The following is a 57,671-nucleotide window of genomic DNA, read 5'->3' as shown; positions in this document are numbered from 1 at the left end:
GCCGAGCAACCCGCCGGCCTGTTCTCGCGTGGCGCCGTCATCGCGACCGCGATGATGTTCGGCCTCACCTACAGCCTGAGCGCGGCGCTGATCGCGCTCGACCTGACCTCGCGCGGCCTCAGCGAGACCCTGATCGGGGCCAATGCGGCCATGCACGCGGTCGGCGTGCTCATCACCGCCATGCTGCTGCCCCGGATCATCGCCTATTTCGGCATCCGCCGGCTGGTCATCATCGCCCTGGTGCTCGCGGCGCTGGTGCTGAGCGCGTTTCCCGCCATGCCGCTTATCTGGCTGTGGTTTCCGCTTCGTCTGGTGCTCGGCATGGCGTCGGAGATCCTGTTCGTGCTCTCCGAGGCCTGGACCAACAGCCTCAGCACGGAGGCGACCCGTGCCCGCGCCATGGCCGCCTATACCGCCGCGCTCTCGGTTGGGTTTGCCCTCGGCCCGCTGATCCTGTCCGTGGTGGGCTCCAGCGGCTCCACCCCCTATCTCGTCGGGGCCGGCATCGCGCTGTTTGCCGCCGGTTTTGTCGCCTCGCCGAAGGTGCAGGCGCCGGTGTTCGACGAGCCGGCCACGGGCAGTCCGCTGCGCTTCATCCGGCTCGCGCCGGTCGCGATCTCGGCCGTCGTGCTGAACGCGGCGATCGAGACCGCGGGCCTCTCCTTCCTCGCCATCTATGCCGTCAATCTCGGCTGGGAAGAGAGCGGCGCCACCCGGCTGATGTCCTGCATGATGATCGGCGCCATCCTCCTGCAACTGCCGATCGGCTGGCTCGGCGACAAGGTGGACCGGGTGAAGCTGGTGGTCGCGCTGGCGGTGGCCTCGATGCTGGGGGCGCTGGCGTGGCCGCTGGCGCTGCAGAACGAGATCGCCACCTACACGCTGCTGTTCTTCTGGGGCGGCGCCTTTGTCGGCATCTACACCATCATGCTCACGCTGGTCGGCAGCCGCTTCAAGGGGGCGGAGCTGATCGGCATCTATGCCGCCATGGGGCTGATGTGGGGCCTCGGCGCGCTGCTCGGGCCGCTTCTGGCGGGCCTCGCCATGGACACCACCCTGCACGGCCTCGCCTTCTTCGCCGCCGCCACCTGCGGCGCCTTCGCGCTGTTCGTGACGCTGAACGGCCGGGGCAGCCACTAGGCCGCAAGGGCGGCAGCGAAGACGCGTGCCAGTCTAGGTGTTCCCTATCGCCCTGTGCGCCTCTCCGGCGCCCTGGGTGACGGGCTTGCCCCGCAGCCGTTCCAGCACGGTGAAGAAGGCCGGGACGAACAGCACCGCGAGCCCGGTGGACGCCAGCATGCCGCTCACCACGGCGATGCCGAGCGACACGCGCGCGCCGGCGCCCGCCCCGGAGGCGAACACCAGCGGCAGCATGCCGAAGATGAAGGCGAAGGACGTCATCAGGATCGGCCGGAAGCGCAGGCGCGCCGCCTCGATGGCGGCCTCGCCGATGTCCATTCCCGCCATTCGCTTCTCGCGGGCATATTCCACGATGAGGATGGCGTTCTTGGCCGCCAGCGCGATGAGCAGCACGATGCCGATCTGGGTGTAGAGGTCATTCGGCAGGCCGGTGATCTCCAGCGCCGCCACGGTGCCGAGCAGCGTGAGCGGGACGGCGAGGATGACCGCCAGCGGTTGCAGCCAGCTTTCATACTGGCCGGACAGCACGAAATAGACCAGCACCAGCGCCACGGCGAAGACGAAGTAGATCTGGTTGCCGACCAGACGTTCCTGATAGGACATGCCGGTCCATGCCGTGCCCATGGAGGGGGGCAGGGAGTAGGCGGCGACCTGGTCCATCAGCGTCATCGCCTGGCCGGAACTGAAGCCCGTGGCCGGGCTGCCGGTGATCTGTGCCGCCGGGTAGAGATTGTACAGGGTGATCAGCGGCGGGCCGACCTCGTCGACGAAGCGCGCGACCTGGCCGAGCGCGACCATCTCGCCATTGGCGCCCTTTACCTTGAGATTGAGGATGTCGCCCGGCTGCAGGCGGAACGGCGCGTCCGCCTGCACATAGACCTGGAACACGGTGTTGAACCGCGTGAACTGGTTGACATAGGACGAGCCGACATAGGCCTCCAGCGCCGAGAACACCTGGCTGACGGTGAGCCCGTAGGTCTCCGCCTTCACCCGGTCCACCTCCAGCCGCAGCTGCTTGACCTTGCCGCGGAAATTGGTCGCGACATGGGACAGGCTGGTCTGGGTGGCGGCGGCCTCGACGACGTCATTGGCGGCGTTCTGCAGGGCGGAGAAGTCCGAGCCGCCCTCCTTCATCTCCACCATCATGGCGAAGCCAGAGGAGTTGCCGATGCCCTGTATCGGCGGCGGCATCATCACCATCGCCTCGGCGGTGCCGAGATCGTCGAGGGCCGCGCGCGCCTTGCCGCCGATGCTGGTGGCGCTGAGCGCGGTGGTCTTGCGCTCGCTCCAGTCCTTCAGCACCACATAGAGCATGCCGGTGTTGTAGAGCGTGGCGTTGTTGTCGAGCGGGGAAATGCCGGAGACGCCGATCACGCTGTCGATGCCATCGAGCGAGCGGATCTTCTCGACCGCGCTGGCCACCACCGCCTCGGTGCGGGCGGCGGAGGCGGAGTCCGGCAGGTTCAGGCTGACGATGAAATAGCCCTGGTCCTCGCTCGGCAGGAAGGCGGTCGGCACCTGCGACAGGCCGTAGAAGGCAAGGCCGATGAGGCCGAGCCCGACAAGGCTGGTCAGCACGGCAAAGCGCACGAGGCGGCGCACCAGTGCGACATAGAGCGTCTCGACGCCTCCATAGCCGGCGTTGAAAGCGCGGTAGAGGAGGTTGCGCTGGGCGGGCGGCGTCGCCGGGCGCAGCCAGAGCGCGCACTGGGTCGGCTTCAGCGTCATCGCGTTGACCGCCGAGATGAGCGCCGTGGCGGCGATGACCAGCGCGAACTGCTGGTACATCTTGCCGGTGAGGCCGGACATCATCGCCGCCGGCAGGAACACCGCCATCAGCACCAGCGTGATGCCGATGATCGGGCCTGTGAGTTCCGACATCGCCTTGATCGAGGCCTCGCGGCTCGACAGGCCGGCCTCCATGTGGCGCGACACGCCCTCGACGATGACGATGGCGTCGTCCACCACGATGCCGATCGCCAGAACCAGGGCGAACAGGCTGGTGGTGTTGATGGTGTAGCCGAGCAGGTACATGGCGGCGAAGGCGCCGACGATGGTGACCGGCACCGTGGTCGCCGGCACCAGCATCGCCCGCCAGTCCTGCAGGAAGATGAGAATGACCGCGAGCACCAGCAGCGCGGCGATGACCAGCGTCTCATAGACCTCGTCCACCGAGGCAGTGACGAATTTGGTGCTGTCGAACGAGACCTTGTACTCCAGCCCCGCCGGGAAGGCGGCGGCGAGCTCGGCCATCTTGGCGTTCACCTCGTCCGCCACGGTGAGGGCATTGGCGCCGGTGAGCTGCGAGATGGCGATCGCGGCGGAGGGCTTGCCGTCCAGCGTCGCGGTGTGCCCATAGGTGGCGGCGCCGAGTTCGACGCGCCCGATATCGCCCACGCGCACGATCCGGCCGCCGCCCTCATCCGCCACCTTGACGACGATATTCTCGAAGTCCTTCGCCTCGCTGAAGCGGCCGGTGACGTTGATGACATACTGGAAATTCACCGCGGCCGGCGTCGGCGGCGCACCGACCATGCCGGCCGTGACCTGCGTGCTCTGCTGCTGGATGGCGGCGGAAACATCCGCCGGCGTCAGGCCATAGGTCTGCAACCGCTCAGGGTCGAGCCAGATCCGCATGGCGTAGCTGCCGGAGCCGAGCACGGTGACGGAGCCCACGCCCGGCAGCCGCGCCAGCTCGTTCTCCAGGCTGATCGAGGCGTAGTTGGCGAGGAACAGATTGTCGTAGCGCCCGTCCTGGGAATAGAGATTCACGAATTGCAGGATCGAGGTCGACTTCTTCTGGACGTTCAGTCCCTGGGTCGAGACCGCGCTCGGCAGCTGCGCGGTGGCGAGCGAGACGCGGTTCTGCACCAGCACCTGCGCCATATCGGGGTCGGTGCCGATGTCGAAGGTGATGACCAACGAATAGGAGCCGTCATTGCCGCTGGTCGACTGCATGTAGATCATGCCCTCGACGCCGTTGACCTGCTGCTCGATCGGCAGCGCCACCGTGTCCATCACTGTGCGCGCGCTGGCGCCGGGATAGGTCGCGGTCACCGAGACGGTGGGCGGCACCACATCGGGATATTGCGAGACGGGAAGGCTGGTGAGCGACAAGGCGCCCAGCAGCACGATGAGCAGGGCCAGCGTGTTGGAGAGCACCGGCCGTTCGATGAAGAAGCGCGAAAGCATGGGTCCGCCTCGGAACTGCCGGGTGTCAGGGAGCCTTCGGGGCACTCGCGGTCGTCGATGCAGGAGAGGCCTGCGGGAGAGCGGCCATGGCGCCGGCAATTGGCGTCACGCTCTTGCCGGAAACGGCACGCTGGAGCGCACCGATGACGACCTTGTCGTCGGCGTTCAGGCCCTTGGTGATGACGCGCAGCTGTCCCTCGACCGGGCCGGTGGTGACGGCGCGCTGCTCCACCAGATTGTCGGTGCCGACGACCATCACATAGCTGCCGGCCTGGTTGGCCTGAACCGCCGTGTCGTCGACGAGCAGCGCCGTCTCGATCTTGCCGATCGGCACCCGCACCCGCACGAACTGGCCCGGGATCAGCTCCACATCCTTGTTGTGCAGCGTGGCGCGCATTTGCAGCGTGCCGGTGGCGCCATCGAGCTGCGGGGCGATGTAGTCGATCCGGCCGGCATAGGTGTAGGTCGCATCCCCGGCGAGGGCGATGTCGACCGGCGGCTCGACCCGGCTCTCGCGGACATCGCGCAGCGTCTTGCCCTGCGCCGCCAGCGCATCGCGCATGGCGATCTGCTGCTGCTCGCTCATGTTGAAATAGACATGCAGCGGATCGACCCGAAGGATGCTGGCCAGCTTGGTTGGGCCGGAGGAGCCGACCAGCGATCCGACATCGACAAGATGGCGCGTCACCACCCCGTCAAAGGGCGCGCGGATCGTGGTGTAGCTCAGCGTCAGCCGCGCGAGGGCGAGGCTGGCCTCGTCCGCCGCCACCTGCCCCTTGGCGGCGTCGAGCGTGGCGCGGGCGTCGTCGACGCTGCGCTGGCTCGACACCTGCTTCTGGCCGAGGTCGGACTGGCGGTCGAATTCGGTCTGCGCATTGGCCGCCTTGGCCTGGGCGATGGTGAGTTCCGCCTCCTGCAGCGCCACCTGGTCGCGGTACTGGTCCGGCTCGATCTCGAACAGCACCTGGTCCTTGCGCACCGCCTCGCCGTCGCGATAGCCGAGGCGGGTGAGATAGCCTTGGACGCGCGCGTCGAGATTCACCTCCAGCGAGGGGGCGGTCTTGCCGGTGAACTCGGCATAGAGCGTCACTGGCGCCTGGGTCGGCGTCGCGACCGTGACCTTGGCCGGCGGGGGCGCGGCGAAGGTGTTCGGCTCGTTGCAGCCGACGAGCAGGAGGGCCATGGCGGTGCCGCCCAGCAGGCGGGCCCACCGGCACGAAGGGGCACATCCCTGTTCCATCCAAGCAGATCCTTCCGCAGCCGCACGCATCGGCAGATGCCGGCCAGGCCGCATACGATATCCGACTCATCTCCCCTATGCGGTATTACAATGACATCCGTAGTGTCCCCAAGAATGATTCGTCGTCGCGACGCGATGCGCGTGGCGACGGACCTGGCAGGGCGTGGCGGCACCAGCCGCATGGGGCGCGCCAGGCTTGGCGATGTCGGTCCGCCCGTCCCGCCGTCTCACTCCGGCAAAATACACCTCGCCACTGGCGACCAAATGTTATAACAAATATCAAGATGATGTGTGGCGGAGGCTGGCGTGACAGCACGAGCGAAGGTTCATGTCCTTCTCATTGGCTGCGGCAATATGGGCTACGCCCTGGCCGCCGGCTGGCTGACCGGCGCGGAGGCGATCGGCGTGCAGGTGGTCGAGCCGTCCGCGACGCTGCGCGACCGCGCCGCATCGGCCGGTGCGACGACCTCGGCCGAATTGCCCGCTATTTCCACCCTGCCCACACCCGATGTCGTGGTGCTGGCGGTGAAGCCACAGCAGATGGACACCGTTCTGCCTGAGGTCAGGCGCTTCGCGGAGAGCGGAGCGCTGGTCATTTCCGTGGCGGCGGGCGTGGGGCTGGGGCGCATGGAAGCGGCTGTTGGAGCTCGCGCCTCGCTCATCCGCTGCATGCCCAATACACCGGCCGCCATTGGCGCCGGCATGATGGTCTGCGTGGCGAATGGCCAGACCTCGCCGGCCCAGCGCGCGCTGGCCCAGCGCCTGCTCTGCGCCACCGGGCGCGTCCGTTTCATCGAGGACGAGGCCTTGATGGACGCCGTCACCGCGGTTTCGGGCTCCGGCCCGGCCTATGTCTTCCACGTCATCGATTGCCTGGAGCGCGCCGGCATTGCCGAAGGCCTGCCCGGCGATCTCGCCCGCGAGCTGGCGCTGCAGACGGTCTATGGTGCCGGCCGGTTGGCCCGCGAGGGCGACACCGATCCGGCAACCCTGCGCCGGCAGGTCACCAGCCCCAACGGCACGACCGCTGCCGCGCTTGCCGAGCTGATGGGGCCTTCCGGCATGGACCCGGTCATCGCCCGCGCCGTCGGTGCCGCGCGTCGCCGCTCGGCGGAGCTTGGCGGCGGCCAAGGGCCGGTGTAGCTCTCTCCTCCCTCGACCCCTCGCCCCCTGGCGGTCCATGCTGTCCCTGTTCAACCGCCTGATAAGCCCCGCCAACGCCCACGCGTTCTGGATCGGCATCATCTTCATGGTGCTGGGCAATTTCTTCTTCGCCCTCAACGACACCATGGGGAAGATCCTGGTCGGCACCTTCGCGGTCAGCCAGGTCTTGGCGATCCGCTCCATCGGCGCCTTCCTGGTGCTGGGGCCCATGCTGTGGGCGGGGCGCAGCGTCGGGCGGATCGATCGCCCCTGGCTGCAGCTCGTGCGGGTCGGCGTGGCGACGGGCGATACCGCCCTGTTCTACGCCGCTGTCGCCTATCTCCCGCTGGCCGATGTCTTCACCTTCTACATGGCCGGCCCGATCTATGTCGCCGCCATGTCCAGCTTCCTGCCGGGAGGCGGGGTCGGCTGGCGCCGCTGGCTGGCCATTCTCGCCGGGTTTGCCGGCGTGGTGATCGCGCTCGGCCCGTCCGTCACGGTGTACTCGCCGGGCATCCTCTACGCGCTCGCCGGCAGCTTCTGCTATGCCGGCGCCCTGATGATGAACAAGGTGCTGGTGAAGACCAGCGACACTGCCCTGGCCACGCTGCAGGCGCTGGGCGCGCTTGTCGGCGGCGGGGTGTTCGCCGCCTTTCAGTGGACGCCGCCGAGTGTCGTCGATGTCGGCCTGTTGCTGCTGCTTGGCATCGTCGCTTGCCTGGCGCATCTCATGATCAGCCGCTCGGTCAAGCTCACCCCGGTCAGCGTGCTCGCCCCGTTCCAATATTCGCTGCTGCTATGGGGCATCGGCTTCGGCCTGCTGGTGTTCGGCGACGTGCCGAATGAGCGCACCCTGCTGGGCGCCGCCATCATCACCGCGGCGGGCCTGTTCCTGCTCTACAGCGAATCGCGTTCGCGCCGGCGGATGCGGGCGGACGCGCTGATAAAGGACTTTCCCTGACCGGTGCCGCCTCACTCCCCGGCGCTGCGGGCGGCGAGGTTGCGGAAATAGATCACCTCGATCTCGCGCAGAACCGCCTTGGGCTCGTCGTCATAGCTCTCGGAGAAGGTGCCCACCTCGCTCTCCACCGTGATCGCCCAATGGCCGCGATGCGGGTTGAGGGCGCAGGCGGGGAAGTTCATGTGGTGGTGCCAGTGCACGCCCTGCGCGTCGATCGCGCGCACCCGCGCCAGCAGCGCCGAGCCGGCCACCTCGGCAGGATCGGCCGCCCGTGCCGCGCCCTCGTCGAGAATGTCGTCGCCATGCAGCATCTTCACGAAGGTCTTGTCGACCTCCGGAAACCCCTCCGATGGGGCGATATAGGCGACATGCGCGCCATCATCCTCGACCACGATGGCGTAGAGCCCGTCATAGGGGTTGAAGGTGCAGCCGGGCGAGAGAACGTGCGAATGCCATTTCGTGCCGGCGGCGATGAAGCCGTCGACCAGCGGCAGGCAGTGCTCAAGCGCGATCACCCGGTAGGTGATGTCGCCATGGATCAATGTCTGGGTCATCGCCGGGCCTCGTCTCACAGGGGATGGGTCAGCCGCGCCGCGTCGAGCATGGCGGCGTGGAGATTGCGCGAGGACCAGGCGTCGCCGACCTTGTAGAGCACGAAGCGGCCCTCGCTATTGCTGACGAGCGTCTGCTCGCGCGCATCGGCGAGCGCCCGCAGGTCCACCTCGCCGAGATTGCGCGAGAGCGGCTTCAGCGCGGTGTAGACGTCGTCATTGGGCAGCGTGCCATTGTCGCCGATCACCAGATCGACCGCGATCTCGCGGCGCTTCTCGCTATAGGTGTTCTCCAGCGTGGCAATCAGCCCATTGCCCGCGCGGCGAAGCGCGACGAGGCGGGTATCGGTCTCGATCGCCACGTCGTGCTTGTAGAGCTCGGTCATGTGGGCGCCGAGATTGGTGCCGCCGATCTCGCGGCCGAATTCCCGGTCCGGCGTGACGATGTGCACGCGCGCGCCCTTGGCGGCGGCAAATTCCGCCGTGGAGGCGACCGAGGCGGTGCCGTTCTCGTCCGCGATCAGCACCGAGCCGGAGACCGCCGTCTGGCCGGAGAGCACGTCCCAGGCGGAAACCGCGAGTTCCACGCCCTCGAACCGGCCGAGATTGGGCAGGCCGCCCGTGGCGATGATCACCGCGTCCGGCGCCTGCGCCAGCACGTCCTCAGCCTCGGCATAGGTGTTGAGCCGCACATCGACGTTCAGGATCTCCATCTGGCGGGCGAGCCACGCGGTGATGCCGGAAATCTCGCGCCGCCAGGTGGCCCGTGCGGCCAGCAGAAGCTGGCCGCCGAGCTGTTCTCCCGCCTCGAACAGCACCACCTCATGGCCGCGCCGCGCGCTCACCCGGGCCGCCTCCATGCCGGCCGGGCCGCCGCCGACGATCACCACCTTCTTCTTCACCGCGGCGGGCGCCACGTTTTGTGGGATCGTCGCCTCGCGCGAGGTCGCGACATTGTGGGCGCAGAGCGCGTCGATGCCGCGAATGGCGCGGTCGACGCAATAGCCGACGCCGACGCAGGGGCGGATGTTCTCCTCCTCGCCCGCCTTCAGCTTGTTGGCGTAATGCGGGTCGGCGATGAAGACGCGGGTCATGCCGACCATGTCCACCGCCCCGCTCTTCAACGCGTGCTCGGCGGTGGCGGCGTCGGTGATGCGGGTGGCGTGGAAGATCTTGACCTTGCCCTGCACCTCGTCGCGGATCGCCTTGGCGAGCGGCAGCCAGGCGGCGGAGGGCACCCACATGGTCGGCCAGATGCGCGCTTCCGATTTGTAGTCGGAGGCCTGGCCGCCGACCACCGAGATGAAGTCGATCAGACCTGAGCCGGCATAGGTGGAGGCGATGGTAAGGCAATCCTCCTGCGTCAGGCCGCCCTTCAGCATCTCGTCGCCCGGCATGCGGATGCCAATGACATAATCGTCGCCCAGGCGCCGGCGCACCGCTTCGAGGATCTCGAGGCCGAACCGCATGCGGTTGGCGAGCGGGCCACCATAGCCGTCGGTGCGGTGGTTCATCGCTGGCGACCAGAACTGCTCGATCAGCGTGCCGGCCTGGCAGGAAATCTCCACCCCGTCGACATCGCCCTCGCGCACCCGCGTCGCCGCCGCGACATAGTTCTCGATGGTGCGCCTTATGTCGTGATCTTCCATCGTCGCCGGGAAGGTGCCGTGGATGATCTCGCGCAGTGGCGAGGGTGAGAAGGTGGGCAGCCAGTTGGTGAGGTCCCAGCGCTCGCGCCGTCCGCCATGGGTCAGCTGCACCGTGCAATGGGCGCCATGCTGGTGGATCGCGGCCGACATCCTGCGAAACTGCGGGATGACCTTGTCCACCGAGCCGTTGATCTGGCCGTAATAGAACGAGTTCTCGGCCGAGACGGCGGTCGCCCCGCCGAACTGCGTCAAGCCGATGCCGCCCTTGGCCTTCTCGGCCTGATAGGCGATGTAGCGGTCGGTGATATCGCCGGCCAGGACATAGCCGGGCTCATGGCTGGTGGAGAGAAAGCGGTTGCGGATCGTCAGGTTACGGATCTGCAACGGCTGAAACAGGACATCATAGGCCGCCATGGTGCGCTCCGATGGGCCGGAAGTCGAAATCCCCGCCACCGTCCACGCTCCCGGGCGCAAACGGCACGGGGTGGAAAGGGCCGCCTCAGCTCAGGCCGAGCCGGTCCTTGGCTTGGTAAAGCGGGAAAACGAGGCGCGCGGCGCGCACCTTCAGCGCCCAGAGTGGCACGTCGCGCCGCTCGTCGATGACCGCGACCGGCACATCGTCGAGGCTGCGCGTGCCGGCGGCGAACTCGCCGACCACCCGGCCGAGATTCTGCGCCAGATTGACGCCGCGGGTGGAGAAGCCCACCACCGCGAACACCTCCTTGCCCAGGCGCTGCACATGCGGAAGGTAGCTCTCGGTGATGGCGCAGTAGCCCTCCCAGTAATCCTCGAACGCGGCATCCGCCTCGGTGAGCTGGGGGAAGAGCTGGCGCATGCGCTTCCTCGCATGGGCGATGCCATAGGCCTGCTTGTCGCCGAAGGCGAACACAGCGCCGCCGGAGATGAGCCGCCCGGCATCGTCCAACCGGCCGAAGCCGCCGGACTTGCGCAAATCGGTGAAGCACTCCCCGCCCGGCAGGATCGAAGCCCGCAGCTCCGCCCGCAGCGGGCGGGTGGCGGCGTGGTAGAGATACACCGGCAGCGTCGCGCGCTGCACCTGCGGGAGGAAATCGCCGGTATAGGCATTGGTGGCGACGATGACACGCTTCGCCCGAACCCGGCCGACACCGGCCTTGACGGTGACGCCGCCGGGGCCTTCCTCGATGCCGTCGACCGGGCTCTTCTCGAAGATGCGAACGCCTTCCTGCACCGCCACGCGGCCGAGGCCGATGGTCAGGCCATAGGGGTTGACCGTGCCGCCCGTGGGGTTGAACCAGCCGGCGACATAGCCGGCCGCCCCGAGGCGGGCGGAGAGATCGGCCGCTGAAAGCCAGGTCACATCCGCGCCCCAGGCCTTCCAGGCCTCAAAGACCTTCTTCACCTTGGCGAGGGAAGCTTCGGAATGTGCCGGCTGCACCCAGCCATGCTGCACCGCCGAGCAGTTGATCTGGTAGCGCTCGATCTGCCGGAACACCGCATCCGCGCCGCCCAGCACCAGCTCGGAAAGCGCCTGTCCCTTCTTCGTGCCGATCGCCGCCTCGACCACGCCGGGCGTGATGCCGCCGGGGAACTGGGGAACATTGTAGCCGCCATTGCGCCCCGAGGCGCCGCTGCCGACGATGCCGGCCTCAAGCAGGATCACCTTCTGTCCCGCCTTGGCGGCAGCGAGGGCGGCGTTGAGGCCGCAGAACCCGGCGCCGACCACCACGATGTCGGCGCACTCCTCGCCGGCAAGGGTCGGGTAGGAGAGCACGGGCTCCTTCAACGTCCGCTTCCAGACGACGCCTTCGAGTTTGCTGTCGATCGGACTGGCCAGCGACATGGGACGGCCCCTGTTTTCGGACGTTGATGTGGTGGGGTTCAGATCAGCGAGAGGCTGCGCCGCGCCTGGTCGAGCGCCTCGCGCGGCGGAGCGCGCAGCTGGAGGCGCGTGCTCTTCACCGTGCCGAGCTTCATCGCGATGTCGGTCATGGCTTCGAGATATTTGAGCGCGACGGTGGAGGAATCCACCACCGGCACGCCGGTGCCCGGCACTTCCGTGTAGCCGGCCATGCGCAGCAGCGGCCCGTAATAGGCACAGCCGATGAGGATGACATCCGCCCCGTCGGCGATGCACGCCTTCGCCACTTCCTCGACGCGCGGGATGAAGGCCGCATAGGGATCGGAAACCGCGCCGAGCAGCAGTTCCGCGTCGGATTCCGGCAGGATGGTGCGGACCGGACGCACGATCGCGCGGTCGCGCAGGCCATAGGCCAGCAGGTCATTCTCGATCGCGACCGTGGTCTTCTGCGAGACGGTGACGACCGCGAGCCGCTTGCCCATGGCGAGGGCCGCCAGCATGGACTGTTCGCTGACCGAGCCGACCGGCACCGAGAGCACCTCGCGGGCTTCCCAGAGCGGGTCGTTCCAGCAGCCGAGGAAAATGCCGTCGAAGCCGTCCGCCTCCGCCTTCAGCGCTGCCTCGACGATGTGCACCGAATTGATATGTTCGGCATAGGCGGAGCGGACGAAATTGCCGCTCTTCGGCAGGAAGCGGAACTCCAGCTCGGTGCTCGGGTGCAGCGCCGGCCGCACCGCCGCGTCCAGCTTCTGCCAGAGGGGGGCGAGGGCGTCATTGGCGGTGGTGGGATGTATCCAGCACAGTTTCACGCAACCAGATCCTTCGTGTGGACCAACAGCCGAGAGGCGACCGCCTTGGCATCGCGGTACCTTGGCGTCGCAGCCACCTTGGCATCGACTGGTGCGAAGTGTAATATGTTATAAAAGTTTTGCAACAGTGAGCGTGCGTTGAAACAGGAAGGGCGCGGCCCCGCCTCAAACGACCCCGCAGCAAAGGTTATGAGCTTGACGCGCGTGATGCATATCATAACAAACGAAGAAATTGGCCGGGGACGTACCGATGGTTGAAGCTCTCTCGAACTTCTCTCCCTTCCAGCGCACCGAGACGCTCGGCGTGCGCGTACGCGACCAGCTTCGGCATGCGATCATGGCCGGCCTGTTCAAGCCGGGAGAGAAGCTGACCCTGCGCGCAGTGGCCGGCTCGCTCGGCGTCAGCCTCACCCCGGCGCGCGAGGCCCTGTTCAATCTGGCGGCGGAAGGCGTATTGGAGCTCGGTAGCAACGGCTCGATCTACATTCCCCGTCTCGATGAAGAGAATATACGGGAGCTGGTCAAGATCCGCTGCTCGCTTGAAAGTCTCGCTGCCCGCGAGGCCGCGCCCAACATCACGCGCGACGACATCATCGAGATCAGCTCCATCAACGACCGGCTTATCGAAGCAAACCGCGAAAAAAACTACACGTTGCTGACCGAGCTGAACTGGATTTTCCATTTCACCATTTACGAGGCGTCGAAGATGCCGCTTCTGGTGAAAATGATCGAGAGCTGCTGGCTGCGCACGGGGTCCTATATCAAGACCATCTACCCCGCCTTTTCCAACACCGATGACGGTATTCTCAACCATATCGCCATCATCCGCGCGGTCCGCGAGGGCAACCCGCAGGCAATCGCCGACGCCATCGCGCACGACATCGAGTATTCCTCGCAGGCCTTCTATCGCGCCGTGCGCGAGGAGGAGTGAGGCCGGGCGGGGGCGGGTGGGCGACGGAATCACCCGCGCGGCGTCGCCATGCTCAAGGGGCCGGCGCGCCCGCGTCGCCGCTGATATTTCGTGTTCACACGGTCTTGGCGCCGCCCTCGAAGGGCGCATCGGCGCTCGCGCGCATTCCCCGTAATGCCGCTTGACGTCGTGTTGATATAACAAATAACATCCCTTCACGTCAGATCACGTGAAGGGGATGGTCTCCATGCTTGAGAAGGGAATGCGCGCTCTGGTCACGGGCGGCAGCGGTGGCCTGGGCTCCGCTATGGTCCGCATGCTGGCCCGCCATGGCGTCCACACCATCGCGCTGTCGAACGACCAGGCGAAGCTCGACGCGCTCAAGGGCCTTCCCGAGGTCGAGACCGTGTTCATGGATGTGACGGATTCGGAGGCGATGGCGAGCACCTTCTCCGGCCAGCAGATCGACATCCTCATCAACGCCGCCGGCGTGCTTGGTGTGACGGGTACGCTCTATTCGGTGCCCACCGCCTCGGCCCAGCGCATTCTCGATGTCAATGTGATGGGCATCCACAACGCGCTCTCGGCCACCGTGCCGGGCATGGTGGAGCGCAATCGTGGCCATATCGTTAATTTCGGCTCGCTCGCCGGCCCCTATCCTTCCGCCGGCCAGCCGATGTACAGCGCCTCCAAGGGCGCGGTGCACAATATGAGCGCCAATCTGCGGATGGAACTGTTCGGCACCGATGTGCGGGTCACCGAGATCCGCCCCGGCCGCGTCCGCACCGGCATGCATGCCGAGATGTTCGACGGCGACCATTCCAAGTCCGACGCCCTGCTCTACGACCCCTATGAGTGCCTGCAGGCCACCGACATCGCCGACGCCATCGAATATGTGCTCGGCACGCCCCCGCATGTGTGCGTCTCGCAGATCGAGGTGGTGCCGACCCATCAGGTCGTCGGTGGAACCCGGATGTACAACCGCCAGCTGGGCAAGTGAGCGGCGGCGGATCCGTAGAGCGCGAGCGGAGGCTCCAATGCCGGCACCGGGTGAGCAGAACATAGCCGTCATCGGCGCGGGCATCGTCGGCATTTCCTCCGCCCTCTACCTGCAGAGGGCGGGGTTCGCCGTCACCCTGATTGACCGGGACGAGCCCGGCCATGGCGCGACCTTCGGTAATGCGGCGGCGCTGGCGCCGCATGCCTTCGTGCCGATCAACAGCCCGTCCATTCCCCGGCGGCTGCTGCCGCTGCTGTTCGCCTCCGGCTCGCCGCTGAGCATCGATTGGGGCTATGCGCCGCGCATGCTGCCGTGGCTCTTGTCGTTCCTCTCCCACTGCACCCCGACGGAAGTGACGCGCATCGCGCAGGCGATGCACGCGCTGCTGTCGCGCAATCTCGACTACGCGCTGCCGCTGTTCCGCGAGAGCGGGGCGGACCGCCTGATGCGCGGCGGTGGCTATCTCCATCTCTATGAGAGCGAGGCCGCCTACCGCGCCAGCGCCGGCGAAGTCGCGCTCTACAAGCGGCTCGCCGACGATGTCGAGGAGATCGACGCGGCGCAAATCCGCCGGCTGGAGCCCAATCTGGCGCCGGTCTTCGTCCGGGCGTTGTATTTCCATTCGGCCCTGCACTATCTCAGCACGGTCGATGTGTGCGCCACGCTGGTAAAGCATTTCTGCGCCCAGGGCGGGCGCTTCCTGCGCGATGAGGTGGGCACGCTGGAGGCTCGCGCCGATGGCCGGATCCGCGTCGCCGGTACGCAGGAAAGTGTCTACGATCAGGCGGTCCTCGCCGCCGGCGCGCAGGCGCGTCGCCTGTTCGGCGGTGCCGTCGAGAAGCTGCCGCTTGAGACCGAGCGCGGCTACCACATCATGTTCGGCGGGCAGGCCGGCATCATCAGCCGCACCTGCTCCAGCGCCACGGCGGGCTTCGCCATGACGCCGATGACCGCGGGCCTGCGCTGCGCGGGAATGGTTGAGCTGGCCGGCCTCGACAAGCCGCCAAACCCGGCCTGCCACGCCTATCTCGACCGCACCGCCAAGCGCTTCCTGCCCGGCATCACCGAAAACCCGTCATCGAATTGGATGGGCTTCCGCCCCTCCATGCCCGACGCGCTGCCGGTGATCGGGCGTTCCGCCCGCACGGCGAACATCATCCTGGCCTTCGGCCACCAGCATGTCGGCATGTCGAGCGGCTGCGTCACCGGCGCCATCGTCGCCGACATCGCCGCCGGCCGCACGCCGGCGATCGACATCACCCCCTTCTCGCCCGCCCGTTTCTAGAGGACGCGATGCTCCCCTATTACGACCGAGACCAGATCGCCTCCGTGCTCGACATCGATGCGCTGATCGACGCCATGGAGAAGGCGCTCATTGCCTTCTCCACCGGCGCCTCGCTCCAGCCGGTGCGGATGCGGGTGATCGACGAGGAAGCCGGGGGCGACATGTGCCTGATGCCGGCGGTGACTGATGTGTTCGCGGTCAAGCTGGTCGGCAACTATCCCGGCAATCATGACCGGGGCCTGCCGAGCCACAATGCGGTGGTGGTGGTGTTCGATCGCTGGACCGGCCTCCCCAAGGCGGTTCTGGACGGCACCTACATTACCCAGATGCGGACCTCCGCCGTCTCGGCCATGGCGGCGCGCCGGCTCGCCGCCCCGGACGCGAAAGTCCTCACCATCATCGGCAACGGCATCCAGGCGCGTGGCCATTTCGAGACGATGCGCCGCGTGCGCGACTTCGACGAGGTTCGCGTCTGGGCCCGCGATGTCGCGAAGGCGCAGGCCTTCGCCGCCGAGATCGGCGCCACGGCCTATACCCGTGCCGAGGACGCGGTGCGCGGCGCCGACGTGGTCGCCACCACCACCTCGGCCCGCGAGCCTGTCGTGAAGGGGGAATGGCTCAAGCCCGGCGCCCATGTCAGCGCGGTCGGCTGGAACGGGCTTGACGGGCGCGAACTGGACGACGCGGTGATGAAGAACCTCGTCCTGGTGGAATCGCGGGACGCGGCGAGCCAGGAATCCGGCAACATCCTCCTCTCCGGCGCCACCATCCACGCCGAACTCGGCGAGGTGCTCGCCGGGACAGCTGAGGTGGATGTGACAAAGACCACCGTCTTCATCTCGGTCGGCATCGCCACAGAGGACGCTTTCGCGGCCAGCCTCGTTCTCTCTGCGCTCGGCGGCTGAATATGGCGACAAAGCTGTGCAAGGGCGTCGACTTGGCGCCAATTATGTTACAACATATATCGTGTAACGATGCCCGATCGGCATCGGAGGTTCGCAAATGAAGAATTCGCCTTCCCTCGACGAACAGCTTGAGATGCATCGCAAGATGGTCGTCGTGCGCCGGCTGGAGGAGCGGCTCGGCGAGCTGCACAAGGCCGGCAAGACGCGCGGGCCGATCCACCGCTGCGACGGCCAGGAAGCCGTCGGCATCGGCGCCACCGCCGTGCTTGGCGCGAGCGACTTCGTCACCTCCACCCATCGCGGCCATGCCCATTACATCGGCAAGGGCGTCGATATTCGCGGCGTGACCGCCGAGATCCTCGGCCGCGCCACCGGCACCTGCGGCGGGCGCGCCGGGCATATGCTGATCGGCGACAGGGACAAGGGCATGATCGGCGGCAATGCCATCGTCGGCGGCTCTATCCCGGCCGCCACCGGCATGGCGCTGTCGATCCAGGTGCGCGGCACGGCCGATGTCGCCATGTGCTTCTTCGGCGACGGCGCCGCCCAGACCGGCATCTGCCATGAATCGATGAACATGGCCGGGCTGTGGAAGCTGCCGGTGGTCTTCATCCTCGAACACAACCAGTTTGGCCTGACCGTCCACCACACTGTCCAGTCGCCGGTGGCTGATCTCAGCCTCCGCGCCGCCGGCTACGCGATGCCGGCGGAGATTGTCGACGGCAATGACACGGTGGCGATGTACCGCGCCGTGGCGACCGCCGTCGAGCGCGCCCGCCGGGGCGAGGGGCCGACCCTGATCGAGGCTAAGACCTACCGCATGCAGGGTTTTTCTACCTCCGACATGGGCGGCTACCAGAGCGATGCCGACCTCGCCGACTGGAACCGGCGCGACCCGATCCAGGTGAGCCGCGGGGCCCTGGCCGATTCCGTCAGCACCGAGCGGCTCGACCAGATCGAGGCCGGCGCCGTCGCCGAGGTCGACGCTGCCGTCGAGGAAGCCCTCGCTGCCCCGCTGCCGACCTTCGAGCTCTTCACCCGGAGCTCCCCCTACGCCACCGCGCCGGAGGCCGTCTGACATGGCGATGATGCGATATGCCGAAGCGCTGAATCAGGCGCTGCGCGAGGAAATGCAGCGTGACCCCAGCGTGTTCCTGTTCGGCGAGGACATTGGCCGCTATGGCGGCGTGTTCAAGGTTACCAAGGGGCTGATGGACGAATTCGGCGAAAGCCGGGTGCGCGACACGCCGATTTCCGAACAGGCCCTGGCCGCCATGGCGGTCACCGCCTCGATGACCGGCACCCGCCCGGTGCTGGAAATCATGTATGCCGACTTCATGCCCCTCGTGCTCGACGCACTGATCAATCAGGCCTCGATCTACGAATATCTCTGGCAGAACGTGACCATGCCCTTCGTCCTGCGGACGCAGGGCGGCGGCGGCGCGGGGGCGGGGGCGCAGCATTCCAAGAGCCTCGATTCCCTCGTCGCCCATATTCCAGGCATCAAGGTGGTGGCGCCGGTGACGCCGGCCGACGCCAAGGGCCTGTTGAAATCCGCCATCCGCGACAGCCAGCCTGTGGTCTTCCTCGAACACAAGCTGCTCTACAATCTGCGCGACGAGGTGTCCGACGATCCCGAGCTTCTGGTGCCGATCGGCAAGGCGAAGACGGTGCGGGAGGGCACGGATGTGTCGATCTTCGCCACCTCGCGCATGGTGCTGGAGAGCCAGAAGGCGGCCGAACTCCTTGCGCAGGACGGCATTTCCGCCGAGGTGATCGACCTGCGCACCCTGCGCCCGCTCGATCTCGACGCCATCACCGCCTCCATTGCCAAGACCCACCACGCCGTCGTGGTCAATGAGGGCTGGCGATTCTGCGGTTATGCCGCCGAGCTTTCCGCCACCATCATGGACTTCGCCTTCGACGATCTCGACGCACCGGTGGCCCGGGTGACCCTGCCCGACATGCCGGTGCCCTATGCCGAACCGCTGGAACTCTCGGTTCTGCCGAACGCCGCGCGCATCGCCGATGCCGCGCGCGCCACGCTGAAGTGAGCGGCGGTCGTGAAGGGGAGGAGAGGGTCTTGACCGATATCACCGTCGTCGGCGCTGGCGGCGAATATATGGAATCCGTCGTCGTGGTGTCCTGGCATAAGAAGCCCGGCGACAGCGTCACGGCGGGCGAACTCGTCGTCACCGTCGAGACGGCCAAGGCGGCCACCGAGATCGAGGCCCCCACTTCCGGCATTCTCACGGAGATCCGGGCACAGATCGGCGAGGAAGTGGCGATCGGAACCGTGCTCGGCACCATTCGCGATGGAACGGCGGAGAGCGCGCCGGCGGCCAAGGCTAACACGCCTGTCGCTACCGCGCCGACGGCGCCCGCCGCGCCTTCCGCCCTTCCCGTGGCGTCCCCCGTTGCCGCCTCCGGGCCGGCACGGATCACCGCCTCGCCGCTGGCCCGGCGCATCGCCGCGCGCCGCGGGATCGACCTTTCGGCGATCGCTCCCTCCAGCCCCTCGGGCCGGATCAAGCTGCGCGACGTCGACGCCTTCACCCACGCGCACCCGGCGCCCGCCGCTGCGCCGGTGCGCGCCGCCGCGCCGACGTCGACCGCCAGTGGGGTCAACCTCACCCGGCGCGGCAGCGGCACCGGCACGCCCTTCGTGTTCCTGCACGGCTTCGGTGCCGATGGGTTTTCCTGGCAGCCTCTGGTCGCGACGCTCGGTGCCGATCATGCCGCCGTGCTGGTGGACCTGCCCGGCCACGGCCGCTCGCCGGCGGATGCTGGCGCCGGCAGCTTCGAAGACCTCGCCGCCGTCGTGGCGCAGGCGCTCGCTGAGGCCGGCATCGAGGAGTGCCATCTCGTTGGCCATTCACTCGGCGGCGGCGTCGCCATTGCGCTCGCGGAAACCGGCCGCGTGAACGTGCGCTCGCTCACGCTCATCGCGCCAGCGGGGCTGGGCCCGGAGATCGACGGGGATTTCCTCGACGGCTTCTGCCGCGCCACCCAGGCGGAAAGCCTGAAGCCCTGGCTGATGCGACTGTTTTCAGATACCTCCATCGTCTCGCTCGGCTATGTCCAGGCAACGCTGAAGGCGCGCGGCGACGACCTGCGGCAGGCGCAGGCCGTTCTCGCCGGCAGGCTGTTCCCGAACGGCACACAGGCGGGGGAGATGCGCGCGGCGCTGCGCCGTGTGGCCGTGCCGCAGAAGATCATCTGGGGCGAAGGCGACCGCATCATCCCGATGCGCCACGCCCTGGGCGCCGGCCCCGAAGCGGCCATCCATCTACTGCCAAATGTCGGCCACATGCCTCATGTCGAGGCCCCGGCGACGGTGGCGCGGTTGATCCTGCAAAATGCCCGCTGCGCCGGCTGAACCGGAGCGGGGGAGGGCGACATGCAACCGACGGCGATCGTGACAGGCGCGACAGGCGGCATCGGTGGCGTCATCGTCGCTGAGCTTACCCGGGCGGGCTATGCGGTGCTTGCACTGGGCACCAATGCGGACGCCCTCGCCGCCCTCGCCCGCCGGACCGGCTGCCGCACCCGCGCGCTCGACATCCGCGATGCGCAAGCGGTGATGGCGGCGCTGGTGGACGAGCAAGCCGACGCGCTGATCCACTGCGCCGGCATTCTCGGCCCGCAGATCCCGCTCCACGAAACCCCCGCCGACGTCGCGGAGAACCTCGTCGCGATCAATATTCTCGGCACTGTCAACGTGTTGCGGGCGGTGGTGCCGGCGATGAAGGCAGCCGATGCCGGCACCATCGTGCTGCTGGGCTCGATCTGCGGCACGGTTCCGGGCACCGGGCCGGCGCTCTACAGCGCTACCAAGGCCGCGATGCACGCCCTATCGGCCAATCTGCGGGTGGATTTGCGCGACAGCCACATCCGCGTCACTGAAATCCTGCTCGGCCGGGTGCAGACCGGCATTCACGACCAGCTTGGTGCCGACGAAGAATTCTATGACGGCTATGAGTGCCTCACTCCCGCCAACGTGGCCGCGACCATCCTGCATGTGCTGAGCAGCCCGGACTTCGTCGATCTCAGCACCATCGAAATGCTTCCGACGCGACAAGTTGTCGGCGGTGCGCTTTTCTCTAAGGGATAACAGTCACATGCCTTCGCTCTCTTTCACGCTGGACGGGGTCGCGCACGAGATCGAGCTCTATCCCGACCTCGCGCCCGTGACGATCGGCAAGGTGATCGCCAGTCTGCCGGCCGCGCTCGACATCCACTGCGCCAAGATCGCCGGGCAGCACATTTTCTGGCACGCGCCTGTCGTGGCCGACATCGAGAAGCCGGCTGACATTCTCACCCTTCCGGCCGGCACCTTCCTCTATTGGCCGGAACGCCAGTTCCTGGAGCTGATCTATGGCGATCTGCAGGCCGAGAAGGCGCAGGTCTCCGTGCTCGGGCGGCTGACCGGCGATATTGGCTGGCTGAAGGATTTCGGCCGCCGCGTGGTCGCGAACCACGGCCAGGAGCCGCTGCTGGCAGGGCTCAGCGCCAACGAGGATGCGCTCGCCCTCGCTCTACCGGAAAAGCCCTTCACCGCGCCGGGGCTGAACGCCCTGCGCGCGGCGCGCAAGGCGATGTGGCAGGCGCCGCCGGAAGAGATGTACGGCCTGCTGCGCCGGCAGGGCATGATGATCCCCTATGGCCCGCTCGCCATGGCGGAAGGCGAATTGCGCAAGCTGCACGAACTGATCTGGCGCCTGCGCAGCGCGGCCTATGGCATTGGCCCCGGCGAGCGCGCCCGCGTGCTGGCCTTCCTCATCGACGCCTTCAATGCCCGGATCGACGGCTTCTGCGCCCTGCACGCCACCGGCAAGGTGCTCGACGACGCCAAGGCGCTGCTCGGCGTGCCGGACGATGTCGACGACGTGATCGAGGAACTGGTTTTGTTCACCGGCCGCGCCGCCGCGTGGCTCGACACGTTCATTCCCTGGAACGCCCTCAACGAGGCGACGCGTACCGCCCTTGCCCGGCAGAATCTGCGCTGAGCCCACGCGCTTCTGCCGAGCGAGAACGGGCGCCTCCTCACGGGGCGCCCGTTTTTCCTATGTGCTGTACGTTCAGCTGAGGCCGAAATAGATCCGCTCGACGCGGTTCAGCACCCGGGAGGGCTCGTCGGCATAGTCGCGGATCACCGGCTCGCTTCCGTCGATCTCGACGAAAAGTCGCCATTTGCCGTCCGAGCTGTTCAGCCCGCAGGCCGGGAACATCATGTGATGGTGCCAGCTCGTGCCCGCCTTCGCCGCCCGCTCAATGGTGCCGAGCAGGGCCTCGTCCTCGTCCGAGAGGCTGGACCCGGCCGGCTTGTCGGCGAGGGCGTCCGCGCCGTGCAGCAGAGGCAGGAGCTGCTTGTTCACCGCCGTCGGCTTGTCATCGTAAAAGGCGCAGAGCGCCCGCCTCGCGTCGGTCAGCTCCAGCAGGAAGGTGTAGGCGCCGGGCTTCGGGCTGAAGGTGCAGCGGGGCGCCAGCACGTGAAAATGCCAGGCCTGATTGCTCTCGTGCGCGGCGGTCGCCGCCGCAACGATGCCGGCCTCGTCCACGACCTCAAAGTTCAGGGGCAGGCCGGAATGGCAGGACTGGCACATGGGAAATCTCCGTCTGTTCTAGCCGGTCATTCACAGCCGATGACGGCCGTAGCCGAGATCTCGACCAGCACGCCCGGAACCGGGAACGCAACCACGAGCGCGGCATTGGTCGGCAGCACATCGGCAAAGATCACGCCGAGTTCCGGGCCAACTTCCTTGAAGATATCCGGCGCCGTCACATAGGTGGTGATCTGCACGATGTCCTTCAGCGAGCCGCCGGCGGCCGCCAGCGGAAGCTCGAAATTCTTGATGATCTGGCGCAGCTGGCCGACCGCATCCTCGGGCATTTTGCCGGCGGCATAGTCCATGCCGATGGTGCCGGAAATGTACAGCGTGTCGCCGACCTTCACGGCGCGGGAATAACCGTAAAGTTTCTCGAACTGAGAGCCGGAGGAAATATTCTGACGTTTTACCATGGTGGGCTCCATCACAAACATGGCCCTCGGGCGAGGGCCCGGCGAACGACGTGTCGAACGATCAGGCGCCCGTCTTGGGCGCCATGAGGAAGCCATTGGCGAGCCAGCCGCCATCGACGGCGAGATGGTGGCCGGTGGTCATGCCCGCTTCGTCGCTGACGAGGAAGCCGCAGGCAGCCGCGACCTCGTCCGGCTCGGCGATGCGGCGCAGCGGCGTGCGCCGCGAGACCGCATCGACATCATAGATGCCGCGGTCGATCAGCCCCTGGACCATGGGTGTGCGAGTGCCGGTGGGCGCCACGCTGTTGACCCGGATGCCGAGCGGGCCCCACTCCACGGCGAGCGAATTGGTGAGATTGACCACCCCTCCCTTGGAGGCACAATAGGCGGTGCGCGCGGGGGCTCCCTGGAAGCCGTAGACCGAGCTGATATTGACGATGGAGCCGCTGCCTGCCTGCGCCATGTGCCGCGCGGCCGCCTGGCAGACGATCCAGGTGCCGATGAGGTTGACCTCGATCACCTCGCGGAAAATGTCGATGCGGGCCTCCAGTGCCGGCTCGACCACCACCACGCCGGCCGAGTTCACCACCGCGTCGATGCCGCCATAGGCGGTGACCATCGCCTCGACCACGCCGGCTATCGCGGCCTCGTCGGTGACGGAAGCGGCGTGGCTCAGCGCCTCGGTGCCCGGCGGCAGCGTGCCAATTGTGGCCGCCAGCGCCTCGGCGTCGATATCAACAAGACACAGGCGCGCGCCCTCGCCCGCGAAGAAGCGGGCGGCCGCCATGCCGATTCCATTTCCGGCGCCCGTGATGAGAACCCGCCGACCCGTATGACGCTGCATGTCCGCCTCCAATTATTATATAACAAATGACATAACCGCCGAGGGAGGCAAGAGGAAAGGTGCGTTCCTTCCGCCCTGCGCGTGCACGCAATGGCGTCGAGGTGATCAGAAATGGAGAAAAAAATTATGTAATATCAAACAGTTAAAACTATAGGCGGAGGCGACGCCCTCGTCCGTCAAATCTCCATTTGACAGGGGGCGTCAGATTTATACGATATAACAAAAAGCAACCAAGAACCTGATTGTCCGCTTGGGGTGGACATCATGCGTGCATATCGGCTTCCGCAAAGGGGAACACAAAATGACTTTAGCTCGCGTTTGGAAGAAGTTTGCAAGGCTCTGCACGCACGGTATCGGCGCGGGCGCTCTCGGCCTTGCGGTCGTCGCCGGGCTGCAGGCTGCGCCTGCCCATGCCGATGGCTACTGGTCGGAAGTGCAGAAGCGCGGCACCTTGCGCTGCGCCTCCGCCATCTCGCCGCCTTACGTCATGAAGGACCTCAAGACCGGCGAATATGGCGGTGCCTATCTCGACCTGTGCAAACAGTTCGCCGAGGTGCTCAAGGTGAAGATCGAATTCGTCGACACCACCTGGGACAACATCGTCGCTGGCCTGCAGGCCGGCAAGTGGGACATGTCGCCGGCGCTCAACCGCACCCCGGCCCGCGCCCTCGTCATCAACTACAGCGGCATCGCCGGCTATGACGAGATGAACTTCGCCTATCTTCTGGCGAGCGAAAAGACCAAGAATCCGGCCGCCGACCTCTCCACTTTCGACGTGCCCGGCATGCGCATCGGTGTGATGTCCGGTTCGGCCCAGGACCACAAGGTGACCGAGCGCTTCAAGAAGGCGCAGATCGTCCGCCTGCCGGACGCCAACGGCCTCAATCTGGCGCTGCTCTCCGGCCGCGTCGACGTGGCGGGCGCAGACTCGACCACCAACCTGCTGCTACAGACCGCCAATTCGGAAAAGGTGGGCCTGCTCGAAGCTCACCCCGCACTGATGAAGCAGGGCATCTCCTTCGGCCTGCCGCCGCAGTTGACCTATCATGACATCCAGGTGCTCAACATCTTCCTCGAAGAGAAGGTGTCCCTCGGTGCGGTCGATGCCTCGCTCAAGCACTGGAGCGAAGTGTATCTCGCCGGCGCCAAGTGAGCTGACGGTTTCTGGAGCGGGCGGCACCGCGTGGTGCCGTCCGCCTCTCAATGTGAGTAAGAGGGGTCAGCATGTCATCCAGCTTCCTGAACGTGCAAGGGCTGCGCAAGTCGTTCGGCGGGCACCTGATCGTTCTCGACGACATCAACTTCCAGATGGAAGCCGGTGAGCGTGTTGTCGTCATCGGGCCGAGCGGCAGCGGCAAGAGCACGCTGCTGCGCTGCGTGATGGGCCTGGAGAAGATCGATCGCGGCCGCATCGAGCTCGAAGGCGTGCGCTACATCGAGGCCAACCCCAAGTCCAGGAAGGATAATTTCGTCGACATCCCGGTCCGCAACAAGGTCGGGATGGTGTTTCAGCACTACACGCTGTTCCCGCATCTGACCGTGCTGGGCAACCTTATCCTCGCGCCGATGCGCGCCCGCGGCGAAAGCCGTTCGGTCGCCACGGAACGGGCCATGCAGCTGCTGGCCCGTCTTGGCCTGGAGAGCAAGGCTGGCGCCTTTCCCGGCATGCTGTCGGGCGGCCAGAAGCAGCGCGTGGCCATTGCCCGCGCCCTGCTGCTCGACCCCAAGATCATGCTTTTCGACGAGGTGACATCGGCCCTCGATCCCGAACTCGTCACCGAGGTGGAAGGGGTGATGCTCGAACTCGCCGAGCAGAAGATGTCGATGATGATCGTCACCCATGACATGTGGTTCGCCAAGCGCATCGCCACCCGGGTGATCTTCTCCGCCGAAGGCCGGATCATCGAGGACGCGCCCCCCTCGAAGATGTTCACCAACCCCTCCGAGCCGCGCACCGCGGATTTCCTGAAGAAGGTCCTTCACGTCGAGACCATTTCCTGAGGAGTGGAGACGATGGGTCGTTATACCTGGGACTTCTCGGTCATCACGGCCAACTGGGACCCGCTGATGGCGGGGCTTGCGGTCACGCTCCAGCTTACCGCGATCTGCGCCGTCATCGGCCTCATAGGCGGCTTTCTCGTCTGCCAGATGGTGATGAGCCGCATCGCGCCGCTGCGCTGGGTGGCGATCGGCTTCATCGAACTTTTCCGCTGCACCCCCGCCCTGGTCCAGATCATCTGGATCTTCTACTGCGTGCCGTATTTCTTCGGCATTTTTTACGACCCCTTCTACATGGCCATCCTGGCGCTGGGCATGAACATCACGGCCTTCAACGCCGAGGCCTACCGCGCCGCCATCCAGTCCATTCCCGCCTCGCATTACGATGCCTGCACGGCGCTCGGCCTGTCGCCGCTGAAGAAGACGATCTACGTGATCCTGCCGCAGGCGGTGCTGATGGCGATCCCGGTGCTGCTCACCAACACGATCGGCCTGCTGCAGCAGACGTCGCTGGTGGCGATCGTGGCCATTGCCGACCTCATGTATGAGGGCAAGACGCTGGCCACCCAGACCTACCGTCCGATCGAGATCTACACCACGGTCGCCTTCATCTATTTCGCGCTCTCGGTCCCGCTCTCGCAGGTCGTGGGCCTGTGCGAGCGTCGCCTGCGCTCGCGCCTGGCGTGAGGAGAAGGACGAGATGAACATCACCGCCGCCCTCGGTTTCCTGTGGGACTATCGCCTGGCGCTGTCCATCGGTCTTGGCAACACGCTGTATTTCACCGCGCTCGGCCTCGCCTTCGGCCTCACACTCGGTTTCCTTGTGAGCGTGGTGCGCCAGGCCGGCCATCCGGTGCTGCGGGTGATCGCCACGACCTATGTGGAGATCTTCCGCGGCACGCCGGTGCTGATCCAGCTGTTCTGGTTTTTCTTCTGCCTGCCGGCGATCCTCGGCATGGAACTGGGCAATGTGTTTTCCACCGTGCTCACCCTTTCGCTCTATATGGGCGCCATTTCCAGCGAGAGCTTTCGCGCGGCGCTCAAATCCATCGGCGCCGAGCAGCGCGATGCCTGCGTCGCCCTCGGCCTGCCGGCGCGGGTGAGTGTTCCTTATGTGATCCTGCCCCAGACGGTGCTGCGCGCCGTCCCGACGCTGCTCTCCAACTGCGTGACCCTGTTCAAGGAAAGCGCGCTGGTCTCGGCCGTCGGCATGGCGGACCTGATGTATCAGGGCCAGATGATTGCCGATTCGACCGCGCGGCCGATCGAGATTCTCACCGCCACGGCGTTGATCTATTTCGTCATCGCGTTCTCGGTGACGCGGATCGTCTCTTTCTACGAGCGGGGCTATCTCGCCCGTATGCGGCTGTAGACTCGCGCCAAGGCGCGGCTTTCCCGGCGGCCGGTCGATCATTCATTGCGCGTCTCCCCGGAGGCGACCGTGCCGGTGCTTCCAGCGATGAACATGCCCATGCCGCCGATGCCGCCTTTTGCGGGGGGACGCGGAAGCCCTCCCGCCTGGTCGGGAGATGGAGGCGCGGCGTTACGGCCATTGCCTGCCGGCCAAGGGATAGCCGAGCCGGCGCCGCTCCTGGTGATGGCCTTCATGAGCTTCGGCAGCGAGGCACCGTTCCCGCATCCGCAGGGCGCGGAAGGCACATCGCTTGTCGGCCCCCTGAGTGGGTGTTACCGTACCAACAAACAGATAATGTCTTGATGCAACCTGGACGGCTGGAAACATGGCAAGCCGCTTGATGAGCGACATCGCCGCGCTACGGCCGGCGGACCGGCCAGCCTCGGATCATCGGCCTGATGGAGCCATAGCCGGGAATAGACGAACGGGATCGGTGTCCGATTCCAGCCAGATCGAGGTTGGAGTTGAGGCATGTCGCGTCGTCCCGACTCTCTGCCCCTGAGCGAGCCATGCCCCCCATCTTCCGCCGTTTCCGATGCCTCACATTGAGCGATCCTCGGCTGATAGCGGTGGGATACGTCCGCGAAACAGGCGAGCCGCCATCACTCAAGCTTCATCGTCGCGGGACGGGTCACCTCTTCTGCGCGGCATGCAACGTGGCTACACGGGGCCAATCCGCTCCAGATGCGGTCGGTCGCTCGGCGCATGGGCTAAGTTAGCACTTCTTTACTACGTATCCGGGGTCGGATAGGGGCGATGGGCAGATATTCCAGAGATTTCATTGCATTTGTCAGGAAATACCTGAAGTACGATCTTCGGCGGGAGATTGTCGCGTGGTGGAATATTGCCATATTCTATCTGCCGATCGGCGTCGTCGTCGCCGCGCTTTTTCTTGCGATTCTGGTGTATATCGAGCCCTTTCCACGCGAGCCTACGGTTCTAGCCATCGGCCAGCGTGGCACGCTGAGCAACCAGCTCGGTGGCGCCTTCCAGTCCTATTTCGAGCGCCAGGGCCTGCCGCTGGACATCCGAAGCCGGTCCGGCCTTGATGCCGTTGAAAAGGACATTCGCGACCCGGGGTCGGATATCAATGCCAGCTTCGTCGTGTCGGGAGCGGGGTCGCCGGCGGACTATCCTGGCCTCGTCTCCCTCGGCAATGTGGCGATTGCACCCGCCTGGCTGTTCTACCGGGGCGACACGGTGCAGGTCGACGATCCCTTTCAGTATTACCGTAACAAGCAGATCGCCGTCGGCGCGCCGGGCACGGTCAGCGCGAGGCTGTTCTCCACCCTCATGGACCTGAACAATCCGGGCACGGGGGACCAGCCGAATTTCCTCAAGCTCCCGCATGTAGAGGCGGTGGAACAGCTTCGCGCCGGCAAGATCGACGCGGTCTTCATCGTCGATGGCTTCAGTTCGCCGGTCATTCAGCAGATGCTGAGCGATCCGAACCTCAAGCTGATGAACTTCCCCCTTGTCGACGCCTATGTCCGCCGGCTGCCTTTCCTGCAGAAGGTGACGGTGCCGCGCGGCGCCATCGACATCGCGGACATCAGGCCCGAGAGCGACATCGCCTTGCTCGCGTCCTCGGTGAATCTCCTCGTGGAGAAGGAACTGCATCCCGTCGTGCAGTGGACTTTTCTGCTTGCGGCGCGCGATATCAATTTGAAATCCGACAACTTCTTCCCCGCGGCCGACACCTTCCCGAAATACAGGGACCGAAGGTTTTCGCTGAGCCCTATCGCGACCCGTTTCTATACCGGCGGCGTTCCGGCTATTTTCAGCTATCTGCCTCTTTGGCTTGCCGCGCTACTGGAGAATGTCTGGGTTGTGCTGCTCGCCCTGCTTCTGCTCGGCTTGCCCGTCTTCAACAAGATCATCGGCTTTCGTGGCTTCGCCTCCCAGAAATTGCTCTGGCTTCATTTCTGGGAGCTTCGCTATCTCGAGGATGAGCTCGTGGCGGCTCGTACCGCCGAAGACATGGCATCGGTGATCGAGCGTCTAACAGTTCTGGATACGAAAACGGCCGAAACCTGGGTGCAGGACGATCAGATGCGGCACTATTTCAATCTCAGGCGTAGCATCAACAGCACGATCCAGGATGCGCAGAAGAAGATCGCCCTTCTGAAGAAATTCTGAACAGCATGTTGGGCATTTGGGGGCCGCTGATCGATGTCTCTTTCATTCCTGCAATATCTGTCGGACACGCAGCTCCTGGTGCTGATACCGGCACTTTCCTGCCTCGCCCTGCTGCTGGCGACGGCCGTGCTCAGGTCCATGAACGTCAGATGGAGCTGGTTCGACTATGACAGCGACATCGTCGACACGGCGACCCAGAACACCATGTCGGGCGCCTATGTGGTGCTCGGCTTCGTTCTCGCGCTCGTCATGACCACCGCATCCAGCCTCGACGACAAGGTTTCGCAGGAGGCGCAGGTCATCAAGAGCCTGAACCGGCTGCTGATCCTCGAAGGCACCGAACCGGCACTGGACGCGCGGAAAGCACTGCTCGCCTATACACAGTCCATCATCACCGACGAATGGCCGGTGCTGAAGGAGGGGCATGGCAGCGAGACCACCTCAAAGGCGCTCGCCGATGTGTTCTGGCAGATCGATCGGATCGATCCCCAATCGGCAAAGAGTGTCGCCGAGTTCTCCAAGATCCTGGATACGGTGGAGCTTGCGGCTCAGATGCGCAACGACCGCATATTGAGCGTGAACAGCGCCTTGCCCAGCATGTTCTATACGGTGAGCCTGCTGAGCATTTTCGGCGTCATCATCATCTGCGGTCTGCGGCTGGTCGAGGCAACGCCGGTCCGGGCCATCACGCTGACCGTCCAACTGATCATGCTGACACTCTTGCTTGCCGCCATCGCGATCATCGACCTTCCTTATCTCGGCGACACGACAACGTCGGCCGAGAGCCTGCAGGACGTCTATAACGGCCTGAAGCTGCAGGATCCGACCCTCCGTCCGGGGGCGTCGTGACCATGGCCGACACATGTGTGGAACTCCTTCAGGGGCCCGTCACCGGCACGCTGCGCTTGAAGGCGGGCGTCACCTATGTCGTGACCACGGACGTTCGCGTTCGCAAGGGAGCGCGGCTCGTCGTCGAGGACGGGGTCAGTATCCTCATCCTCAACGGCCTTGTGCCCACAAGCCCGATCGGCCATGCGGCGCTCATCTTCGAGCAGGGTTCTTCGCTTGACGCGGCACGCCTGTATATACGGGCCTGCAACCACCTCTTCCGCCCGGTGAGGAAGGCCGACAATGGTGGGGTCTGGTTCTTCGGTGCTTATCGCAGCGCGGAAAAGGACGGGCTGGACGTCACGGCCGCAGGCCCAAGCGCGGCGTCGTATTTCAGTGCCGCCTTGATCGCGGTCTACCATCTCGGCCACGGCGACCCGGCGGTTCCGAGCAACGATCCCATGCTGGACGACAGGGACGGGTTCTCCCTTATGGGAGTGGGGCCGCAGGAGTGGCGGGTTGGCGAGCTCAGAAGCTTCCATTCCGGCGATGACGGGCTCGATCTCACCAATTCGCAGATCAGGCTGCAGCGCCTTCAGGTGGTGGCGCCCGCCGAGGACGGCATCAATCTCAGCAGCAGCAAACTTGAGGTGGCGCGGAGCCTGGTGGTCGACGTGTCGATGACGCACGTGCCAGACCGCGACATCTTCGATTTCGAGGTCGATGACGGCCCGAGCTATGTGGAGATTGCCCGGCACTGCCATGTCGATATCTCCGGCGTGTTTGGCGACCAGTTGCATCTCGTGAGCCCGGACATGCCGGCGGCCAACCATGCGGAGGATGTTCCCTACCGCTTCAAGGGTGCCCTCCGGCAATCGCCCGCGCTGGTCTACTCGCTGAACGAGGATTGAGAAGGAGGTGCGGGCATGACCAGCGAACGCCAGGCGAGGCCTTTTCGCGCGAGGGAGCGCCGGCCTGTGGCCGTCCTTCTGCTTGGATTTGTGCTGGCTGTCGCTTCCGGGGTGAGCGACGCGGCTGAACCGCGCGTGCAAGCCTGCCCCCTCAACCCGCCCTCGCTGCCGTCGGGGGAGGTGCTTCATTGGGCCTCGCCGCCGGAGGCCAATAAGGACGACAAGGCTCCGGCGCCCTGCGCGGCCTGCGCAGACCCCGTCAATGCGTCAGCGGGGACCTGCGCCGTCTTCCGGTTTCTTGCCTCCGACGCCTGTGCCAGCGGCCGCTGCGCTGATGCGCAGGGAGAGTTCATACGCGGCAGCAATGACGGACATGATTTCTTCCTGCAGTACGACACCCGCTATCGTGATCCCGATCGCTATCCGCGCGCACGTGGGGAGAACTGCCGTTTTGTGCTTTGGGCGATCCCGCCCGTGATCGGGATCGAGGACGTGCCCGGCTATGCCGAGCGCAATTACTGGCAGGACGCCTATGTCGCCTCGCAGACCATGGTCGAGCCGCCCTTTGCAAAGGACGATCTCGCCTTCGCCATTCAGCCCCCGACGACGCGCGGCCAGCACCAGTTCCACATTCACATCGGGACGTTGAAGCCCGCCTATCGCACCGCGCTGGCGGGGTTGGCGCGCGATGCTGCGAGCGTCCGCATCAACGGCTTGAATTTTTACGCCCGCTTCATCGCGGTACCTGCCGGGAGCCATCCATTCGCCGGCATCGACATCTCGGCCATCGTCCGGACCATGCTGCCCCGAGGCGCAGCGGATCTTCCGCTCCATGGCGTGATGGCGACCCTCACCGATGACGGCAGGGGCCTTTGGATCCTGTCTGCCGAACGGTTCGAGCGATCCGAGTTGAACTACATCAGCCCGACGGACTGCCGCCTGCGCTTATCACGCGGATAACCTCACTTCGGCGGAAGCTCGCAGCGCTCTTCGGTGGCAGCGCAATGCGGCATCAACGTCGCGGCCTGACGCAACTGTTAGAATTGCTGGTTGAATGGCGCAGGGGGATGCATTTCCGGGAATGCCGAATTCCTGAAGGAACGGAATCCCGGCACCCACATCGTCGCAGTTGAACCTGATCAGGGTCCGCAACATTTCCGGCGGGTTCACGGGAGGGTCTCGCAAATTGGAAGGCATCGGGCTGTCCTTCACGCCCAAAATCCTGCGGCGCGACCTGATCGATGAGGTCATCCAGGTGACTGACGCAGCCGCTTACTAAAGTGCGCGCACTATGGCGCGGCATGAAGGCATTTTCGGTGGCGCGACCTCCGGCGCAAACGTATTGGCAGCCAGGCAGATGCCCGCCGCATTGGCCCCGGGAAGAATGTGGTCACAGTCATTGTCGACACCGGACTGCGATACCTGAAAGGTGACCTCTATGACTGAAGCTGCCAGATGGAACATGCAGCCGCTTTGGCCTCGGCCTGGGCTGGGGGGTGCGGATGGCGAGGGCTAGAATGGTCCCGGTGCGAGGGGTTCAGTTGACCGCATCGCATTTGCGCGAATTTCTGAGCAGTGGCGGAGGGAGCGGGATTCGAACCCGCGATACGGTTTCCCGTATACACACTTTCCAGGCGTGCGCCTTCAACCACTCGGCCACCCCTCCGTCGCCGGCCCGGGGCCGGATGCCTTCGATTGCGGCAGGGCTAGCCCACGACGCATCGAAGAGGCGCGGAATATAGCGAAGCGCGCCACTCTGGCAAGCGCCACGCACCCGGACGCGACGTCAATCGTGCCAGGCTGTTGAAAAGCGCGGTCCCGGGCCATCGGACGGCCCGGCTTGCCGGCATCTTTCCCGCGTCCGGCGGGTCGGCGCGGGGCGCCGTCGGCATTCCGGGCGCGGGGCGCGGACGGTTTACCCGGTTCAGTTCAGCGGCGGCCCGATCGCGGTGATGGCGCAGCTGGCGGCGTCGGCCTTTGGGCCCATCAGGTTCACCCGGTCCTGGCCGGTCGCGCCGGCGACGATGTTGTAGATCGTGGTGCCCGCCGAGCCCGCTGGCTTGCCCTTGGCAGTAAAGCTGCACTCGACCGCAACCGAGCCGACCGTGGCGGCGGTGTTGTTGGCGACCGTCACCCCCATCACCGTTCCCACGTCATTGGTGAACAGGTCGCCCTGGGTGAGGGACAGGCCGGCGAAGCGGGCGTCGCCCGCCTGCGCCAGGGCGGCCGGCGCGGCCCCCGGCAGCAGAAGCGCCGCCGCGGGCAGGGCTGCGAGCGACAGGGCGGCCAGGAGAGCGCGGCGACGAAAGAACGTGTGCGACATGGAGGGCCTCGCGGTCCGGCGCGGCGTCCGGACCGGAACTCGGGCTGCAAGCTCGCCGCGCCGTCGCAGCCTAGTCGATGCGCGGTAAAAGTCGAGCCACCCCCGGCTCCCGCAAGGTCGACCTCCGGCCCCGCCGCGGCGCCAGGGCCGACAGATGGCGCCCAGGCGCAAGATCTTCCGGTGTGGCGGCAGCTGGTCGCGTCTACGGGCATCCAAAAGGTGCCTCGATGCCACGCTCAACACGGGTGAGGCGAACTATAGCGACCGTTTCCGGCGGAAAAATAGACCACCTGAAGGGGATTCGCCGTGCTCTCGCGTGGCCTGATGTGCAAGATGACGGATGTATGTTTCTCGATTTTCTATTTCTGGAGCATTTCTTTTTATTGAATACGCGAAAGTAGGCGCAACTAGACAAGGGGGCGGTCGGCGGTATAGTCCGTTGGCGGAAATGGCGCCACGGGAGAGTGGAATGGGTCCGAGCGTGAGTAAGGCCGGTCGGCGGCGTGCGGGAGCCGGATGGCTCGGCGTCGGGATGATGTCCGTGCTGCTGGCGGCGTGCTCGGAAGAGAACAAATACGTCCCGCCCCCGCCGCCGCAGGTCACGGTGGCCGCGCCCGTCCAGCAGGCGGTGACGCAGTATCTCGAATTCACCGGCAACACGGCTTCCATCAACACGGTCGATCTGGTCGCCCGTGTCGAAGGCTTCCTGATGTCGATCGACTACAAGGACGGTGCGGTGATGAAGAAGGGCGACCGCCTCTTCCTCATCCAGCAGAACACCTATGAGGCCGATCTCGACCAGGCGAAGGCGCAGCTCGCCTCGGCCGAGGCCCAGCTCACCAACAACCAGGCCGAATATCAGCGCCAGGCCACGCTCGGCCAGCAGGACTTCTCCTCGCAGGCGACCGTTGACAAGGCGCGCGCGGCGAGGGACGAGGCCGCTGCCTCGGTGGACGCGGCCAAGGCCAATATCGAGATCGCCACCATCAATCTGGGCTACACCACGGTGCTGGCGCCGTTTGACGGCATCGTCACCCGCCACCTCGCCGATGTCGGCCAGTTGGTCGGCCACACCCAGCCTACCAAGCTCGCCACCATCGTGCAGATGAACCCGATCTACGCCTATTTCAACATCGGCGAGAACCAGGTCCTGCGTATCAAGCAGGCGCTGGCGGCACAGGGCCGGACCATCGAGGATGTGAAGCAGATCGAGATCGATCTCGGCCTGCAGGACGAGGGCGACGAGTACCCGCACAAGGGTCGGCTCGACTATGTCTCGCCGGAAGTGGATCCCGCCACTGGCACGCTCCTCGTGCGCGGCGTGTTCGACAACCCGACGCTGCAGCTGCTGCCCGGCTTTTTCGTGCGCGTGCGCATTCCCGCCAAGCAGATTCCCAATGCCTTCCTCGTCGCCGATACGGCAATCGGCACCGCGCAGCAGGGCAAATATGTGCTGGTGGTGAACAAGGACGACGTGGTCGAGCAGAAGATCGTCACCGTCGGCCAGCAGATCGGCGACTACCGGGTGATCGAATCCGGCCTTGCGGCCGGCGATCGCGTGGTGGTGGGCGGCATCCAGCGGGCGACGCCGGGCTCGAAGGTTGCGCCGGTCGAAGGCAAGGCGGATGGCGCCGCGGCGGCGACGCCCGACGCTGCCAAGACCGACGCCTCCAAGACCGACACCTCCAAGGCCGAGGCCGCGGCCCCGGCCAAGCCGGCGAACTGACCGCCGGCTGACTGCCGGCGGCATGGCCGCCGCGCGCCGAACAACGACGTACCGAACGCCAGCCACGACCCCGCGACTTTCGCTCCGGCCCGCTTGAACCGAAGGCCCGTCACATGATCTCCCGCTTCTTCATCGAACGGCCGGTCCTCGCCAACGTTCTCGCGCTGGTCTTCGTGCTGATCGGCGCTGTCGCGCTCTATTCGCTGCCGGTGGCGCAATATCCCAACGTCGTGCCGCCGACCATCCAGGTGACGACGCTCTATCCCGGCGCCAGCGCCCGCACGCTGGTCGACACCGTCGCGCTGCCGATCGAGCAGCAGGTGAACGGCGTCGAGGACATGCTGTATATGCAGTCCACCAGCGCCAGCGACGGCACCTATACGCTGACCGTGACCTTCGCCATCGGCACCGACCCCAACATGGCTCAGGTGCTGGTGCAGAACCGTGTCGCCATCGCGCTCGCCTCGCTGCCGCAGGCGGTGCAGGTTCAGGGCGTGACGACGCAGATCAAGTCGACCGCGATCCTGCAATTCGTCACGCTCTATTCGCCTGATGGAACCTATGACAGCCTGTTCCTGGCCAATTACGGCGTCATCAATCTGCAGAACGAGATCGCCCGCCTCGACGGTGTCGGCAATGTCGCCGTGTTCGGCGCCGGCCAGTATGCAATGCGCGTCTGGCTCAATCCCGACGAATTGCAGGCCCGCCAGCTGACCCCGCAGGATGTGGTCAACGCCATCCAGCAGCAGAGCCAGGAAGTGGCCTCCGGCGTGGTCGGCATGCCGCCCGTGCCGAAGGGCCAGAATTTTCAGTTCACCCTGTCGATGGACGGCCGCCTCAACAACGTCGCCGATTATGAGAACATCATCGTCAAGGTGTCGAACGCCGATGGCGGGCGCATCACCCGCCTGCGCGACGTGGCACGGGTCGAGATCGGCGCCCAGACCTACAGCCAGATCTTCACCTTCAACGACAAGCCGGCGGCGGCGCTCGGCATCTACCAGCTGCCGGAGGCGAATTCGCTGCAGGTGGCGACCGAGGTGAAGGCCAAGATGGAGACGCTCGCCAAGAGCTTCCCGCCGGGCCTCGCCTATGCGGTGCCGTTCGACACCACCGTGTTCGTCAACGCCTCGATCACCGAGGTCTACAAGACCCTGTTCGAGGCGGGCATCCTGGTTCTGATCGTCATCCTGGTCTTCCTGCAGGATTGGCGGGCAATGCTGGTGCCGGCGACCACCGTGCCGGTGACGATCATCGGCACTTTCGCCGCGATGGCGGCGATGGGCTTCACGGTCAACCTTTCCACCCTGTTCGCCATCGTGCTAGCCATCGGCATCGTGGTCGACGACGCCATCGTCATCGTCGAAGGCGTGGCGCGCCATATCGAGAAGGGCCTGCCCGGCCGCGAGGCCGCCGAAAAGGCGATGGATGAACTGCTCGGGCCGATCATCGGCATCACGCTGGTGCTGATGGCGGTGTTCCTGCCGGCCGCGTTCATGCCCGGTCTCACCGGCCAGATGTACAAGCAGTTCGCCCTCGTCATCGCCGCCACCGCCTTCATCTCGGCGATCAACGCGCTGACGCTGAAGCCGACCCAGTGCGCGCTGTGGCTGCGCAAGCCGGTGCCCGAAGACCAGCGCAATTTCTTCTACCGGGGCTTCAACAAGGTCTACAACAAGGCCGAGCACTGGTATGCCGGCCTGATCCACCACATGGTCAAGGCGAGCGGGATCGTGGTCACTGTCGGCCTGGTGCTGATCGGCCTCGCCATCTGGGGCATCACGCGGGTGCCGACCGGCTTCCTGCCGACCGAGGACCAGGGCTATGTGCTGATCGGCGCCCAGCTGCCGGACGCGGCCTCGCTGCAGCGCACCACCGCAGTGATGGACCAGATCTCCGCCATCGCCGGCAAGACGCCCGGCGTGAAGGATGTCATCGCCATTTCCGGCGTCTCGGTGCTCGACAACAACGCCACACTGCCCAATGGCGGCGTCGCCTATGTCATGCTCAACCCCTGGGACGAGCGCGACAAGGCCGGGCAGGGGCTGCGCGACATCTATGACACCCTGAACAAGGAGCTGCAGCAGGTCGACGACGCCTTCACCTTCGTGCTGGTGCCGCCGGCGATTCAGGGCGTGGGCAACGCTTCCGGCTTCACCATGATGCTGCAGCAGAAGGACGGCAGCTTCGATTTCGCCGAGCTGCAGGCGGTGACGCAGCAGATCCTCGCCAATGCCTCGACCCAGTCGGCGCTGCAGCGCCTGTCCACCTCGTTCCGCGCCAACGTTCCCCAGCTGCTGCTCAAGATCAACCGCATCAAGGCCGAGACGCTGGGCGTGACGGTGGGCCAGGTGTTCTCGACCGTGCAGGGCTATGTCGGTTCGAGCTACGTCACCCAGTTCAACGAGTTCGGCCAGACCTTCCAGGCCTATATCCAGTCCGAGCCCGATTTCCGCCGCACGCCGGAGGAAATCCTCAACCTGAAAATCCGCACACCGGAAGGCGTGATGGTGCCGCTCGGCACGCTGGCGCAGGTGGAGCCCGCCTTCGGCCCGCCGCTGATCACGCTGTACAATCTCTATCCCGCCACCACCATCCAGGGCGGGCCGGCCCCGGGCTTCTCCTCCGGGCAGGCGCTGGACATCATGGACCAGGTCGCCGACCGGACCATGCCGGCCGGCATGGGCTTCGATTGGACCGCCATGTCCTATCAGGAGGAGGTGGTCGGCAACGAGGTGTACTTCGTCTTCGGCCTCGCCATCCTGCTGGTCTATTTCGTCCTCGCCGGCCAGTATGAAAGCTGGGTGCTGCCGTTCTCCGTGCTGCTCGCGGTGCCTCTGGCGCTGCTGGGCACTGTGGCGGCGCTGACCGGGCTGGGGGTGTCGAACAATCTGTACACCCAGATCGGGCTGATCCTGCTGATCGCGCTCTCGGCCAAAAACGCGATTCTGATCGTGGAGTTCGCGCGCGAGAAACGGGCGGAGGGGATGGAGATCGTGGAGGCGGCGACCGAGGCCGCGCGGCTGCGATTCCGGCCGATCCTGATGACCTCCTTCGCCTTCATCCTTGGCGTGCTGCCGCTGGTGCTGGCCACCGGCGCGGGCGCCGCTTCGCGTAAGTCGATCGGCATCGCGGTGTTCTCCGGCATGCTCGCCTCCACCTGCCTCGCCGTGCTGTTCGTGCCGTCCTTCTACACGGTGCTGCAGCGCTTCGAGGAATGGCGGGTGCGCGGCAAGACGCCAGCAGGAACCGCGCCAGCCGGCACGGTGCCGCCGGCCTCGGGCGAGGGTACCGTCCATTCGGCGTGAGCCGGCGCGGGCATGCGGCCCGCGCGCGATGCGCCTCGCCTCGCCTCGCTTCGCCTCGCTTCGCCTCGCTTCGCCTCGCGATTTGACATCCCTGGCGCCTCAATTCGCGGCAGGCCGGTGGCGCCCGGCTAGGCGGCACCGGGCCGCCCGCTCCTCGCAGCCTAGGGCGGGAGCCCCATTGCCCTGCGGCACGATTCCTGCGTTCATCATCGGGTTCCGCCCCGCTGGCCGCTTCCGGGCGCGTGCGGCATCGTCTTCGTCTGTCGGTTGGTGCCTATGACAATTTTCGCGAGCCTGCATCACGTCACGGCCTACACCTATGACCGCCCGGTCCTTCTCGGGCCACAGATCATCCGGCTGCGCCCGGCGCCCCATTGCCGAACCCCGGTGCAGAGCTATTCGCTCAAGGTCACGCCCTCGAACCATTTCGTGAACTGGCAGCAGGACCCGTTCGGCAACTGGATGGCCCGCTTCGTCTTCCCGGAAAAAGCGACCGAGTTCCGTGTCGAGGTCGACCTCATTGCCGACATGACGGTGTACAACCCGTTCGACTTCTTCATCGAGGAATATGCCGAGCGGCTGCCCTTCGCCTATCCGCCGGAGCTGGCCAAGGAACTGATCCCCTATCTGGAGCGGGAGGAGGGCGGGCCGCTTCTCGACGGTTTCGTCCAGAGCATCCAGCCCCCCGCCGGGTCGATGACGGTGGACTATCTGGTTGAGCTCAACCAGAAGGTGCAGCAACATGTCGGCTATCTCATCCGGCTGGAGCCGGGCGTGCAAACGCCGGACGAGACGCTGTCGCGCGCCTCCGGCTCCTGCCGCGATTCCGGCTGGCTGCTGGTGCAGGTGCTGCGCCGGCTCGGCCTCGCCGCCCGCTTCGTCTCGGGCTACCTCATCCAGCTCAAGCCCGATGTGAAGGCGCTTGAAGGCCCGACCGGCACCGAGGTCGACTTCACCGATCTTCACGCCTGGTGCGAGGTCTATCTGCCCGGCGCCGGCTGGATCGGCCTCGACCCCACCTCGGGTCTTCTGTGCGGCGAGAGTCATTTGCCGCTCTGCGCCACGCCCAACCCGTCCTCGGCGGCGCCGATCACCGGCGGCTTCACGGCGGAGGAGGGCACGAAGACCGAGTTCGAGTTCAACATGCGGGTGACGCGCGTCGCCGAGAAGCCGCGGGTTACCCTGCCGTTTTCCGATGAGGCCTGGGCGGCCCTCGATGCGCTCGGCGACAGGGTGGACGCCGATCTGGCGGCGCAGGATGTGCGCCTGACCATGGGCGGCGAGCCGACCTTCATTTCCATCGACGACTATCAGGGCGCCGAGTGGAACACGTCGGCGGTGGGGCCGACCAAGCGGGCGCGGGCGGACGAGCTGATCCGCCGGCTGCGCACCCGTTTTGCTCCCGGCGGCATGCTGCATTACGGCCAGGGCAAGTGGTATCCCGGCGAAAGCCTGCCGCGCTGGACCTTCTCGCTCTACTGGCGCAAGGACGGCAAGCCGATCTGGCGCGACCCCTCGCTCGTCGCCACCGAGACGCAGGCCGGCTCCACCATCACCGAGGCGCAGAGCTTCATCGAGACGCTGGCCGACAGCCTCGGCGTCGGCGCCGGCTATGCCGAGCCGGCCTATGAGGACCCCGCGCACTGGATCCTCAAGGAAGGCGACCTGCCGGACAATGTCGACCCGTTCGACACCAAGCTGGAGGATGCCGAGACGCGCGCGCGCTTCGCCCGTGTCTTCGCGCGGGGGCTGGGCACGCCGAGCGGCTATGTGCTGCCGATCCAGCGCTGGCAGGCCCGCGCCTCGCGCGGCTGGGTCAGCGAGAAGTGGCGCTTCCGGCGCGGGCGCATGTTCCTGGTGCCGGGCGATTCACCGGCCGGCTTCCGCCTGCCTCTGGCCAGCCTGCCCTGGGTGCCGCCCGCCGCCTACCCCTATGTGAACCCCGCCGACCCGATGACGATATCGGGCGAACTGCCGGATGCCGAGGTGCTGCACCAGCGCTACCGTCGCTCGGCGAGCGAGGAGCCCTCGCAGGAGCAGGTCGACCAGGTGCTCACCGGCACGGGATCAGTCCGCACCGCGCTCACTGTCGAGCCGCGCGACGGACGGCTCTGCGTGTTCATGCCGCCGACCGAGCGGCTGGAGGATTATCTGGAACTGCTCGCCGCCATCGAGGTGACGGCGGCTGAACTCAAGCTGCCGGTGCATATCGAGGGCTACACCCCGCCGGTCGATCCGCGCCTCAATGTCATCCGCGTGGCGCCGGATCCGGGCGTCATCGAGGTCAATGTCCATCCCGCCGCCAATTGGAAGACCTGCGTCGAGATCACCCGCGACCTCTATGAGGAAGCCCGGCTGTCGCGCCTGGGCACCGAGAAGTTCATGGTGGACGGGCGCCACACCGGCACCGGCGGCGGCAACCACGTCGTGGTGGGCGGCGCCATGCCGGCGGACAGCCCGTTCCTGCGCCGGCCGGACCTCTTGAAGAGCCTCATCACCTACTGGCAGCGCCACCCGGCGCTGTCCTACCTGTTCTCCGGCCTGTTCATCGGCCCGACCAGCCAGGCGCCGCGCGTCGACGAGGCGCGCCATGACAGCCTGTACGAGCTGGAAATCGCCATGGCGAGCGTGCCCACGCCCGGCAAGGGGATGGCGCCGCCGCCCTGGCTGGTCGACCGGCTGTTCCGCAACCTGCTGACCGATGTCACTGGCAACACCCACCGTTCCGAGATCTGCATCGACAAGCTGTTCTCGCCGGACGGGCCGACCGGCCGCCTGGGCCTGGTCGAATTCCGCTCCTTCGAGATGCCGCCAGACTGGCGGATGTCGCTCGCCCAGCAATTGCTGTTGCGCGCGCTCATTGCCTGGTTCTGGCGCGAGCCGCAGGAAGGCCCGCTCGCCCGCTGGGGCACGGCGCTGGCCGACCGCTTCATGCTGCCGCATTTCGTCTGGGCCGACTTCATGGACGTGCTGCACGACCTGGGACGCGCCGGCTACCGGGTCGACCCGATGTGGTTCGAGGCGCAGCGCGAGTTCCGCTTCCCCTATTTCGGCCAGGTCGAACGCGGCGGGGTGACGCTGGAACTGCGCCAGGCGCTGGAGCCGTGGAATGTGCTGGGCGAGGAGGGGGCGGCCGGCGGCACGGTGCGCTTCGTCGATTCCTCGGTGGAGCGGCTTCAGGTGCGGGTGGAGAGCCTCAACCCGATCCGCCATGTCATCGCCTGCAATGGCCGCCGCCTGCCGCTTATGCCCACCGGGCGCTTCGGCGAATATGTCGCCGGCGTGCGCTTCAAGGCGTGGCAGCCGGCCTCCGGCCTGCACCCGACCCTGCCGGTGCAGGCGCCGCTGACCTTCGACATCGTCGATCTGTGGTCCAATCGCTCGCTGGGCGGCTGCGTCTACCATGTCGCCCATCCCGGCGGGCGCAATTACGAGACCTTCCCGGTGAATTCCTATGAGGCGCAGGCAAGGCGGCTGGCGCGCTTCCAGGATCATGGCCACACGCCGGGCTATCTGTTCGTCCCGCCGGAAGAGCCCTCCACCGAATTCCCCGCGACGCTGGACCTGCGCCGCCCGGCACGGATTTGACCTCCCCGGTGCGGCGTTGATCCTCCTTCGTGGTTCATTCCCGCCACAGGTCCGGCCTTGCGGGACTGGGCACGCCAGTTTGGCGCGCAGGGGGCGTGCGGTGGGGGCAAGGGGATGGTATGCCCATCCTTTGCGGCGCTGAGAGGGAGCCATGCCCGTTCGCACGGAACCGCAGGCGCGCACGCGCCGCTTTGAAGAAGCGGCCGTCCAGGCACTGCTGGCGCAGTACAAGCCGCTTCCCGGCGTTCACGATGAACTCGTGGACGGCGAGGGGCGTCCGCGCGCGCACTGGACCTCGCTGCTGGCGGCGCTGGCTGAGATGGGCGTGGAGGAGGTCAACCGGCGATTTCGCGCCGCCGACCGCCACCTCTACCGCTCGGGCGTGTTCTACCGGGTCTATGACGACCCCAATGGCGGCGAACGGCCCTGGCCGATCTCGCACCTGCCGCTCGTCATCGACGCCACCGAATGGCGGGCGCTGGAGCGCGGGCTGATCCAGCGCGCGCAGATGATGGAGGGGCTGCTCTCCGACCTTTATGGCGAGGGCAAGCTGGTGCGCTCGGGCGCGCTGCCGGCGGCGGTGGTGGCCGGGAATCCCGATTTCCTGCGCCCGATGGTCGGCGTCGACCCGCATGGCGGCAGCTTCCTCAAGATCTATGCCGCCGATATCGGCCGCGGGCCGGACGGCAATTGGTGGGTGCTCTCCGACCGCACCCAGTCGCCCTCGGGCGCCGGCTACGCGCTGGAAAACCGCATCGCCATTGCGAGGGCACTGCCGGACCTTGCCCGTTCGCTCAACGTGATGCGCCTTGCCGGCTATTTCCAGGGGCTGCGGGCGGGGCTGACCAAGCTCGACCGTTCCGGCGAGGGGCGGGTGGGGCTGCTCACCCCAGGCCCGCTCAACGAGACCTATTTTGAGCACGCCTATCTCGCCCGCTATCTCGGCTTCGTGCTGCTGGAGGGCGACGACCTCACGGTGCGCGACAACATCGTCTATGTCCGCACTGTTGCCGGCCTCAAGCGGGTCGACGTGCTGCTGCGCCGTCTCGATGCCGATTATGCCGACCCGCTGGAGCTCAACCCCTCCTCGCGGCTCGGCGTGCCCGGGCTGATGCAGGCGATCCGCGCCGGCGGAGTGGCGGTGGTGAACGCGCTCGGCGCCGGCGTGGTGGAGGCCCCCGCCATGATGGGCTTCCTGCCGCGTCTGGGGCGGCAGGTGCTGGGCGAGGCGCCGATCCTGCCCAATGTCGCGACCTGGTGGTGCGGCCAGAAGGCCGAGCGCGCGCGTGTGCTCGACAGTCTCGACGATCTGGTGCTCTCCCCCGCCTTCCGCCGGGCGGTGCCGGGCGCGCTGGAGGACGGGCCGGTGATCGGCGCCGATCTCGATCCCATCCGCCGCGCGGCGGTGGAGCACGCGATCCGGACCCGCGGCGTCGACATTGTCGGCCAGGAGGCGGTGCGCCTGTCGACCATGCCGGTGTGGAGCAATGGGCGGCTGGAGCCGCGCCCCTTCATCCTGCGCATCTTCGTCGCCGCCACCGAATCGGGCTGGACCGTCATGCCCGGCGGTTTCTGCCGCGTCTCCGACAGTCTCGACGCCCGGGCCGTGACGATGCAGGGGGGCGGCCGCTCGGCCGATGTGTGGGTGCTGGACGCCGCGCCGGTGGAGCAGACCACGCTGCTGCCGGCCCCCGATGCGGTAGAGGTGAAGCGCCAGACCGGCCCGCTGCCCAGCCGCGCGGCCGATAATTTCTTCTGGCTCGGGCGCTATGTCGAGCGGGCCGAATGCACGCTGCGCCTGCTGCGCACGCTGGCGGGCCGGCTTTCCTCCACCGCCGATGGCGGCGGCGGCTCGGTGCCGGCGCTGCTCGACCTGCTGCAATCCTGGGGCGCGGTGCCGGACGAACTGACCCGTGCGCGCCCGATCCGCCATGTGCTGGCGGCGCTGACCCGGCGCGACCGGCCCGGCGCCATTCCCAACCTCATCGACAATGCCCGCCACACGGCCTCTGTGATCCGCGACCGGCTCTCCCCCGATGCCTGGCGCACGCTGGCCGATCTCGGGCTGATGATGGCGGAGCCCGCCCCGGCGGCCAGCGCCGAGCCGGACGCCTATGAGCGCGCCGACCGCGCCCTGCGGGCGCTCGCCGCCTTTTCCGGCCTCGCCTCGGAGAACATGAACCGGCTCGCCGGCTGGCGCTTCCTCGATCTCGGCCGTCGCATCGAGCGCGCCATCGCGGTGTGCCGCTTCGCCCGCGCGCTGGTGGGGGAGACGCCGAGCGCCAGCACGCTCGATGTGCTGCTGGAGCTGTGCGACAGCCAGATCACCTATCGCTCGCGCTATGTGATGGTGGAAAGCCGCGCACCGGTGCTCGACCTCGTGCTGCTCGACCCGGTCAATCCACGTTCGCTCGCCTTCCAGATCGCCGCCATCAGCGACCATCTCGACGTGCTGCCCGGCCATGCCGGCGACGCGCTGCCCCCGCCGGAGGAGCGCCTGGTCGCCCGGCTTTCGGCGACGATGAAGGCGTTCGACGCGGTGGAGTTCGACGATGCCCGCCTCGGCCAGATCGAGGGCCGACTGATGGAGCTCTCCAACGAGGTGGCGGAGCGCTATTTCATCCATCGCCAGCCGGTGGAGACGCCGTGGGACCTCTTGGCATGAAATACGACATTCACCAGAGCACGGCCTATTCCTACGCCTCGGCGGTGCCGGTGGCGCGCCATGTGGTGCGGATGGTGCCGGTGGAGCGGGCGAACCAGCGCGTCGTCGCCAGCCATTTCGCGGTCGAGCCCGAGCCGGTGGAATGGACCGAGACCCGCGATTTCTTCGGCAACAAGGTGGTGCATATCCGCATCGAGACCCCGCATCGCAGCTTCACCGTGAAGACGCGGGCGCGGGTGGAGGTGGAGGCACCGCCTGAGGTTCCGCCCGGATCCGGCCCTTCCTGGGAGGAGACGCGCGAGGCCGCCAATGGCAGCACCGATTTGTCCGGCCTCTCGCCGGCGCATTTCCTGTTTGCCAGCCCCGCCGTGGCGCTGAGCGCGCCGATCACCGCCTGGGCGGCGGAGAGTTTCCCTCCCGGCCGGCCGATGCTGGCCGGGGCGGTGGACCTGATGAACCGGCTCTACGCCGATTTCACCTATGATCCGCGCGCCACCGACGTCTCCACCCCGGCGCTGACGGCGTTCGAGTTGCGGGCCGGGGTGTGCCAGGATTTCGCCCATATCATGATCGCCGGGCTGCGCGGGCTCGGCCTGCCGGCGGCCTATGTCTCCGGCTTCCTGCGTACTGAGCCGCCGCCGGGCAAGGAGCGGTTGCAGGGCGCCGACGCCACCCATGCCTGGGTTTCGGTGTGGTGCGGCGAGGCGATCGGCTGGCAGGGGCTGGACCCGACCAACGCCCTGCGCGTGGCCACCGATCACGTCGTGCTGGCGCTGGGCCGCGACTACACCGATGTCGCCCCGATCGGCGGCGTCATCTTCGGCTCCGGCAAGCAGAAGCTGAAGGTCGAGGTCGACGTCATTCCGATGCCGGACGAGGCTTCCGCGCGCAAGGAGCCGGGCGACTTGGCCTCCCCCGGCTGATTCGCACGTCCGGTATTTCCGCCGGGCTCCCGCGCGCGAGGGCACAACTGTGCTGTGCACGATAAGTCCGTGGCCATCCGGCAACATTGCTCGGAATTTCCGGAGGTGAATGCCCGTTTGCGGGGAATTCCCGCCGCGCGGGAACAAATCCCGGTTGTCGCGGCGAGAGACGGTACTCTAGTCTGGTTCCGTCTCGCCCGCGTCGGATCGCGCGAGCGGCCGCGCTGCTGCGCCCCAAGCTTCGTGCGTGTCACGAGAAGGACGTCGGAAATGCCGTATCGCGTTGAGCCGTTGAGCCGGAACGTCGCGGCCTTGGCCGGCACATTCTCTCCAACTGGGTCGCAGAACGCGGCGGATGAGGCCTCCGACTCCATCCGTGGCGCTGCGGCGGACACTCGCGAAACGCGGCTTAGACCCCTCTCCGCCAGCGTCGCATGCGGACAGTCGGCTTTTGCGCGCGAGCGCGCAATGCACGCCTCCACACGCTGACTCCCGGCGCCTTTGCTTTGAAAAACAGAACATTTTTACCGCTGGAACCGAGGCCGCAATGAACATCGCAGCATCTCGCAGGGCCATCGACGCCGGTTCCCTCGTGCGGACCTCGCGCCTGCTGCGCCGGGGGCTGTTGCTGAGCTCGGCGCTGGTGCCTGTTTTGGCCATCGCCCTTTCGGTCGTCCCGGTCGCCGTCCAGGCGCAAACCCTCATCAATACCCTTGCCGGCGGTGCCGGTGGTGGGGGCGGTACGGGGACGACCGCCGGCGCCGGTGGCGGCGGCGGCGGCGGCGGTGGCGGCGGCGGTGGCGCGGGTGGAAACACGTCCAGCGCGAGTAGCCCGGGTGCCGGCGGGAGTTCAGGGTTCGGCGGCACGTCTGGCGCCGGTGGAAACGCCGGCAACGTGGCAGGGGCCGGCGGAAACGGCGGTGGCACTGCCGGTGCGGGTGGAACCGGCCTGACTGCCTCGGCGAATGGCGGCTCCGGCGGCGCGACAGGTGCCAATGCCGGCCAAGGAGGAAGTTCCTTAAGTGGTTCCGGCCCTGGCTATGGCGGCGGTGGTGGCGGGCACGGCTATATCGGGGCGGCGCTGCCCACATCGGCTGTCACGGCCGGAAATGGCGGCGAAGGATCCATTTCGCAGGTCGCAGGCGGCGGTGGTGGCGGCGGTGGCGGTGGCGGCTTCGGTGCGGTCGTCTCGGGGTCGGGGGATCTCGGCACACTGACGATTTCGCTGACAGGCGGAAATGGCGGCGGCGCTGGTTATTCAGACCTCAACACTCTTGCATCCTCCGGCGTCAGCGGCGCCGGCGGCGGGGGGCTCTATCTTTCCAGTACGGCCGCGACCGAATTGATCATTGGGGCCACGGTGACCGGCGGGTCGAATACCCCCAATGGCCTCGTCTACATAGGTGGCAATGGCGGTAGCGGCGTTTTCGCGGTCAATACGACAGATGTTACCAAGCTCACCGTGGGCGCCGGAAAAACAGTCTCCGGTGGCAAAGGCGGCAACGCGACGAATGGTGGCAGCGCTTTTGGAACGACTTACCCGCAAGGCATAGTCGGAGCCGGCGGCATCGGCATCGGCGGTAGCAACCTCACTGTTGTACTGACATCGACCGCCACTGTTTCGGGTGGGCTGAGCGGCGATTTGCTGGCGCCGTACTCGCTTACTGTCGTAACGCCGGGCACCACGCGCGCAGACGCGATCCAGTTCACCGGCGGCACCAATTTGCTGGATTTGCAGGGCAATGGCGGCACTTCGGGCCAGACCTATGCCACGATCAACGGCAATGTGGTGGGCAGCGGATCATATAACACGCTGAAGTTAAGCGGTGCCGGCGGTGTGTTTGACTTGGCACAGTTGAACGCCGGTACGGGCGGCGGCGCCCAGTTCCAGAACTTGAATGAGGTTAACGTCAGAAGCAGCGGCGTCTGGCTGTTGAGTGGGCAGCAGGCAGGAACTTCGGGGAGTGCTTGGTCGGTCAGCGGTGGCACCCTGCAACTCGGGAACGGTGCGACTGCGGGCGGCGTCAAGGGGGCGCTCTTCGTCCAGTCGGGTGGAACTTTGGCAAATGGCCAATCGCTGACGGCGACGGTCTCAAGCGACGTGGGTGCCTTTAGCGGCGGCACCATCGCGCTGCAGGCCGTCGCGGGAAGCTCGGCCCTCGCGATCACCGGTGGCGATTTATCTCTGTACACTGGCGCGAGCCTGAACGTCACGCTGAGCGCGCCCACCACGGCGACCGCACTTATCACTGTGGGCGATGCGTCGGTCAGCGGCAGCGGCGATCTCACGCTCGGCGGCACGCTGAACATCACCGACAGCGGCGCGATGGCCGAGGGCACCTATCTCCTGATCGGCTATGCCGGCTCACTGACCGGGACGATCGGCGTCGGCACGGCACCGACGGACTACATCTATACGGTCGATACGACCACGACGGCGGGCCAGGTGCTGCTGACCGTTTCCGGCGCCGGCCTCTACTGGAACGGCGGACCGGCGGCGTCGGGCGGCGGCATCATCGGCGGATCGGGCACCTGGGCGTCCACCAACGACAACTGGACCAATGCGGCGGGAACCACCAATGAGTTTTGGAACGGTTCGACCGCCATCTTCGCCGGCACCGGCGGCATTATCTCCATCGAGGACAACCCCGGGCAGACCTCCGTCAAGGGCATGCGCTTCGAGGTGGATGGCTATGCTATTTTCAGCAGCAGCATCACCCTGAATGCGAGCTCCGGCCCGACCGAGATCGAGGTGGCCACGGGCGCGACGGCGACCATCGGCTCCGCTCTCATCGGCACGACCGGTCTTGAGAAGACCGGCGCCGGCACGCTGAACCTGTGGGGCGCGAACACCCTGACCGGCGACGTCACCGTCTCCGCCGGCACGCTGGGCCTTACCGGCACGCTGGGCGCCTCGGTTCTGACGGTGGGCAGCGACGTCGCGGGCACGCTGGCGGTCTCCGGCGGCGGCGCGCTGACCAGCGTCAACGGCACCGTGGGAACGGCGGAGGGCGGGGTCGGCACGGTGACGGTGAGCGGCGACGGTTCGAGCTGGACCAGCACGGGCGAGCTCACCATTGGCGACAATGGCGGCACCGGCAGCCTGACGATTTCCGGCGGCGCCACGTTCGATGCCAAGCGGATTGGCGTTTCCACCGGATCCTGGCAGAGCGGCAGCGGCGGCACCGGCTCGCTCACCGTGACCGGCAAGGACACGATCTGGACCAACAGCGACGGCGGCATAGATATCGCGCGCACGGCCGGCTCCACCGGCTCCCTCACCGTCTCCGACGGCGCCACGGCCTACATTACCAAGGTGGGCCTCTATACCGGCGCCGGGGCGCAGGTCACCTTCACCGGTAAGGGCACCCGGGTCGAGATCGGCGACCCCGACGACCCCACCAACACCGCGCTCCAGGCCGGGCTAAGCCCCGATGGAGGCACGGTCACGATTTCGGACGGCGCGGATGTCTATGCCGACAGAGTCTATGTCGGCGCGAGCGGCGGCGACCTGGTGACGATGACTGTTTCCGAGGCGAGCCTGGTCGCGGAACAGTTTTTTTATGTCGGCGGCCAGAACGGCACGCGCAACGTCGATCCGGTGAATGGCAACGGCGACCTCACCATCTCCGCCGGCGGCACAGTGACGGGCGGCGTGGCGGGCGTCGGCATGGACCCGCACTCCGAAGGTAAATTGACCATCATCGGGACGGGGTCGCAGTTCTGGGCCAAGGCGAACCCCACCTTCTCCTATCTCGGCAATTTCTATGTCGGCTATGCCGGCACGGCCTCGGTGATCGTCACCGATGGCGGCACGCTGAAGGTCGACAATGAGGTGCGTATTGCCTACGCCGCCGCAGGCGACGGCGTGCTCGCCATCGGCGCGGCGAAGGGCTCGGCGGCGGGGGCGGCCGGCACGATCGACACGCCGAAGATCGTCTTCGGCGCGGGCACGGGCGAGATCGTCTTCAACCACACCGCCACCGACTTCACGCTGTCCACGCCCATCTCCGGCGGCGGCACGGTGAGCGTGCTGGCCGGCACGACGATCCTGACCGGCGCGAACACCTATACCGGCGGCACCACGATCTCCGGCGGCACGCTGTCGATCGGCGGCGGCGGAACGACCGGTTCGATCACCGGCGATGTGGTCAACAATGCGAGCCTGGTGTTCAATCGCACCGACAGCCTGATCTTCTCCGGCGACATTTCGGGAACCGGCTCAGTCGAGCAGGCCAGCACCGGCACGCTCACCCTGTCGGGCAGCAACACCCATTCCGGCGCGACGACGGTTTCGGCCGGCACGCTGGTGGCGTCCGGCGGTTCGGCGATCGGCGATTCCAGCGCGGTGTCGGTGGCGAAAGACGCCAGCCTGCAGCTGAACGCGAACGAAACCGTCGGCTCGCTGGCGGGCGCCGGCACGGTGACGCTGACCAATGTCAGCCAGCTGACCGCCGGCGGCGACAACAGCTCCACAACCTTCTCCGGCGAGATATCCGGCATCGGAAACCTGGGGAAGGCCGGCACCGGCACGCTGACCCTGAGTGGGGCGAGCACGTTCACCGGCGATGTGTGGGTGACCGGCGGCGGGCTGGTCCTGTCCGGCGGCTCGGCGCTCGCGAACACGACCAAGCTCAACCTGTCCAGCGGGACGACGCTGGAACTGGTCAATGGCGGGCAGGCCCTGGCCACTCTGGACGGTGCCGGCGGAACGGTGACCCTCAACGCCAACACGCTGACGCTTGGCGCCGATACCGTCGCCGGAAACTTTGCCGGCAGCATCACCGGCACGGGCGGCCTGACCAAGGTCGGCAACCTGAACCAGTTCCTCACCGGGACCAACACCTTCACCGGGGCGGTGCAGATCTCCGCCGGCAAGCTGTTCCTCCAGAATGGGTCGGCTCTGGCGGACAGCGTCGCGGTGACGGTCGAGGCCGGTACGGAACTCGTCCTGTTCCAGGCGGCCGAGACCATCGGCTCGCTGGCGGGCGCCGGCAACGTCTACATTGTCGGCAACTATGCCCTGACCACGGGCGGCAACGACGCCAGCACGACGTTCTCCGGCACGCTGGGCGGCTCCGGCACGGCCGGGCTGGTGAAGACCGGCACCGGTACAATGACGCTAACCGGGGCGAACACCTATGCCGGCGGCACGACGGTTTCGGGCGGCACGCTGTCGATCGGCGATGGAGGCGCTACCGGCTCGATCGCCGGCGATGTGGCGCTCAGCACCGGCACGCTTGCCTTCAACCGCTCCGACGATATTTCGTTTGCCGGCGCCATTTCCGGGGCTGGCTCCCTGATCAAGTCCGGCGCGGGAACGCTGACGCTCACGGGCGCCAGCACCTTTCTCGGCACCACGACGGTCTCGGCCGGCACGCTGGAGCTTTCCGGCGGCAGCCTAACCGGGGGCGTCTCGGTTCTAACCGGCGCGACGCTGCAGGGCGGCGCCAGCGCGGGCACCATCTCGGGCAATGTGGAAATCACGGCGGGCGGCAGCCTCGCCGGCGTGTCCGGCACCACCTCGCTCACCATCGGCGGCAATCTGAGCTTTGCGGGACCGACCTCGGTCTTCGCGGTGACGCTGGGCTCGCCCGGGTCGACGACGCCGGCGATCGGCGTGGGCGGCAACCTGACGCTCGACGGCACGCTGGACCTGACCGCCGGCACGGGCTTCGCCTCGGGTACGTACCGGCTGATCGATTATGCCGGGTCGCTGACCGACAACACGCTCGAGATCGGCACGGCGCCGGCGCATTCGCTCTATGCCGTCAGCACCTCTACCGCCAACCAGGTCAATCTGCTCGTGGCGGCGGGCCAGTGGTGGAACGGGTCCAACACCACCGGCGGCGCCGGCGTCGACGGCGGCACCGGCACGTGGAATGTGCAGTCGGCAACCACCAACTGGACTAACGCGGCCGGCACCACGGCCGATACCTGGTCGCAGGCGGGGCTCGCCATCTTCGCCGGCACGGCGGGCACAGTGACGGTAAGCGGATCGACGGCGCCGCAGGTCGCGGCGATGGAGTTCCTGGTCGACGACTATGTGATCACGGGCGGGTCGATCAACCTCGTCGGCTTTGGCAGCAGCACGGAGGCCACGATTCTGGTGGGCGAGGGGCCCGACGCCGCCGAGGTCGGCGCGACCGTCGCTTCCTCCCTCACCGGCACGGCGGGGCTGAAGAAGACCGGCCTCGGCACGCTGACGCTATCGGGTACCAACAGCTATGCGGGCCTCGCCACGGTCAGTGCCGGCACGCTGACGCTTACCGGCAGCAACACCTTGAGCGCCGGGGTCTATATGACCGGTGGCACGCTGACGATCGAGGGCAGCGGCACGCTGGCGAATACGTCCGGCTACATCGCTAATGGCGCGGGAACGACCGGGACCGTGGTGGTGACGGGGGCCGACGCCTCCTGGATCGGGACAGGCGAACTCGGCGTCGGCCAGGGCGGCCAGGCGAGCTTCACGGTTTCCGCCGGCGCCGAGGCGAGCTTCGCCTACAGCTATGTCGGTGTCCTCGCCGGATCGAACGGCACGGCCACAGTGACGGGCAAAGAGTCGATCTGGACCAGTACCGGCGCCATCAATGTTGGCTATAGCGGCACCGGCACCGTGAATGTCGAGGCCGGCGGCACCCTCATGGGGGCGACCGGTATTGTCGGCGCCAGCGCGGGTTCAATCGGAACGGTGACGGTGACGGGAGCAGGTTCCACCTGGACCGCCACCACCGAACTCGGCATCGGCCAGTCCGGCACCGGGACGCTGAACGTCGCGGCCGGCGGCAAGGTGAGCACCGGCATTGGCTATATCGGCGTAAATGCTGACTCTCTCGGCACCGCCACCGTGACGGGCGAAGACTCGGCCTGGGAGACCACGGCTGAACTCCATGTCGGCTATACCGGCACCGGCACGCTGACGGTTGAGGACTCCGGCCATGTGTCGACCGTCAACGCCTATGTCAGCAGTAATCGCGGGTCGACCGGAGCGTTCGCCCTCAAGAGCGGAGCCACCGCCTCCAGCAGCTTTGCCTATATCGGCGTCAACACCGGCTCCAATGGCAGCGTCACCGTGACGGGCGCGGATTCGCTGTGGACCAACAGCAAGGACTTCGTCGTCGGCGGCTCCGGCTCCGGCCAGATGACGGTGTCGGTGGGTGGCGGGGTGAGCAGCGGCAATGGCTATATCGGACAAAATGCCCTCTCTACCGGAACGGCGACGGTCACGGGCGCGGATTCCAGCTGGAGCACGGGCAGCCTCGATCTCTTCGTCGGGCTGAACGGCACCGGCACGCTGAGTGTCGCCGATGGCGGCGCCGTCTCGGCCGCCCATGTCACGCTGGGCTATGGCGCCACGGGCGGTGGCACGCTCAACCTCGACGGCACGGATGGCGCGCGCGGCGTCCTCACCACGGGGCAGATCAGCAAGGGCGCGGGCCAGGGCTCCGTGAACTTCAATGGCGGCGTGGTGAAGGCTTCGGCCAGCCAGGCGTCCTTCCTTACTGGGTTTGCGGACAACACCGTCACCATCAATGCCGGCGGCGTCTTCTTTGACAGTAACGGCTTCGACATCGGCGTCTCGGCGGGAATGATCGGCACCGGTTCACTGAGGAAGCTTGGCTTTGGCGTTCTGACGCTGACGGGTGACAACACCTATTCGGGGGGAACCACGGTCGCCGCCGGCACCTTGCAGATCGGCAATGGCGGCGGCACGGGATCGGTGGCGGGGGCGATCGCCAATAGCGGCACTGTGGCGTTCAACCGGTCCGATGACGTGGTTGCGGGGGGGGCGATCACCGGCACGGGCGCGCTGGTGCAGAAGGGTGCGGGCAAGCTGACGCTCACCGGCGCCAACAGCGCGGGCGCGGGCACGACGGTGGAGGCGGGGACGCTGGAGATCCTCAGCGGGGTGTCGCTGGCCAGCAATGTCACGGTGAAGTCCGGGGCGACGCTGCAGGGCGAGACGGCCGGCCCTTCGGGGGCGGCGATCACCGGCTCGGTGAGCGTCGAGAATGGCGGCACGCTGGCGGCGGCGCCGGTGACGACGGCGGGGGCCTATGGGCTGTCCATGACCTCGCTGACCCTTTCGGAAAGCGCCAACATCAATGTGACGCTGGGTTCCAACACCGGCAATGCGGTGTTCTCGGCCGAGACGCTGGCGCTGGACGGCGTGCTGAACGTGACCGATGGCGGGTCGATGGCGCTCGGCGTCTACCGGATCCTCGACTACACGACGCTGGCCTCGGATGACGGGCTGGTGCTGGGCGATACCCCGCTGCAATACGCCTATGAGATCCAGCAGGTGCCGGGCCAGGTGAACCTGGCGGTACTTCAGGGCGGCATGCTGTACTGGAACGGCAGCCAGACCACGCCGGACGGCACCATCCATGGCGGCGCCGGCACCTGGACCGCGAGCTCGACCGACACCAACTGGACCACCTCCAAGGCGAACCAGTCGCGGGCCTGGGACGCGAGTTTCGCGGTGTTCTCGGCCACGGCGGGCGTGGTGACGATCGACGACACGGCGGGCGCGGTGGCGGTGACCGGCGTGCAGTTCATGGTGGACGGCTATGAGGTGGGTGGCGATGCGCTGACGCTGGCGGCGACCTCCGGCCAGACGCAGATCCGCGTCGGCGACGGCACGGGGGCCGGGGCGGCCTATGTCGCCACCATCGGTTCGGTGATTGCCGGCAGCACCGGTCTAGAGAAGACGGATCTCGGCACGCTGATCCTGACCGGGGCCAGCACCTATACCGGCGGCACCACCATCACCCAGGGCACGCTGCAGATCGGCAAGGGCGGCACCACCGGCTCGATCGAGGGCGATGTGGTGAACAATGCGGCGCTGGTGTTCAACCGCTCCAATGATCTCGGTTTTGACGGCGCCATCTCGGGGACGGGCAGCGTGACCAAGAAGGGCGCGGGCACGCTGACGCTCACGGGCACCAACGCTTTCAGCGGCGGCCTGACGGTCAAGGCCGGCACGGTGAAGGTCGCGGCGGCATCCGCGCTGGGGAGCGGCGGGTTGAGCCTTGAGGGCGACGGCGCGCTGCAGGCGAGCGAGAGCTTCAGCTATGGCGGCGCGGTCACGCTGACCCCGGTCGCGGGGCTGGGCGGCGGCACGTTCGCTGTGGACGACAGCAAGACGCTGACGCTCACCGGCGCCATTGGCGGAACGGGGGCGCTGACCAAGTCGGGCACCGGCACGCTGGCGATCGCGGGCAACAGCTATAGCGGCGCCACCAATGTGGCGGCGGGCACGCTGGAGGTCAGCGGCGGTTCCTCGCTGTCGAACACGGCGCGGCTGACGGTGGCCAGCGGCGCGACGCTGACCCTCAAGGACGCCAATGAGACGGTGGGCTCGCTGGCGGGCGGCGGCGACGTCGCCCTCGGCGCCTATTGCCTGATCGCCGGCGGCGACGGCACCAGCTCGACCTTCTCGGGCGCCTTCTCGGGCGCGGGGTGCCTCACCAAGACCGGCGAGGGCACGCTGACGCTGACCGGCACGAGCAATCATAGCGGCGGCACCACCATTTCAGGCGGCACGGTGCAGGTCTCCGCGGCGGCGGCGCTGGGCAGCGGGCCGCTGGCGCTTGAGGGCGGCGGCACGCTGCGCGCGAGCGACAGCTTCACCTATGCCAGCGCGGTCTCGCTCACGCCGGTGGCCGGCGTCGGCGGTGGCACGTTCGCGGTGGATGACAGCAAGACGCTGACCCTGACCGGGGCGATTGCCGGCCTCGGCAATCTGGCGAAGACCGGCACCGGCACGCTGGTGCTCTCCGGCACCAACAGCGCCAGCGGCGCGACAAAGGTCGATGAGGGCATCCTCATTGCCGAGGGCGGGCAGGCCATCGGCGACGCCAGCGCGGTGAGCGTGGCCACGGGGGCGCAGCTGATCCTGCGCCCGAGCGGCGCCACCGAGACGGTCGGCTCGATCGCCGGTGCGGGCGCGCTGGTCCTCGACGGGGCGAAGCTCGCCGCCGGCGGCGACAACACCAGCACCAGCTTTGCCGGCATCATCAGCGGCACGGGCGGGCTGACCAAGTCGGGCACCGGCACGCTGACGCTGAGCGGGGCCAACACCTATGCGGGCGACACCACGGTCGCCGGCGGCGGCCTCGCGGTGACCGGGAGCGTGGATGGCGATGTCTATGTGCAGAACCTCGCCACGCTGTCGGGCACCGGCAGCATCGCCAAGACGGTGCATGTGCTCGACGGCGGCACGCTGGAGGGCGCGCAGCCCGGCGGGCTGACCATGGGCGGGCTTGACCTCGCCGCGGCGGCCAATGTGAGCGTGAGCCTGGGCGCACCCTCGAGCGAGGCCGTGTTCACGGTCAATGGCAATGTGACGCTGGACGGCACGCTGAAGGTGACGCAGACGGCGGGCTTCGGCGTCGGCATCTACCGCGTGATGAACTATACCGGCACGCTGACCGACAATGGCATGGAGGTGAGCCCGCTCACCGGCGGGCTGCTGGGCGGCGTCCAGACGTCGGTCGCCAACCAGGTGAACCTGCTGGTGGAAGGCGTCGACACGCCGATCCTGTTCTGGAACGGTACCAACACCACGGCGACGCAGACCGTTCTCGGCGGCACGGGGACCTGGACGGCGGGGGCGCAGACCAACTGGATCAATGCCAGCGGCACCATCCCGCAGGGCTGGAACGGCGCCTTCGCGGTGTTCCAGGGCTCGCCCGGCACGGTGACGGTGGACAATACCGACGGCCAGGTGTCGGCAACCGGCCTGCAGTTCGTCGAGACCGGCTATGGGGTAAGCGGCGGCGCTCTCCTGCTCGCCGGCGAGGCACCGGTGATCCGGGTCGGCGACGGCACCGAGGAAGGGGCGTCGACGGTCGCCACCATTGGCTCGGTGCTCACCGGCACGCACGGGCTGGAGAAGGCCGATTACGGCACGCTGGTCCTGACCGGGGCCAATCTCTACACCGGCGGCACGGTGATCTCCGGCGGCACGCTGCAGATCGGTGATGGCGGCGCCTCGGGGTCGATCCTCGGCGATGTGACCAATAACAGTGTGCTGGCGTTCAACCGCAGCGACGACGTGACGATGGCGGGGGCGATCTCCGGCAGCGGCGCGCTGGTGCAGGCGGGCGAGGGCACGCTGTATCTGACGGGGGCCAACACCTCCACCGGCGGCACCACCATCGCCAGCGGCACGTTGCGGGTGGACGCGGCCAGCGCGCTGGGCAGCGGCGGGCTGACCGTGGACACGGAAGGCACGCTGCGCGCCAGCAGCAGCTTCACCTATGGCGGGGCGGTGGTGCTGGGCGTGCCCAACCCGCTGGCCCGGCCGAGCTCGACCGCCGGCACGATCGAGGTGGATTCCACGCAGGCGCTGACCCTGTCGGGGGTGATCTCGGGCACGGCGGGCCTGACCAAGACCGGCGACGGCCTGCTGATCCTGACCGGGACCAACACCTATGCCGGGGTGACGACCATCTCGGCCGGCACGCTGCAGATCGGCAATGGCGGCACGACCGGCTCCATTGTCGGCGACGTGGTGAACAATGCCAAGCTGGTGTTCAACCGTTCCGACACCTACGCCTTCACCGGGGCGATCACCGGCAACGGCGCGGTGACCTTCACCGGCGGCGGCACGGTGCTGTTCTCCGCGCCCTATACCGGGGCGGTGACGGTGGACGACAGCACGGTGCGGCTGGCGGCGGGGTCGAGCACCGCCTCGACCTTCACCGTCAATGAGGGCGGCGTGCTTGGCGGCACGGCGAGCATTGGCGGGCTGATCGTCAATGACGGGGGCATCGTCGGGCCGGGCTATTCGCCGGGAACCCTGACGGTGAACGGCCCGGTGGCGTTCAATGCCGGCGCGGTCTACCAGGTGGATGTGACGGCGGCCGGCGGGCACGACCTGATCACCGCCACCGGGGCGGTGACGCTGTCCTCGCAGGCGAGCGTCGAGGTGCTGGCCACCCCGGGGCGCTATCCCTCGACGGGCAAGGTCGCCATTCTTTCCACCACCAACACGCTCACCGGCACCTTCGGCTCGGTCACGTCGGACTATGCCTTCCTGGCGCCGGAGCTGACCTATGACGCAAAGAACGTGTTCCTGACGCTGGTCTATAACGGGTTCAACTTCGTCGACTATGCCCACACGCCGAACCAGGCGAACGTGGCCGTGGCGGCGCAGGCGCTGGGCACGGGCAACGCCGTCTATGAGGCGATCTTCGCCCTGCCGACCTCCGCGGTGGCGCCGGCGCTCAACCAGCTTTCGGGCGAGGCCTATGCCTCGGCGCAGACGGTGATCCAGCAGCAGTCGATCTATCTGCGCGACGCGGTCGGCAGCCGGCTGCGCCAATCGCTCACCGCCCCGTCCGCCGGGGC

36 protein-coding genes and 1 tRNA gene (1 of these 37 running past the window's edge) are annotated in these 57,671 nt (G+C 66.9%); 26 read left to right on the top strand and 11 right to left on the bottom strand.

Features of this window, described 5'->3' with window-relative positions; translation table 11 throughout:
- Window positions 1-1,140, top strand: partial view of an MFS transporter gene (locus tag J2S76_RS17470; protein WP_307062441.1) — the 3' portion only. 18 nt of this gene lie to the left of the window's left edge; only the last 1,140 of its 1,158 coding nucleotides appear in the window; its start codon lies beyond the left edge, outside the window; its stop codon occupies window positions 1,138-1,140.
- Between the two features lie 33 nt (window positions 1,141-1,173).
- Here the strand turns inward: J2S76_RS17470 and J2S76_RS17465 are convergent, their stop codons facing one another.
- The gene (locus J2S76_RS17465) at window positions 1,174-4,332 is read right to left on the bottom strand and encodes an efflux RND transporter permease subunit (RefSeq protein WP_307062439.1); all 3,159 of its coding nucleotides are present in this window, start codon (window positions 4,330-4,332) and stop codon (window positions 1,174-1,176) included.
- A gap of 25 nt (window positions 4,333-4,357) precedes the next feature.
- Window positions 4,358-5,515, bottom strand: coding sequence for an efflux RND transporter periplasmic adaptor subunit (locus J2S76_RS17460; protein ID WP_307062436.1), 1,158 nt, complete (start codon window positions 5,513-5,515; stop codon window positions 4,358-4,360).
- A gap of 363 nt (window positions 5,516-5,878) precedes the next feature.
- Here J2S76_RS17460 and proC point away from each other — a divergent pair, with 363 nt between their 5' ends.
- Both proC and J2S76_RS17450 read left to right on the top strand, forming a co-directional pair.
- A complete protein-coding gene (proC, locus tag J2S76_RS17455) occupies window positions 5,879-6,715 on the top strand; it encodes a pyrroline-5-carboxylate reductase (protein WP_307062434.1) in 837 nt (278 codons plus the stop codon).
- Window positions 6,716-6,752: 37 nt separating this feature from the next.
- The gene (locus J2S76_RS17450) at window positions 6,753-7,676 is read left to right on the top strand and encodes a DMT family transporter (protein WP_307062432.1); all 924 of its coding nucleotides are present in this window, start codon (window positions 6,753-6,755) and stop codon (window positions 7,674-7,676) included.
- Window positions 7,677-7,687: 11 nt separating this feature from the next.
- On the opposite strand, the gene J2S76_RS17445 is transcribed toward J2S76_RS17450, so the two are convergent.
- From J2S76_RS17445 to J2S76_RS17430, 4 genes are all read right to left on the bottom strand, one after another.
- Entirely contained in the window at window positions 7,688-8,230 is a 543-nt protein-coding gene (locus J2S76_RS17445) for a hypothetical protein (RefSeq protein ID WP_307062430.1), read from the bottom strand.
- A gap of 14 nt (window positions 8,231-8,244) precedes the next feature.
- Entirely contained in the window at window positions 8,245-10,290 is a 2,046-nt protein-coding gene (locus J2S76_RS17440) for an oxidoreductase (protein WP_307062428.1), read from the bottom strand.
- Window positions 10,291-10,375: 85 nt separating this feature from the next.
- The gene (locus J2S76_RS17435) at window positions 10,376-11,698 is read right to left on the bottom strand and encodes an NAD(P)/FAD-dependent oxidoreductase (protein ID WP_307062426.1); all 1,323 of its coding nucleotides are present in this window, start codon (window positions 11,696-11,698) and stop codon (window positions 10,376-10,378) included.
- 38 nt (window positions 11,699-11,736) lie between these two features.
- Window positions 11,737-12,525 (bottom strand): aspartate/glutamate racemase family protein, encoded by a 789-nt coding sequence (locus tag J2S76_RS17430; protein WP_307062424.1) that lies wholly within the window; start codon window positions 12,523-12,525, stop codon window positions 11,737-11,739.
- 250 nt (window positions 12,526-12,775) lie between these two features.
- On the opposite strand from J2S76_RS17430, the gene J2S76_RS17425 reads away from it, so the two are divergent.
- The 9 genes from J2S76_RS17425 to J2S76_RS17385 all read left to right on the top strand — a co-directional run bounded on the left by J2S76_RS17425 (window position 12,776) and on the right by J2S76_RS17385 (window position 21,634).
- A complete protein-coding gene (locus J2S76_RS17425) occupies window positions 12,776-13,456 on the top strand; it encodes a GntR family transcriptional regulator (protein WP_307062422.1) in 681 nt (226 codons plus the stop codon).
- A gap of 226 nt (window positions 13,457-13,682) precedes the next feature.
- Window positions 13,683-14,435 (top strand): SDR family oxidoreductase, encoded by a 753-nt coding sequence (locus tag J2S76_RS17420; protein ID WP_307062420.1) that lies wholly within the window; start codon window positions 13,683-13,685, stop codon window positions 14,433-14,435.
- A gap of 37 nt (window positions 14,436-14,472) precedes the next feature.
- A complete protein-coding gene (locus J2S76_RS17415) occupies window positions 14,473-15,720 on the top strand; it encodes an NAD(P)/FAD-dependent oxidoreductase (protein ID WP_307062418.1) in 1,248 nt (415 codons plus the stop codon).
- A gap of 8 nt (window positions 15,721-15,728) precedes the next feature.
- Window positions 15,729-16,625, top strand: coding sequence for an ornithine cyclodeaminase family protein (locus J2S76_RS17410; RefSeq protein ID WP_307062415.1), 897 nt, complete (start codon window positions 15,729-15,731; stop codon window positions 16,623-16,625).
- Window positions 16,626-16,722: 97 nt separating this feature from the next.
- Window positions 16,723-17,703 carry a thiamine pyrophosphate-dependent dehydrogenase E1 component subunit alpha gene (locus J2S76_RS17405; protein WP_307062414.1) on the top strand — a complete coding sequence of 327 codons (981 nt, stop codon included), beginning with the start codon at window positions 16,723-16,725 and terminating at the stop codon, window positions 17,701-17,703.
- A 1-nt stretch (window position 17,704) separates the two neighbouring features.
- The gene (locus J2S76_RS17400; protein WP_307062412.1) at window positions 17,705-18,679 is read left to right on the top strand and encodes an alpha-ketoacid dehydrogenase subunit beta; all 975 of its coding nucleotides are present in this window, start codon (window positions 17,705-17,707) and stop codon (window positions 18,677-18,679) included.
- Between the two features lie 29 nt (window positions 18,680-18,708).
- Window positions 18,709-20,004 carry an acetoin dehydrogenase dihydrolipoyllysine-residue acetyltransferase subunit gene (locus J2S76_RS17395; protein ID WP_307062410.1) on the top strand — a complete coding sequence of 432 codons (1,296 nt, stop codon included), beginning with the start codon at window positions 18,709-18,711 and terminating at the stop codon, window positions 20,002-20,004.
- A gap of 21 nt (window positions 20,005-20,025) precedes the next feature.
- A complete protein-coding gene (locus tag J2S76_RS17390) occupies window positions 20,026-20,739 on the top strand; it encodes an SDR family oxidoreductase (protein ID WP_307062409.1) in 714 nt (237 codons plus the stop codon).
- Between the two features lie 7 nt (window positions 20,740-20,746).
- A complete protein-coding gene (locus tag J2S76_RS17385) occupies window positions 20,747-21,634 on the top strand; it encodes a hypothetical protein (RefSeq protein ID WP_307062407.1) in 888 nt (295 codons plus the stop codon).
- A 72-nt stretch (window positions 21,635-21,706) separates the two neighbouring features.
- Here J2S76_RS17385 and J2S76_RS17380 read toward each other — a convergent pair whose 3' ends face one another.
- The 3 genes from J2S76_RS17380 to J2S76_RS17370 form a co-directional block, all read right to left on the bottom strand.
- Entirely contained in the window at window positions 21,707-22,231 is a 525-nt protein-coding gene (locus J2S76_RS17380) for a hypothetical protein (RefSeq protein WP_307062405.1), read from the bottom strand.
- A gap of 26 nt (window positions 22,232-22,257) precedes the next feature.
- Window positions 22,258-22,647 carry a Rid family hydrolase gene (locus tag J2S76_RS17375; protein WP_307062403.1) on the bottom strand — a complete coding sequence of 130 codons (390 nt, stop codon included), beginning with the start codon at window positions 22,645-22,647 and terminating at the stop codon, window positions 22,258-22,260.
- Between the two features lie 61 nt (window positions 22,648-22,708).
- The gene (locus J2S76_RS17370) at window positions 22,709-23,491 is read right to left on the bottom strand and encodes an SDR family NAD(P)-dependent oxidoreductase (protein ID WP_307062401.1); all 783 of its coding nucleotides are present in this window, start codon (window positions 23,489-23,491) and stop codon (window positions 22,709-22,711) included.
- A gap of 301 nt (window positions 23,492-23,792) precedes the next feature.
- Here J2S76_RS17370 and J2S76_RS17365 point away from each other — a divergent pair, with 301 nt between their 5' ends.
- From J2S76_RS17365 to J2S76_RS17330, 8 genes are all read left to right on the top strand, one after another.
- Window positions 23,793-24,644, top strand: a complete 852-nt coding sequence (locus tag J2S76_RS17365) for a substrate-binding periplasmic protein (protein WP_307062399.1) — start codon at window positions 23,793-23,795, stop codon at window positions 24,642-24,644.
- 71 nt (window positions 24,645-24,715) lie between these two features.
- Window positions 24,716-25,492 (top strand): amino acid ABC transporter ATP-binding protein, encoded by a 777-nt coding sequence (locus J2S76_RS17360; RefSeq protein WP_307062397.1) that lies wholly within the window; start codon window positions 24,716-24,718, stop codon window positions 25,490-25,492.
- A gap of 12 nt (window positions 25,493-25,504) precedes the next feature.
- Entirely contained in the window at window positions 25,505-26,176 is a 672-nt protein-coding gene (locus J2S76_RS17355; protein WP_307062395.1) for an amino acid ABC transporter permease, read from the top strand.
- A gap of 13 nt (window positions 26,177-26,189) precedes the next feature.
- Window positions 26,190-26,861, top strand: coding sequence for an amino acid ABC transporter permease (locus J2S76_RS17350; protein WP_307062393.1), 672 nt, complete (start codon window positions 26,190-26,192; stop codon window positions 26,859-26,861).
- 798 nt (window positions 26,862-27,659) lie between these two features.
- Window positions 27,660-29,042, top strand: coding sequence for a TAXI family TRAP transporter solute-binding subunit (locus J2S76_RS17345; protein ID WP_307062392.1), 1,383 nt, complete (start codon window positions 27,660-27,662; stop codon window positions 29,040-29,042).
- A gap of 33 nt (window positions 29,043-29,075) precedes the next feature.
- Complete coding sequence (locus J2S76_RS17340) at window positions 29,076-29,891, top strand: bestrophin-like domain (protein WP_307062390.1); 816 nt, start codon at window positions 29,076-29,078, stop codon at window positions 29,889-29,891.
- A gap of 2 nt (window positions 29,892-29,893) precedes the next feature.
- On the top strand, window positions 29,894-30,781 hold the full coding sequence (locus J2S76_RS17335) for a hypothetical protein (protein ID WP_307062388.1): 888 nt from the start codon (window positions 29,894-29,896) through the stop codon (window positions 30,779-30,781).
- A 15-nt stretch (window positions 30,782-30,796) separates the two neighbouring features.
- Entirely contained in the window at window positions 30,797-31,741 is a 945-nt protein-coding gene (locus J2S76_RS17330) for a CDP-diacylglycerol diphosphatase (RefSeq protein ID WP_307062387.1), read from the top strand.
- Between the two features lie 616 nt (window positions 31,742-32,357).
- Here J2S76_RS17330 and J2S76_RS17325 read toward each other — a convergent pair.
- A tRNA-Ser gene (locus J2S76_RS17325) sits at window positions 32,358-32,447 on the bottom strand.
- A gap of 258 nt (window positions 32,448-32,705) precedes the next feature.
- Window positions 32,706-33,104, bottom strand: coding sequence for a hypothetical protein (locus J2S76_RS17320; protein WP_307062385.1), 399 nt, complete (start codon window positions 33,102-33,104; stop codon window positions 32,706-32,708).
- 532 nt (window positions 33,105-33,636) lie between these two features.
- On the opposite strand from J2S76_RS17320, the gene J2S76_RS17315 reads away from it, so the two are divergent.
- The 6 genes from J2S76_RS17315 to J2S76_RS17290 all read left to right on the top strand — a co-directional run.
- Window positions 33,637-34,830 carry an efflux RND transporter periplasmic adaptor subunit gene (locus J2S76_RS17315; RefSeq protein WP_307062712.1) on the top strand — a complete coding sequence of 398 codons (1,194 nt, stop codon included), beginning with the start codon at window positions 33,637-33,639 and terminating at the stop codon, window positions 34,828-34,830.
- Window positions 34,831-34,943: 113 nt separating this feature from the next.
- A complete protein-coding gene (locus J2S76_RS17310) occupies window positions 34,944-38,138 on the top strand; it encodes an efflux RND transporter permease subunit (protein ID WP_307062383.1) in 3,195 nt (1,064 codons plus the stop codon).
- A gap of 276 nt (window positions 38,139-38,414) precedes the next feature.
- A complete protein-coding gene (locus J2S76_RS17305) occupies window positions 38,415-41,726 on the top strand; it encodes a transglutaminase family protein (RefSeq protein ID WP_307062381.1) in 3,312 nt (1,103 codons plus the stop codon).
- 151 nt (window positions 41,727-41,877) lie between these two features.
- On the top strand, window positions 41,878-44,391 hold the full coding sequence (locus J2S76_RS17300; protein WP_307062379.1) for a circularly permuted type 2 ATP-grasp protein: 2,514 nt from the start codon (window positions 41,878-41,880) through the stop codon (window positions 44,389-44,391).
- On the top strand, window positions 44,388-45,314 hold the full coding sequence (locus tag J2S76_RS17295) for a transglutaminase family protein (protein ID WP_307062377.1): 927 nt from the start codon (window positions 44,388-44,390) through the stop codon (window positions 45,312-45,314). The genes J2S76_RS17300 and J2S76_RS17295 overlap by 4 nt, the downstream gene beginning before the upstream one ends.
- A gap of 547 nt (window positions 45,315-45,861) precedes the next feature.
- A partial coding sequence (locus J2S76_RS17290; RefSeq protein WP_307062375.1) for a beta strand repeat-containing protein occupies window positions 45,862-57,671 on the top strand: 11,810 nt, incomplete at its 3' end.

It is taken from the genome of Ancylobacter vacuolatus, assembly GCF_030813595.1.
Lineage (GTDB): Bacteria > Pseudomonadota > Alphaproteobacteria > Rhizobiales > Xanthobacteraceae > Ancylobacter > Ancylobacter vacuolatus.
Note: the sequence above shows the minus strand (reverse complement) of the source record. Positions and strands in the feature narration are given on the sequence as shown.

Coding starts and splice junctions, on each gene's coding strand:
- J2S76_RS17465 (WP_307062439.1), bottom strand. CDS start 4,332: ATGCTTTCGCGCTTCTTCATCGAACGGCCGGTGCTCTCCAACACGCTG.
- J2S76_RS17460 (WP_307062436.1), bottom strand. CDS start 5,515: ATGGCCCTCCTGCTCGTCGGCTGCAACGAGCCGAACACCTTCGCCGCG.
- J2S76_RS17450 (WP_307062432.1), top strand. CDS start 6,753: ATGCTGTCCCTGTTCAACCGCCTGATAAGCCCCGCCAACGCCCACGCG.
- J2S76_RS17445 (WP_307062430.1), bottom strand. CDS start 8,230: ATGACCCAGACATTGATCCATGGCGACATCACCTACCGGGTGATCGCG.
- J2S76_RS17440 (WP_307062428.1), bottom strand. CDS start 10,290: ATGGCGGCCTATGATGTCCTGTTTCAGCCGTTGCAGATCCGTAACCTG.
- J2S76_RS17435 (WP_307062426.1), bottom strand. CDS start 11,698: ATGTCGCTGGCCAGTCCGATCGACAGCAAACTCGAAGGCGTCGTCTGG.
- J2S76_RS17425 (WP_307062422.1), top strand. CDS start 12,776: ATGGTTGAAGCTCTCTCGAACTTCTCTCCCTTCCAGCGCACCGAGACG.
- J2S76_RS17420 (WP_307062420.1), top strand. CDS start 13,683: ATGCTTGAGAAGGGAATGCGCGCTCTGGTCACGGGCGGCAGCGGTGGC.
- J2S76_RS17415 (WP_307062418.1), top strand. CDS start 14,473: ATGCCGGCACCGGGTGAGCAGAACATAGCCGTCATCGGCGCGGGCATC.
- J2S76_RS17410 (WP_307062415.1), top strand. CDS start 15,729: ATGCTCCCCTATTACGACCGAGACCAGATCGCCTCCGTGCTCGACATC.
- J2S76_RS17405 (WP_307062414.1), top strand. CDS start 16,723: ATGAAGAATTCGCCTTCCCTCGACGAACAGCTTGAGATGCATCGCAAG.
- J2S76_RS17400 (WP_307062412.1), top strand. CDS start 17,705: ATGGCGATGATGCGATATGCCGAAGCGCTGAATCAGGCGCTGCGCGAG.
- J2S76_RS17390 (WP_307062409.1), top strand. CDS start 20,026: ATGCAACCGACGGCGATCGTGACAGGCGCGACAGGCGGCATCGGTGGC.
- J2S76_RS17385 (WP_307062407.1), top strand. CDS start 20,747: ATGCCTTCGCTCTCTTTCACGCTGGACGGGGTCGCGCACGAGATCGAG.
- J2S76_RS17380 (WP_307062405.1), bottom strand. CDS start 22,231: ATGTGCCAGTCCTGCCATTCCGGCCTGCCCCTGAACTTTGAGGTCGTG.
- J2S76_RS17375 (WP_307062403.1), bottom strand. CDS start 22,647: ATGGTAAAACGTCAGAATATTTCCTCCGGCTCTCAGTTCGAGAAACTT.
- J2S76_RS17370 (WP_307062401.1), bottom strand. CDS start 23,491: ATGCAGCGTCATACGGGTCGGCGGGTTCTCATCACGGGCGCCGGAAAT.
- J2S76_RS17365 (WP_307062399.1), top strand. CDS start 23,793: ATGACTTTAGCTCGCGTTTGGAAGAAGTTTGCAAGGCTCTGCACGCAC.
- J2S76_RS17360 (WP_307062397.1), top strand. CDS start 24,716: ATGTCATCCAGCTTCCTGAACGTGCAAGGGCTGCGCAAGTCGTTCGGC.
- J2S76_RS17355 (WP_307062395.1), top strand. CDS start 25,505: ATGGGTCGTTATACCTGGGACTTCTCGGTCATCACGGCCAACTGGGAC.
- J2S76_RS17350 (WP_307062393.1), top strand. CDS start 26,190: ATGAACATCACCGCCGCCCTCGGTTTCCTGTGGGACTATCGCCTGGCG.
- J2S76_RS17345 (WP_307062392.1), top strand. CDS start 27,660: ATGGGCAGATATTCCAGAGATTTCATTGCATTTGTCAGGAAATACCTG.
- J2S76_RS17340 (WP_307062390.1), top strand. CDS start 29,076: ATGTCTCTTTCATTCCTGCAATATCTGTCGGACACGCAGCTCCTGGTG.
- J2S76_RS17335 (WP_307062388.1), top strand. CDS start 29,894: ATGGCCGACACATGTGTGGAACTCCTTCAGGGGCCCGTCACCGGCACG.
- J2S76_RS17330 (WP_307062387.1), top strand. CDS start 30,797: ATGACCAGCGAACGCCAGGCGAGGCCTTTTCGCGCGAGGGAGCGCCGG.
- J2S76_RS17320 (WP_307062385.1), bottom strand. CDS start 33,104: ATGTCGCACACGTTCTTTCGTCGCCGCGCTCTCCTGGCCGCCCTGTCG.
- J2S76_RS17315 (WP_307062712.1), top strand. CDS start 33,637: ATGATGTCCGTGCTGCTGGCGGCGTGCTCGGAAGAGAACAAATACGTC.
- J2S76_RS17310 (WP_307062383.1), top strand. CDS start 34,944: ATGATCTCCCGCTTCTTCATCGAACGGCCGGTCCTCGCCAACGTTCTC.
- J2S76_RS17305 (WP_307062381.1), top strand. CDS start 38,415: ATGACAATTTTCGCGAGCCTGCATCACGTCACGGCCTACACCTATGAC.
- J2S76_RS17300 (WP_307062379.1), top strand. CDS start 41,878: ATGCCCGTTCGCACGGAACCGCAGGCGCGCACGCGCCGCTTTGAAGAA.
- J2S76_RS17295 (WP_307062377.1), top strand. CDS start 44,388: ATGAAATACGACATTCACCAGAGCACGGCCTATTCCTACGCCTCGGCG.